Genomic DNA, 57,671 nt, shown 5'->3' on the forward strand with positions numbered 1-57,671 from the left:
CGTTGCATGGGCAACGCGGCTTTTTTGTTTTAGCGTAGTGCGTAATGTATATTGCCTAGTGCGACACTACAAATACTTATAGCTGACTTATTACCAGAATCGCACGTAAATAGCGGTAACCAACAACAATGTGATGACGATCAACACCATCACAGAAGGCTCCACTTTAAACATTTTCTTATCCAGCTCAAACGCTTTCGGATTTTCTTTAGGGCCAAACAAGCTTACAAGAATCATCAACAGGAGCGTAAACGCGAAAGCTAAACCCATGCAGATCTGAAAGGGGATTTCATACACGCCATGCTTGTTAAGATAGGCTGTGTATAGCCAGGTTTCCGGACCAAGTACTTTTGTCGCAAACTCATTAAAGAATACGGAGAGGCCGAAACCTGTAATTAATCCTGTAATAGCAGCTGGCCCCGTAGTACGCTTCCAAAACATACCTAACAAAAACATAGCAAAAACGCCAGGGCTAATAAAGCCGGTGTATTTCTGGATGAATGTAAAACCACCTGCACCCCCAATGCCTAATGTATCGTTCCAAGTGAATAATACGGAAACCAGAATAGACACGACGATGGTGATCTTGCCAACCCATACCATTTTGCTCTCGCTAGCCTCTTTGCTGATGTATTTCTTATAAATATCCAGCGTGAAGATGGTGGCTATACTGTTTGCTTTACCTGCCAAGCCAGCCACAATCGCTGCTGTCAAAGCGGCTAATGCAAGGCCTTTCATTCCATTAGGCAAGTATCCTAATATTGCGGAATAGGCGTTATCCGCATGAAAAACACCGCCTGGAGCCATTTCTTCTTGTAAAGCTCCATTCTTATAAAGTACGTACGCTGCAATTCCAGGTAGCATCACAATGATAGGCATCAACAGCTTTAGCAAACCTGCGAACAAAATACCAGTACGTGCTGTTTTCAAATCTGCCCCCAATGCGCGTTGCGTAATGTATTGATTACATCCCCAGTAGTTAAGGTTCACAATCCAGATACCTGCAAGGTACATGCCGATGCCGGGCAACATCAGGTATTTATTGATATCTTCCTGTGAGGCGCCTGGTCCGGGCTTGTCTACAATCATTTGGAAATGGTTCGGCGAATCTTCCATCAGCATATTGAAGCCTGCCAAAACATCTTTCCCTAATCCAAAATGCTCACTCACCATTGTTAGTGCCACATAGGTTGTTGCTATACCACCAATAATAAGTACGACAACTTGAATAACATCGGTAAAACCGATTACGCGCATGCCGCCTAAGGTGATAATAACAGCGAAAACTGCAAGCGCGACCATGATCATATGGAAGCTTTCGGCCCCTCCTGCCATACTCGATATGGCTATCGCGCCCAAGTATAAAATAGAGGTCAGATTCACAAAAACGTACAAAAACAACCAAAACACAGCCATGATCAAACTGGTGGTTTCATTGTAACGATTGTTGAGAAACTGTGGCATTGTGAAGATTTTATTCTTCAGATAGACCGGAATAAACCAAACGGCGACAATGATAAGGGCTACTGCCGCGATAAGCTCGTAGGCAGCCACAGCAATACCGACTTCAAAGCCGTTACCGCTCATCCCGATAAATTGCTCGGCGGATATATTTGACGCAATCAAGGAAGCGCCAATAGCCCACCAAGTCAAGGATCCCTCGGCAAGAAAATAGTCTTTACTGCTGCTTTGCGCGCTTGTTTTCTTCCGATAGATCCAATAGCCATATCCGGCTACAATAAAGAAGTAGATTACAAAGATGATGTAGTCTACCGATGCAAATTTTTCCATGTTTTTGTGCTGGCTATGATAAAGGCTCGCCAACATCAGCTACGTGTGCATAATGTTGGAAAGCCTTAGTAGGTTTATTTTTTCAGCAAATAGTAGAGTTCATTCCACTTCAGCTGATTTTCTAAGTTTGTCAATGTTGTATTTTCATCAATCACAACATATTCCAAACCTGCAATTCGCGCGAAGTCTTCGAGGTATTCCGGCGTTAGGCTAAGGCTGTATGCTGTATGGTGTGCCCCACCGGCCAAAATCCAAGCGCTACAGCCTGTTTTCATGTCTGGAAGTGGCTTCCACAATACTCGCGCCACAGGCAGTTTCGGTAATTCTTTTTCTACGGGTACGCCTTCCACTTTGTTAACGATCAGTCGGAAACGTGTGCCCATATCGACCAATGATGCATTCAATGCAGCTCCGCTGATACCATTAAACACTAAGCGTGCAGGATCTGCCTTGCCACCAATGCCGAGTGGGTGTACTTCGATGCTTGGTTTATCCGCAGCCAAGGCCGCATCAACTTCCAACATGTGGGAGCCTAACACCATTGCATTTTCTGGATCAAAGTTATATGTGTAGTCTTCCATAAAGGCGGATGCACCTGGCAGGCCAGCACCCATCACCTTACATGCGCGCACCAATGCAGGCGTCTTCCAGTCGCCTTCGCCTGCGAATCCATAACCATCAGCCATCAGCCGCTGTACCGCCAAACCAGGAAGCTGAACCATCCCGTGAAGGTCTTCAAACGTATCGGTGAAACCTTTGTAATTCCCGGCTTCCAAAAATTTGCGAAGGCCAATCTCAATCTTTGCCGCTTCAATTAAGCTTTCACGTTGTGCACCGCCTTCAACCACGTTTGACGCTAAAGTGTAGTTTTCTTCATATTCTTTCAGAAGGCTGCTCACCTCTGTTTCGCTAACGGCATTGATTACTGCAACCAAGTCTCCTATTGGGTAGGTGTTCACCGCGAATCCAAATTGGCTCTCTGCAGATACCTTATCGCCATCTGTCACGGCAACATAACGCATGTTATCGCCAAAACGCACAAATTTAGCACCTTGCCAATCACTCCAAGCAGCGGCTGCGCGCGCCCAAACATTGATCCGTTCGATCACTTCTTCATCTTTCCAATAGCCCGTAACCACTTTGCGGCCAATGTTTAAACGACTAACGATGTGCCCAAACTCCCGATCGCCATGTGCACTTTGGTTCAAATTCATGAAGTCCATATCCATGCTATCCCAAGGAATATCACGGTTGTATTGCGTATGCAAATGCAAAAGTGGCTTTTGTAACGCTTTTAGCCCCCTGATCCACATTTTTGCCGGCGAGAAGGTATGCATCCAAGTTACTACCCCTACGCAATTCTTGGCTGTATTTGCCTCGACAATCGTGTTGTAGATCTCATCTGTATTTTTTACAATAGGCTTGTAAACTACAGTCACCGGAATTCCATCATGTGATGACAAGTACTGCGCAATTTCCTCTGCGTGTAATGCGACTTGACGAAGGGTTTCTTCGCCGTATAGATCTTGGCTACCTGTGACAAACCAAACCTCTAGTTTTTTTAAATCAATGCTCATTTGAATAGTATTTTTATAGTTACCGTGCACCTCTTACCGGCGCAGCCCAATTTATATCTTGAATTGTTGTTATTCCTGTCCGTAATACGCTTCGCCACCGTGCTTGCGCTCCCAGTGTTTTCTGATCAAGGCATCTTTTAAGCGTGGCGCCTGCGGATTTATTTGCTCAGTCAGTGCGGCCATCTGCGCAACAGTCTCTAGAACAGCGCTGTTGTAAACAGATTTGATTCCTGTTTTCCCCCATGCGAAAGGCGCATGATTGCCCACTAAGACCATTTCGACTTCTTTATAATCGAGTTTTTGCGATTCAAAGTGATTGATGATTTGAAAACCTGTTTCATATTCATAATTCCCGAGAATCATTTCGTCACTCATCGGTGGCGCGCAGGGAATATCTGTAGTCAGATGATCGGCATGCGTTGTACCGAAAATAGGAATATCACGTTGGCTTTGCGCCCATGCAGTTCCATAGGTGGAATGTGTATGGGTGATGCCTCCGATTCCTTCCCAATGTTTGTAGAGCACAGCATGTGTTTTGGTATCTGATGAGGGGCGTAATTTACCTTCAACGATGTTGCCCTCGAAATCAACAATGACCATTTGATCGACAGAAAGATCTTCATAAGGAACACCACTCGGTTTAATAGCAAAAACACCTTGAGAGCGATCTGCAACGCTAACGTTGCCAAACGTAAAAAGTACTAATCCCAGTTTAGGCAGCTGCATATTGCAGTGATAAGCCTCTTCTTTGATTGATTGATACATTATAGAAATTAAAAAGTCAAAATTAAAAAGTCAAAAGTTAGAAGTCAAAAGTGATAAGTTAGAAGTCCAAAGTTAAAATTCGAAATAAAAAAAGTCACTCATAACATCAACCACCTATTCTGCTGGATGTGATTCAATAAATTGTCCAACTTCTTGATACCTTTTGTAACGCGCTGCATAAATCTCCACCATTTCTGGCCGTGGTTCATAGGTCTTCTCGAAGCCTTGTCCCATGGCGTCCATGGCGTCTTCTACACGCGCATATATTCCTGCAGCAGTTGCAGCAAACATAGCTGCACCAATAGCGCATGTTTGCTCTGTTTTATGGATGCGTATCGGCATATTCATCACATCAGCCATTGTTTGCATAATATAAGGTGCTTTTTTTGCAACCCCTCCTAAACCAATCAAGCCTTTTACTGGGATTCCCTGCTCGACAAACCGATTAGCTATACTTTTTGCCCCAAAGCAGGTTGCTTCTACAATAGCGCGAAAGATCCGCGGCGCATCAGTCCCTAAATGCAGTCCCTGTATAGCACCCTTTAATGTCTGATCTGCATCCGGTGTACGGCGACCATTGAACCAGTCAATAGCAAGTTCTGTATGTATGTTTACAGGCAGCGCTTCTGCCTTTGCACTTAGTTTGGGGATAAGCTGATTGTCGATCAATGCCGTAATTTTTTCGATATCGTCATCAGCAATACCTTGGGCTTCTGCCAATAAATTTGCCACGGGCCACATCAAGATTTGCTTAAACCAAGCATAAGCATCGCCAAAAGCAGACTGACCAGCTTCCATACCGATTAAGCCGGGAATAATGGATCCATCTACTTGTCCGCAAATGCCACGTACCAGTGTATCCGCAACTTCATCTTTCGGAGCCACGAGCATATCACAGGTAGAGGTGCCCATCACCTTACTCAGGTAATACGGTTCTATCTGCCCACCTACAGCACCCATGTGGCAATCGAATGCGCCTACGCCGATCACAACATCTGTCGATAACCCCAACCGTTCTGCCCATTCGCTCGACAAGTTGCCAGCAGATTCTGCGGAGGTATATGTTTCGGTAAATAATCGCTCTGTGATGCCATCCAGCAACGGGTCTAACGCAGTAAAAAATTCATTAGGAGGCAATCCTCCCTCGAAATCGGCAGACCATAAGGATTTATGCCCCGCTGCACAAACACTGCGCTTCATATCCGCAGCGCGCGTGCCCCCGGTCAGTAAAAAAGGGATATAATCACAGTGCTCAACCCAGGTGTAGAGCGATTGGCGTACTTTTTCATCGACACGCAAAACATGCAACAGCTTTGCCCAAAACCATTCCGAGGAATAAATCCCGCCTACATACTGCAAATAGTCTGTATCGTATTTCTTTGCATGGTCATTGATTTGCTGTGCTTCTTGCACCGATGTGTGGTCTTTCCACAATACAAACATGGCGTTGGGGTTTTCAGAAAACTCGTCCAGCAAGGCCAAAGGCACACCACTTTCGTTTACGGCTACCGGCGTCGATCCCGTAGTATCTACCGAGATCGCTTTCACATCTTTCGCAATCGCCGCACCGCCAGCTTTTGACAAACACTCTTTTACTGTCGCTTCTAATCCCTCAATATAATCAAGGGGATGTTGACGAAACTGACTGGATGAAGCATCGCAAAAGGCGCCTTTTTTCCATCGCGGATAATAAAAAACCGAGGATGAAATTTCTTCGCCATTGCTCGCATCTACCAAAACCGACCGAACCGAATCACTCCCGTAGTCCACGCCGATCACATACGATTTACTCATTATCTTAATACCTTTTTGGTTTATAACACTGATTCATAAAACAACATAACCCCAAACTTTCCGTTTTCCTAAATCATCAAAAACGAGTCGCCTTAGATTATTAGTGTCAAATAAACATTTATATTTTTACAATAGGAAATTTTTAACTTTATTTTTCGCTAAATATTCTGACTTACACCGCTTCCCATGATAGAGCATTTACTATTAATTTTACGGTACGCCTCTTATTAAAGTCAACAAAATCGGCAAGTTGTGGCGATAGACGATAAAAAACTATAAAATACACAATCTATTTTTTTAGATTTGAAACGCATGTCAGAACAATGCTTATCCAATAACTTAATGATGAAAAGGAATAAGAATGGACTTTTACAAAGGTGAACCTAGCATACTTTTAGCAGTTGATTGTATCATCTTTGGATTTAACGGAGAATCTTTAGAGATACTTTTGATCAAGAGAGATTTAGAGCCAGAGCGCAACAAGTGGAGCTTAATGGGTGGCTTTGTAAAACCCGAAGAAAGCCCTGAGGGCGCCGCTACCCGTGTTTTGAAAAAACTTACAGGATTGGAGAATGTATACATGGACAACTGCGGTATCTTCGGCGACCCAAAGCGGGAAAGCCACAGGCGGGTGGTAAGTATTACTTATTTCGCTTTGATAGACACGCAACAGTACCAGCATATCATCAGCGATCAATATGAAGCAAAGTGGTTTCCATTGGATCAGCATCCAGATTTAATATTTGACCACAAGGACATGATTGCCGCCGCCAAAAGAGAGTTGCGTACAAAGGCAGCGCTTTACCCTATTTTGTTTGAGCTGTTGCCCGATAAATTTACTATTCCCCAGATAGCGTCGCTGTATGAATGTGTGTATAATATCCAACTGGACAAGCGAAACTTTAGCAGAAAACTGTTGGCTTCTGATTTAATCATCAAACTGAAGGAAAAAGATAAGGAAAACTCGAAAAAGGGCGCTTTCTATTATCGTTTAAATACGGATATCTACAAAGAGAAGATTATGTCTTTCTTGCGTTATCTACCGAGCTGGTCTGTAGAAAATGAGTAAATGCAACAGGCGGCTTACTCGGACAAGCGCCTCCTATCCTATTCAAGCAATAGTCAAGGAGGCGCGTTGTATATGGTATTTTATTTGTCCAATTCTATAAGCCCCATGATCAAAGGACCTGTGGCTTTGCTGTCGTTTTCGCGCACTCTTTCATTGATGTAGTAGTCATAACTGCCATCACGGTATGGATGTCCGCCCAGGCCAGCTACTGCATTACATTGTATCAGCGTTAAGCTGCCGTCATCTTCTGTTTTGAGCAGCTTTTTTTGAATCCCCGACCATGTCTTTTCGGCAACATTTTTATATTTCCTGGCGATGTAACCCTTGTTTGCTGCTTTTGCATAGGCATACATAAACATCGCGTTCACGGATGCTTCCTGGTAATTTCCGGCTGCACCGGGTTTATCCAAAATTTGCCACCACAAGCCTTCATCGTCCTGGTAGCGCGGCAGGGCATCAGCTAGGTCTGCAAGCAGAGCAACTACTTTATCGCGGTTGGGGTAATCAGCTGGTATAACATCAAGCACATCCACCAAGGCCATAAACCACCACCCTACACTACGGCCCCAAAAGTTAGGCGATTGCCCCGTCTTCTTGTTTGCCCACTGCTGCTTTCCGCTCTCATCCCAAGCGTGGTAATATAGTCCCGTCTTTTGATCGCGCGTATGCTTCGCCGTGACTAAAATCTGGTTGATCACGTCGTCAAAATAAGTGGAATCGCCGACAAACTTTCCATACGCAGCGACGAAAGGATCACCCATATAAATGCCATCCAGCCAAATCTGGTGTGGATAAATAAGCTTATGCCAATACACGCCTTCTAGGGTTCGCGGATGATGCTTTAACTGCCCCATTAATTTCTCGATTGCAAGTCGATACTTTTCCTTCCCCGTTTTTTCGTAAAGCGTGAACAGGATTTTGCCTGGATTAATATAGTCAATGTTGTAGGCTTCTACTTTGTAGAGGTGGATGTCGCCATCTTCGTTGATTATAGTATCTGCCCACGCTTCCACGTAATCGAAGTAACGTTGATCGTTTGTTTTTTCCCACACCTTGAGCATGGCCAAACAACCTAGTCCCTGCGCGTAGCCAAAATACAACCGCTTACCATGATCCAGCTGCCAGGCTTCGGGGAACCGTTTTATTTCGGAGTCTGCAAATTGCTGATAAAAACGTGTCGATTGTCCATACAGGCCCGTAGTGAGCAAGCAGCATAAAAACAGTATGTACATATTTCGCGTATTTATCTGGGCAATCCTCTTTCTCGTTAATTTCATAACTGTGCGTGTTTATTTTCCATTTATTTCAGGCTGTATTTTACAAACCAGTTTTGCTCGTTAAGCAAGTGTTGCTGTACCTGTTGCTTTTGGCCATCGTTATATTTACCCGCCACCACATTTGCCAAGATCGTGGGATCGTTCCAACGCTTCGCAATGCGTATCAATGCGAAGTAGGCTTTTGCTTCACCGGCGCTTTCCATCAGTGTCTCGGTTGCGACCAACTGATCCAAGGCTTTCATATAAGCCAGTTTATCTGCATCAGTAGGTAGATTATTTTTGGACATCCCCGCTGGGTATACCGGAGCGAGATTTACGCGCCGGCGAATTCCCCAGTTACGCGCCAAGCTGGTATTCATGGTTACATCGTCAAATGGGGCTTCGAGTCTGCCCGCATTTCGGGACAGGTACAGCTCGATACCGTCATTCAATAACGCTTCCGCTTGTGCAAACTTACCTAAATTATTTAGTGCCTCTACCAGAAAAAAATGAACATCAGCATCTCGATAGATCACAATGTGTACGTTGTTTTTATAAATTTCCGAGGCACTTTCCCGATCCCGCGAAAATTTACGAACGACCCACTCGCCATTTTGCAGGATATAGGTAGCGTTTATACCCCGATATTGATCGCCTATGGTATGTCCATCATAACGCAATTGACTTTCATAACGTTGCATGGCCACCATCGTTGGCTTTAAGTAATAAACAGACGGCTCGGTATTTGAAAAAAAACGGATTAAGCGATTGGTCTGATTGCGTTCAAAATCGTAAGGCACAATATTTATCAGTCCTCTGGTTTTTGTAATAGGATCTCTTGTAAAAAACTGAATCCACTCGCCGTTGTAGTCGTCATTACCGATTTTATAGCGCCCACCGGCATTATCGTAAATAAAACGCATACCGATATCAACTACCTGCGCATAATCTTTGTTCCACAGCAGCAATTCCATCATCAAAGGTTCGGGCGATGGACAGATCATATTCCACACCAAATCTTGTTGGTTTGAAGGAATACCTGGAAAAAGGATATCGCCCCAATTGCTTACATATGAACCATTGACTCCATCTACACCTGTCGTCATGAGCGTGATCAACTTAGGGAGTAGTTCCGAAAAAGATATGACCGGAATGTCATTAAGTTTTTCCAAGCTAAGGTGTGCATCGTCAAAGTAAGCTACTTCACCGTAAAGCTTACCCAGGGTGAAATAGGTCCATACCTTAAAGCGAATGGCTCCGGAAATCAAGGCGCGGTAATGCGCATCTTCGATGGCACTCGGATATTTCGCTCGGTAGGAAACGACTTTTTCCAGATAGGCATTTGCATTGACAATTAAGTCGTAATAGGCTCGTGGATTTGCAAAACTATTGCCGCTCTTCTCGTTATAATTATAGAGATCCCATAAATCCTGCGGAGCATTGCTGGTGGGTTCCAAAAAGTCCGTGCGCAAATCCGCCAAGAATACGGTCTGATCCGCTATGGCTTGCATCTTCGATGCAATACCCATATAACCCGAATACAGCTCGTTCGATTCCTTGACATAATCTTTTTCTAAGAGTATGTCATTGGTCTCTACCTCAAAGTAGCTGGAGCAGCCAGAAAAAGCCAACGCAGCGCACATGAACGTATATGTTAAAAATTTCCTTTTCATTGCTAATAGATTTAAAGCTTAATGTTTACGCCAATTTTAAATGTTCTCGGTAGTGGTATTTTACCATAATCGGCACCCATGTAATTGATTGAATTACTAAAGGAAGTCACCGGATCAAGGCCAAAATAATCTGTCCAAGTAAACAGGTTTTCACCTGCGGCATACCATTCCGAGTTGGCCAAAATTTTCAGTGGGCTATTTACAAAACGATAAGAAAGCGTAATACTTTCTATCCGTAAAAATGAGGCATCTTCTATCCAGCGGCTGGAAAAACGAGCGTTCTCCATCGGGTCGCCATACATGGCCTGCGGGATATCGGTAATCTGACCATCGGCCTGCCACCTACGAAGAGCCGCCTCCGATTGATTGGCGTAGCTGTCCAAACTTTCAACGCTTCTTCTCACGCCGTTGTACATTTTATTGCCTTTACTAAAACTGACCAATCCCTGCAAACTGACGTTTTTGTATCGTAAACTTAAGGAGCTACCACCAAAGAGATTGGGCAGGCTGCTGCCTAAAAGTGTTTGGTCGTCGTTATCTATGACGCCATCACCATTCACATCATTAAACCATGCATCGCCAGCAGCAAACATGCGGTTTTTATAATCCTGCAGACTGAGTGTATTGGCCTGCGATTCGCTTGCGATAACACCTTGAAACTGGTATCCGAAGAAGCTGTTTGGTGCTTCGCCTACACGTTGTACACGTGATAGCCCATCCGCTTGCTGCACCACAATATCTGTATTACCTAGCAGCTTTTTAACTTTACTGTCTAGCGTCGACAGGTTTCCTGCCCATGTTAAGGACCAGTTTTTGTTGTCGATAATGGCAAGGTTTAGATCGACCTCGAAGCCCTTATTTACAATTTGCCCACCATTCAAAAAGACGTTATTGATGCCCGCAATCGGCGACACAGCGAAGGAATTAAGCAGATTATCCGCGTTGTTGTAATAATATCCAACATTGACATTAAGTCGTTGGCGCCATCCGGAGAAAATCAAATTTGCCTGCCAATTTTGATTATCTTCCCAACGTATGCCTTCATTTGGAATGTTCCCGACGACAATACCCGCTAATTGCCGATACAGCTGACTACTGTAGTAGGCCTGCCCGATCTTGGAAGAGAAGCGGCTGTTACCGGTTTTAGCGTAACCAACTTTGAACACGAGGTTATCGATTGCGTTAATGTCTTTCAAGAATGACATGTTTGACAGGAGGAAAGACAAATCCGCAGCAGGGAAAAAGCCGAATCTGTTTGCATTCGCACCCGATACGGAAGAACCGTCTAAGCTGGCATGCAGATCAAGCTTGGCCAAACTACGCCAATTATACTGCGTGTAGACATAGGTGTTTAACCAATTCCATCCTTCATTGTAGCCTTGAAAGGAACGACCATCGTTGCTGACATAATTTAAGGTGCGGTAGAAGTCTGAGCTGGTGTTGCGTCCAAAGCCCGCATCGTATTCCTGTGCGTTTAGCAGTCCCTGTACGCCGCCACCAAAGAGCGCCTGATCCTTCTCCCAGTTTTTTTGGTAGGTTCCCGCAAAGTTCCACGAAATATTGGATGCTTTGTTGGGCCCCGAACGTGCCGAGTTTAAGGCAATACCGTTGTCCAACGGAACAATTGTACCGCTTGATAGGCCCGGAATAAATGCGGTTTGCCGAGTATAGTTGGTATAAAGTCCTATCGTGGCATTCAACCGAAAATTTTGGGTTGCTTGAAAGCCTAGTGTGGCCTGCATCATCACATCGTATATATCCGAAGTAAAATCACTTTTTTCGAGTAGTGCCAAAGGGTTAGACACATTAAAACGGCCTACACCATCCAACTCTGGCAGGAGATTGTTGTTCACATCTTTTAGATGGGTACTCAAAATTGGCGCACGATACATGGCGGCCAACATGGGATTCGTGGCACGCAACATGCCCTGCTCCTGGAAACGTCCTGTACTATATGTCAACCCCATAATCGCCTTCAGGTCGAATTTTCGTCCCAGCGCTATACTGGAATTCAAGCGCGTGCTATACCGGGTATTGGTCGTGTAATCCAATGTTCCCTGCTGACTTAATACCCCCAAGGAAAGGTCATATTTCGCGATGGCATCGCCCCCTTTTATACGAAGATGGTTGTCGGTGACAAATGCATTTCTGTAGATCACATCTTGCCAATCGGTTTTGTTGTTGTAGAGATAATTATAGTAATAATTGGGGTCATCACGTAAAAATGGAAATTCAGCAAGCAACTGGCCGGCATCGTCAAAACGTGTCATGCCTACTGAACCGAGCAAACTTTTGTAGCTGCTGCCATCTAAAACCGGTATTTCCCGGTAATTATGTGCAATGCCGTAGCTCCCTCTAAACTCCACTACTGTTTCCAAATCTTCCGAAGATGATGTTTCCAGCATTAAGACTCCGTTTGCTCCGAGCGATCCGAAACGTGCCGTTTCTGCACCTTTTAACAAACGAATACTTTTGATATCCTGCAAACTTATGCCCGCAAAAAGACTTCTGGAATAGCCCCCAATGATATGCGAATTCTCCGTATCTGGCATAAAAGGCACACCGTCTACCACAATCAGCGGCGTATTGATCGCCTCGAAAGAACGCATGCCCCTAAAGTTCAACAAACCACCCTCAGTAGGCATCCCGCTCTTGTTTAACACCTGCAAACCGACCATTTCTCCGGTCAACGCTTGCTCGACAGTGAAGGAGCCGAGACGGAAATCTGAAGCGCCCAGCACAGTGGTATTACGATCAGAAAAAGCTCCTTCTAATACATTTTGATAATTATCACGTCCTTCGCCAATCAGCGTTATTTCAAATTCGGTACGCCCTAATAGATCGATTTTCGATTCATAGTAGCCCGGGCTCCACACACGGATACTATTGCTTCCTTCCTCTATATCTTCGATGAGAAAAGAACCATCCTTTTTAGTCCGTACATTATTTGTCGTGTTCAATACCGTTACCACGGCGTCGGCAACGGGGCTACGGTCGTATGCGCTGATGACTTTACCTTTTATGGTCGTTTGTGCCATGCCGGGCAGCACCACAAAAGTCAGCGAGGCAAACAACACCGCTTTCCATCTTTCCCTCTTTGTTATATGTATCATATACTAAGCTAAAATCGGTTTCTTAATAATTATTTGCAGTAGGTATCAACGCCCAATGATAGGGCTCTAAATTCTCGACAGTCCCTTTTCCAAGACCGGCAAACTCGATCTTGATCTTGAAAGACCGAACTTCGTCACCTTCGATAACAAGTGGCCCTACTAATCCACCCCATCCGTTATAGCGTGTTCCGGAGACGGTGTTGGTCGCTCGGTCATAGTTCCAGGGACTGGATGGCTCCACGTTCAACGATCTTGCCACCGGCTTGCCATCGACATAAATATTCACGAACGGGTGAGCAGTGGCTCGGAAGCCCATGTATAAATTGTATTCACCAGGAGGAACCTCAACAACCTTGTAGCCTGTAGAACCATCACTCTTTCTTTCTAGCATAATTGGCGTAAACTCCAAAGTGGCGGGTAAATTATCGGCAATACTGCCTTGAAAAAGCAGCGTTCGGTAAGTCAGCTCAATGCCTAAGGTTGGGAAGGACACTTTATCGCGATCCCGCGGCTCAATATTGGTCACATTGGAGAGCTTGAATAACGATGCGCGTGCTGCCTCCGGCACAAACTCGTAATAATGGAACAGCTGTTTAATCATCTGGATATGTACGTTGTTTGGAATTTTCATTTTCGTAATCTCATAGATCCGTCCGTTACTCATTCGCCGAAAATCCGTATCAACGAGTTGTACCGCTGGTTTCCAAATACGCCCGAACGCCGAGGTCAAATCTGTCGAACCGTAGTTATCAACAACTTGGTTATAGAATATTGCTTCTTTTATCCAATTAAAGGCGATTAATGAATCTTGTTTGAGGAATGTTTTTCCAAATTGGACATAGAGTCCTGCCAAGTCATCAAAACACCCTTTAATCACCTCATTGCTAGGTAGAAACATGGTAACATTCGAAAATTCCGATCGAATGTTTGCTCTATCGAAAATCGGGTTGCTGATGACGAAAACCGAGTCATAGACGGTATTCCCTGTTGGATCGACCCCAATGGGAACGCTGCTTTGCCGATCAAAAATGGTATCGTTCATCGCCAACACCGTATCTCGGATCATCGAATAGTCCGCTCCAAGCGTACTCACATACTCGTATATACTGACGTCTGGTGTAAGTAATTGACTGATCTCGTGTACTACGCCATTTTTACACAGCTGATTTCCATTGATGATGGTTGCGTCGCCCACGTGAAAAACGTTATTGTCTTTCATTACGGTCAGATACTTTCCATTGAGCATCATTACCCGCAAGCCACTCTTCAATTTGGTATAATCATACACTAAATTGTTCACATGATATTGCAGAACAAATTTGATATCTACACCGAGGCTGCTTAATATGGCCATCTTATCGTTGGACACCGCCCAAACCGTTAGATTTTGGTCTCTTTTAAGCTCTTCGGCTAGATCATACTCTTCGAGTTTAGCGACGAACGATGAATATTCAGGTTGTGTTTTCAAATAGGCTAAGAGGTCTAAAGCAGAGGTCGTTCCCTCTTCGCTGTAGTGGTCGGCCCAGTTTCTTTTGCATCCGCTCGATAACAAGACGAGGAAAAGCATAACGATAGAATAAATAGGTTTCATAATGAAAGTATTTTTAATCAGTTTACAGGATCAAATTGGATATAATCGAGTGTAAGCAGCTTCCCGTCCAAGGAAAGAATGCGCAACGTATGGTCTGTTGTTTCAGGGAAATCTACAGTGGCCAGCTCTTGCGTACTGACGCGATCGGTACTGGTATTGGACAGCACGAGCCGCGGATAAATCATGACGTTATCCAGCACGAAGGCACATATCCCGGTACTAGCGGCGTTACGTGTACTGGGCCATACCAATTTCACCTTATATTTCCCACGTACAATCGTGGGACTTTTCATCTGCATCCAGCCAGATTCACCCAATTCTACCCGAAAGTGATCATAATTAAGCGTGCCTGTATACCAAATTCCATCAGCGCTTCTGTTGTTTCTGTAAGTCAACACATTCGCGCGGGTCTCTGGTTGGGAAGCCCACACAATACTGGTCAACTCGTTCGCCGTGAACACTTTGTTGTATTGTGCACCTAACGTCCGATTGCGGTATTGAGTCACATTGGCGGCGATATCGGGGTAATCTGTAAATTCCCAAATGACCGACACCTGCTCTGGCAAGAACAGTGGCATCCAGTTATCCACTTCATGGACAACGCCATTTTTACAAGCGATATTGGTTTCCAAGAATTGGATGGCCAACCGGCTAATCGGGTTTTCATTTAACTGCAGACCGGCAGTTCCCTCGGAAACCTTGATCAATTCATTCGTAGCTAGGGTCGGCAAATTCACCTTTTTAAGGGCGGTAGGAAACTGTCCCAAATCGGCGTAAGATAATTGTTGATTCAGCAAGTGATAGGCGACATATTTGTTCAGCGCATTGCTGGCTGCGCTATAGTCGCTTCCACTTGGCACCTGCAGTTTTGCCAAAAGATCCTGAAACGTAGTAATTCCATCGCGGGCATAGACCGCGTTACTAACGGCAAAGGCCGTATACTTGAAACGTTGTTGAATCGGGTTTCCGGCGGCATCTGTCCCTTCGGTATAAATCGTAGACAGCAATTCTTTGTAACCTGTGGATTCCAGCGCTTCTAAAAAGAGGCTATATTTGGGATCGTTCAGCCGATCAGCAATTGTCGCGGTAAGTGGTGTTACGACATCGTCCAAACTATGGATGATCCCGTTAGTCGCTTTGATGTCAAATCCGTTGAACCTTGCTTCGCCATTCAAATAAATAGCTTCGAGTCCACCGGCTCGAAATTCAACGAAGAGGTTGTCATCCGTTGCATTCAGGTCATTGATGGCACCACTCTGAAATTGGCCTAGATCGATTTCAAAATCGGGTATCAGATGATAGCGAACCAAATAGTTCGCATCTTCTTTTGACATATCTGCAACCGAGGCTAGGTTAAGGGTTTTAAGGTAACGCTCCACACCTTCGTTTACCGGCGCAAAATGGGTATAAACGGTATTAATATTCAACGTATTGAATAAATCGGCTTTCTCCAAGACCTGCACCCATAGCGCATATTTCTCGGGGTTGTTCTTCAAATAGGTTGCTATTGGCGTTTCGGCATAGGCCGTATACGTGTTGTCTTCGAACTCATCTCGACAGGAGCTGAGAAAAGCGAAAATCGAACAAAGGAAGAACAAAAATAATCTAGTATGTCTATTAGCTTTCATCTCTTCTCGGTTAGTTTAAATTTTCATAATAAGGGTTTTGCACCAGCAGCTTATTGTAGCGCAATTCATTTGCATGAATGGGTAAATAGTGGGCATTTACATTCATCAACTGCGATCGGATGACTGGTGTTGAAGCGCCCGCAGCACCCAAGAGTATCTGTTCGATAAAATAATCTTTGTATCTGTAATCATTGCGTTGTGCAATACGCAGCAGGTCGAACCAACATTTCCCCTCGCCTACGAATTCGCGGGTACGTTCTTCTAACAGCGCGTGCAGCATCTCGATTTCTGTGTTGCCGGCATCTAGCGGACGGGAAATTGCCGCTCTAGAGCGTACGCTCGTTATCAACTCTATAGCGGCAGGATAGAAGGACTCGCCTTTCATGATCAACGCTTCGGCTTTCATCAAATAGATGTCCGCCATCCGGTAGATGATCCAATTCTGATCACTAAACGGCCTTGGAATCGTCGTGTTTCCTTCTGCACCCAAGTATTTCCATAATTTAAGGTCGCTTGCCTGGTAGCTCGCTCCCGCACCTCGGATATCCTCGCTATTTTCTTGAAATAGCGCAATGGCATGGGCGGATATCACCCAATTGAAATTACTGCCGAAAATAGTCATCAAGGTGTTGTTCTGTGCTTTTGTGTTATCAAACTGCACTTCAAAAATCCCTTCGTTGGAATTCCGTTGGCTGAAGATTGTAAACCAATTATTCTTATTGTTTACAACGCCCTGCATTAACCCTACCCTACCGGATTCCAGAACCGCATTGCAAGAAATAATTGCATCGTCGTAATTTCCCAACCAGAGGTGTGCATCGGCCAACAACGCGTGTATAGACCATTTTGTTGATCGACCTTTCGTTTCCCAAACGGTAGGCCATATCTCCTTGCTGTTTGCCAATGCTGTATTCAGGTCAAAAACGATCTGCTCGAATAGCTGCGCTCTAGAAGTTTTAGGAAGCTCATATGCTTGCGCATCGTTCATGTAGGGTTCTAGCACCAGCGGCGCCTCACCGAAGGTGCGCACAATATAAAAATAGCTGAGTGCACGCAAGAAATAGGCCTCTGATAGAAAGGACTGCATCGTCGCTTGATTGAAGGATGGATCTTTATCGACGACTGAAGGTCCATACTTAATCACCATATTTGCGTAATTGATGATTTGATAAAACTTATTCCATTTTACGTATTCATTGGTTGGTAGTAGTGAAAAGCTTTTCAACCGAACCAGATCGTTCTTGAGATATCCGCCCAAACTCAAGGTATTGCCCCTTGCTTCTCCCCATACCAACATGGTTTCCAAAGATTGCTGTAAGGTCACATAAGCCGATCCAAGAACGGCTTCAACTTCTTCTTTATTCGACCAGTAAGCATCACTGACTTGCTCATTTTGCGGCTTGACATCGAGCCATTTTTGACATGATGTGCTCGTCAACATCAAACACAGGCAGACTATTTTATATATAATTTTCATAGCTATCTATTTAAAAATTAACATTTACGCCCAATGCAAATCGCCGCGGTCTAGGCGTATTTGCATTATCCACACTCAACATATAGATGTTGCTTCCCAAGGAAACCTCTGGATCTTGGCCCGAATAGTTTGTCCATGTGAAAACATCTTGCACCGTCGTGAAGACATCAAAACGATTGATGCCGAAGCGTTCAATAAAATGTTTGGGCAAGGAATATTTCAACGAAATCATTTTAAGACGCACAAAAGAGGCATCTTCAACAAAACGGTCTGACCCCAAGAAATTATACCCCTCGCCATATAGTGCTCTTGGTATATCGGTGTCATCACCTTCGTTGCGCCAGCGACCTAAAACTGCAGTACTCTGGTTGGACGGTCCAAACATGTTCTCGGTCTTGATCCGCACGTTGTTGACGACCTTTTGACCGAAACGGCCATGCAGGAATGTCGTTAGGGAGAAGGCCTTATAGCGCACATTAAATCCTCCACCCGATGTAAACAATGGCATGGCATTCCCCAAGTAGACGATATCATACTGGTTGATGACGCCATTTCCATCGAGATCCTGGTACTTGGCGTCGCCGGCATAAACCTTCCGATTACCATTTGACATCACTACCGCTTCTCCTTCCAGATCATAGATGAGATTGCCATTAAGATCTTTTGCAAACGTTTCAGCCGTATTTTGATAGACGCCCAAATAGCGGTAGCCATAGAAAGAGCCTACCGGATTTCCCTCGATAATTTTATGTGCATAGTTTCCATTGCCAAAATTGTATTGTTCGAATTGTAGGTTATCTGGCAGCTCCAACACCTCGTTTCTATTTTTGGAGAAGTTAAGGTTAAAAGAGAGGTCGAAATCCTTTGAGCGAACAGCTAACGTATTAAAAATCAATTCCCATCCCTTGTTGGCAAGCTTGCCGGAATTATAGAATTTCATCTTGGCAAAGCCTGTTGACGAAGGAAGCTCGATGTCTTTTTGCAGTAAATCGGTCGTTACACGGTTGTAAAGCTCGGCCGTGACTTGCAAACGATCCTTAAAAAAGGATAGATCAATACCTAAGTCGGTTTGCTCGACGGTTTCCCATTTAAGATTATCCAGTTGAATGGACACCGGTCCGACGGCCGCCATATCGACATATCCTGGCGTAAGCGGCTGAAAAACCCCGAGGTAGGTAAAGGCACCCGAGGGCGCATTCCCTGTTCGCCCCCAACTAAAGCGTAACTTTGCTACATCGACGATGCCTAGATCTTTGATGAAATTTTCTTCGCCCAAATGCCATGCTGCGCCTACGGAAGGAAATCCTTTCCACCGGTGCTGTGCTGATAAGCTGGAGTTTGCTTCCCAACGATAGATGGCATTAATAATATATTTTTCCTTGAATGTATAATGTAAGCTGGATATCAAACCGATATTCCGTGTCATGGAATTGCCGGATCCCATCCGGATCACCGCCGCACCGGCGGTGGGATCACTTAACGAGGAGGATGCATTCCCCGACGTTTCACTTGCGTAACTATATGATCGCGATTCGTTGGTTTGCAACATGGCCGTTCCTACGACGGAATGATCCTGCGCAAATTTCTTGTTGTAAATAAACTTATTTTCGGTATTGAGGTGCAGTTCATCAGACAACATATCCGAACCACGGTTAAAGAAGGGATCTGTCCAAATCACCCCCGTCACCGACTGGGGCAGGAATTTTCGATTCTTCGTGGAGCGGGTATCAAAACCGACGGTACCCGTGTACTGTAATGAAGGTAGTACGTTGTACGTCGCGCGGAATATCACGCGTGCTTGCTCCCCTTGCGTTTTATTCATGGACTCATTCACCATGGCTACGGGGTTGTAAACACTGCTTTCGCTATCTCCTACGAAAGATCCCTGAAAATTGAGACGGGGAGTGAAATATTCATCCGTGTAATGGCCAAAATCATCCATCACATAAGGACTTAAATTGGGCATTCTATCCATTGCCATTCCTCGTGCCGTCTCTAAACTACTACCCGTCCAAAAGTTCTTACGATTACTAACGGAATAAGACATATCCGCATTGATATTGAATTTATTAGAGAACTTATAGTTGACGCTGATCAATGAATTGTAGCGATTTAACTTGGTTCCTTTTGTGGTTCCCACATCATTAAGATAACCTAACGACACGCGATAGGTAGCCTTATCGCCACCGCCACTAATGGATAGCGAGTTATCTTCAAAATGACCAACTTGGGTAACTTGATCTAACCAATTGGTATTTTGGTTATACTCGTCAAAATAAACCCATGAGGGATCGTATTTAATTTCATTGGTATTGTAAAGCAAATTCAAATAAGGAAGGGCATTTTGATAACCGAGATCATTGACCGAATTCCAAATTGCATCTTGCACCATGGCAACATATTGCCCGCCATTTAGCATGGGAATGGTCTCTGCTTCGCGTTTCATATCCAGTTTACTGGAGAAAGCAAATTGGGTTTTCCCTTTTCGGCCTTTTTTGGTCGTAAATAACAAGACGCCATTTGCTCCTCGCGATCCCCAAATAGCGGTGGCGGCAGCATCTTTTAGGACTTCGATCGATTCGATGTCGTTGGGGGAAATATTGACCAGTGCGCCAAAATCCTCATCATTGGCTGTGGAGAAGTTAAAGTCACTCCCTATGGAAGTCGGGTAAGGTACACCATCTACCACAATCAAGGGTTCTGAATTTCCATTTAATGAAGAGGTTCCGCGGATACGAATAGAGCTTCTTGCGCCAGGATCTGAACTGGAAATAATATCCACATTGGCCAAACGCCCTTGTAGTCCCCCTTCAATGGACGAAAAGGGCATCGTTTCCAGCTCTTTCATTTCAAATTTCTCGGTTGCCGATATCTGGTTACGATAAGATATGCCCATGTTGTTCTTCGTGTTGACGCCTTCTCGCGTTACCACCACCTCTTCTATCGATGTGTCATCACGAACTAATGTTAGGTTAATCGTACCTTGTCCATTGTACACAATTCGGGTAGATTTATAGCCTATACAAGCAATAATAATAGAGAGGTTCTGCTCTGGCGGTACCTCGACACTATACTGGCCAAGGTGATCCGTAGATGCTCCTTTCAAATTTCGCTTATCTTTGTTTTCCACAAACACAGAGGCACCGTGAAGTGGCAGATCATGCTCGCCTTTTACAACGCCGATCAGTACTTTTGATTGCTGACCGTAGGCCGTAAAGACGAAGCCGATACAGATAATTAGGGTTAATAGATTTAGCCTCATTTATTTTTCTGTTTAAATGATATTCTAATAAGTTAAGTTCTTGTTTACTTCTTTAATAGGGTTTGTATGGGGTAGACGGCTCCATCGGCAAATACTTTAGGCAGCACGTTTGTAATAGGAATAGTCGTATTATCCCCATCCCTGAGCAGCAAGCTGCTACCATTGTCTACTAGGGTAAGCTGCCGGTAGACGTTATAGCCTGTTCGCAGGGCGGTATTCCAAGTGCCTTGCACGCCAAATCCCGGGAAAGGGTAATCTGACAGTGAGTTATCGGCGACAGAAACGAAGTAAGCCTTCAGGTATTCGGCAAGTGCTGCATTGTTAGTTGGGATAAGGCCATCTTGCAAACCTTTCAAAACTGTTTGATTATCTGGCGCGAACAGCAGAAAACGGTTTCCGAAAAGGAAAGAAAGGGAATTCCCGGTTTGCAGCAACCCGGCTCTGACCAAAAGCTTGGAAAACTCCGCATAGTTATGTAGCGGGTTACTTGCAGATTCAGCACCCAATAGGGTGAATTTGATGGTGCCATTTTCGGCCAGCAACGATTCACTAGGCTCATAGCTATATCCATTATACCAGCTGCCGCTGATGTTGGTGGCGGCGATGCCCTGCTGCGCATTATAAGCAGACATCGAATACACATCTCCATTTTGGGTGTAGATATACGAAAATGGGTTCCGGGTGCGATAGACCTTTTTATCTTGGAGGGAGCTTATTTTTCCGTATGCGACGTGGTTAGAAACAAACAACTCTTGTTGTCTTTGCGAAAGCGGTACCCTTATGCCTTCCGAGTTTTCCACCAACACGGCTTCATCACCGAAGACGAGTGGATTGCCCTCCGACCAGAAGATATAACTATCGCCATACAAGGTATTGAGGATGGCTTCGTCGGTAGGAATAAACAAGGTAAATTCGATATCTCGGCTTGATAAGGTTTGATATAAGCCACTATTGTACAGCATGTACATAAAAATTTTATACTTTGGATTGCGCAACGCTGCGCCGGTAACGCTGTTAAAAAGGTCTGGTACCAATACTTTATTTAAGCCATAAAAAGCACCATTCGATGCAATGGCTTTTGCCAAAACATCTGTATTCGGATTGAATGCAATAGGCGTTCCATAGGACGTTTTGATATCGGGATTTTTGCCAATTTCTGAAGGAAAGACCACACTGCCCTGGTACACGTGATTATTTATCAGCAGCGATAAAGGCAAAAGATCAACCTCTTGTAAGGATCGGTAGTGTGCTGCGAAATAGGTATTGAAAAATGCCTGCAATGACTGGTTACTCGGGGCAAAAACATTGAAAGCACGGTAGCTCAAACCACCGAGATCAAAGTAATCAAAAGATCCCGTAAGACCGTATGATGTCCATTCAGAAGCAATAGCTGGCAAGTTACCGTGATTGAGCACATAAAGTGAGTCGCCGGCCGCGGCATAATCTCTACTGGTTTGCTCATCGTACGTAAAATTGCGATAGCGATCATAGATAGCAACGAAATCACTAAAAGCCGTTTGTGCACTCAGCGTCTCGTACACGGTATTCAGCGGTTCCAACACTTGGTCGACGATGTATAAATAGCCATTGTCTGCAGGAATAGCATATTCAACCACGCCGGCATTGGCCACATTAAAACCATCTGCACCCTTCCAACGTGCCGATCCAAAGAAATAATCGTAGTTCGCTGCCGGATCAATTCCTTTTGTTTGAAAATGTGTGTTTGACAAAACCGGTAGAAAACGGTCTTTATGATATACTTTTTTAGACTTACCATCGGTTTTGTCGAGGTCGACCGAGATGGTATCTTGGCTGCGTGTACGATGCTTATAGTAGAGGCCAGCAAAATTAGGTTCGATATGCTCACTGCCATTAGGCTGATAGTTTTGTAGCCTAAACCTATCGTAAGAATAATAAACTAGATGATAGCCAATAAGCTTCTTTAATTCCTTCAGGGGAATTTGTTCAATCGTAGTTGCATTATGCAGGCTCAAATATCGCTGAAAAGCCTCATTGGAGGGTGCGAATACGGTTGTAATGGTTTTTCCATCCAATACTTCGCGAAACCCAGCAAGCTCTGCCCCCCGCAGAAAGTGGGTGAAATCGCCGCGTTGTTCTAAAATTTCCCAAACATTCCCTTTGAGCCACTCGGGCCGTTCGTAATGAGCAATGAGTTCTTTTTGGGAACAGGATACGAACCCGGTCAAAAATACACCGATGATGTACATGAAGAGTTTTTTCATACAATAGATTGGTTATCTAACGTGGTTAGCGTTTATAATTTATTAGTTTATGTGGTCGTTACAATGGTACGAAATGCAACCGGTTTCATTATCCTGTACTATCCTGCTTTACAGGACACTACACTTAAAGTATTAAAAAAAAGTTCATCTAAGCGACGCCCTGACCGTGGGCGCCAACTACAGATTGTTTATTCTAGATTTTTTTTTGCATATACCATTTAGACGACATTTCTCTGGTTCTTTTACAGCTTCGCCTATTTTGTAGCTAGGGCTAATAAACATCCAGAGCATTTCGACCGACGCCGCTGCCGGATTCTTGTTGTTGTTCTACATCGGAATGCGAACAGGTTCCGTCTCCGGACATCGGCGATGGGTAAGACATAAAAACAGCATAGTCAGTTCGTGGATTTGGTCTAATTGTTTCATTTTTGGTTAGCTAAATGTTTTTAGGTTACTTCCGCTTTGTATTGATTTTCATAGGTTTCCAAAGACGAAGTAATCAGATATCAAAATTGCAACTGGCTCCATTGTCCTGTACTGTCCTGCTCGCGACCAATTAAATAGTATTAACTCGTTTTAGCAATACGTATTTAAGGGAATAAAAAATAAAAAAAGAACGCGACGCTTAAGGTAATTCATCCAACAACTTATAAACCTCCGTTCCAGCAAACAGTACACAGCCTAATCCATAATCCTCAAAGTCAGGCACTTTATCAGCTGTCACTGGCTGACCATCTTTGGGTTCTTTGCCGGTAGATTGCATATAACTTAAAAAGCCCGAAGGTTGAATAGTTTCATTAGCTAAGGCAAGCCAGCCCTTTTCTATGCTGGGTAAAAATGCGTTTTTATCGAGTAGGCCGTTATTGACTCCCCAAGCCATACCGTAGACGAATAGCGCTGTCCCCGAAGCTTCTTTTCCGCCGTAATGTTTAGGGTCATGCAAACTTACGTTCCAAAAGCCGTCCGCTCTTTGGAGCGGTAACAACGCTGTCGCTAAGCTTTTAAAGTCTTGCAGGTATTCCTTGTAATGTGGGTCAGATTTTGGCAGTTCCTGTAAGACTAGCGCCAATGCGGCCAGCACCCAGCCATTACCGCGCGACCAATAGCAATCCTCGCCGTTGGGTTCTTTGTATGGCGGAATAAAGTCTTTATCGCGCCACCACAGATGATCTTTTGGGTTATATAGGCCATGCCCTCCCTCTACATACTTGATGTGTTGGTACATCTTGTGCATATGCTCAAAGTATGTAGTATCCTTTAAGGTTACACCGAGTTTTACGAATATAGGCATCGCCATTTGGATAGCATCGATCCAGGTCCAATCGTTAACGCGGCCACTCCGAATAAGCGAATCAATATTCATTTTGATGGCCGCTATACGTTCCGGTTGCGGATCAATACGGTAGAGATCGATATAAGTCATCCCACAGTTTTGATTGTCGGCATGCCGGGTGTATACTTCGCCTCGAACAGGCTTCCAAGCATGCTTCTCGCCCCATTCTACCGCATAATCGTAATATTTCTTTTGCTTATCAACCGTATAGAATGCTAAGAGCCCTTCATAATAAACGCCGCGCGTCCAAATGTTTGCTGCGCGTTCTTTGTTGGTCACGATGCGCTTGGCCGGATCAGGCCATTTTTTCATAAAATAATCATTCGCCGTACGCAGCTTTTGCAGTACCTGCTCTTTACTTGTAAAATGCTGCGCCTGGAGCGTCTGCAGCATAGTTGCTGCACAAAGCAATACATAGATTTTTTTCATCAGTTTAGGGCATTTTTTTAAAACCTTCTTTCTTTATTTTCCATGTTCCATTTTTGGGGAAGCCAGGCAGCTCCTCGGTCGAGGCGTCCCAGCCTTCCAACATCATGGCTACCGCCGTCAGTAGCCCGCCGTTGCCAGGCAGGTATATGCGCAATCGATCATCTTGGTAATTATGTCCATTTTTGAGGTAAGTGTTTGTTTGAATATCCATAAACAGCGCGTCTAACGCCTTCTCAGGCAAGTTCAGCCGTGCTGCATTCATTGCTGTCATCGGGAAATCCCATCCCCACGTATCTTCCCATGACCATTTTTCCCAAACGGTATCTAATGTATTCTTCATGATGGTTTTGTCTAGTTTTGGCGACTCGGGCACCATACCCAAGGCTCCTAAAACCGCCGGATGATCGGTCATCCACTTCGGAAAAGTATACGAATCCGTGGCTGTTTCAGTAGCGAGATAAACATTCCCCTGTACCGGCAGTGGCGCTAGCTTCCTAATCACATCGTTCCACTTTTGCACAGGAGCTTCGCCGAGTCGTTCTTTCCAGGCTTGCGCAATCCGCAAAGCCCAATCCCAATAGGCTACTTCGTAGGTAGGATTTCTTGTTTCGGCGGCTCTAAATACCTCTTGGGCAGGAATGACACCAAGACCCAAGTTATAGCGGTCTTTTTCTTTATCGTAATAGGCGTAGTCGGCCATAAAATCAGCCGTAGCGAAAACCAAATCTTTATACTTGTGCAGTAGTGCGGTATCGGCTTTGTCTCGGTAGGCCAATTCGGTCATGTAGATGATGTGCGGCTGTTGCCATATCAAAAATGCAGCTACTGAGGAAGGGCTTTCGTTGCCCTCATTATCAGACATTTTAATCCAGCGAACACCTTGGTATCCTTGGCGCTCGGCCAGTTGCTTTGCTTTATCGAAAGTTTTGAAATAGTAGCCCAAGGTTTTTTCCATAATCTCTGGCCGTCCCCACAGTGCATAATGCACGCCGTGCCACCAATGCATCTCGGTGTGCGGTTTTCCATACCAACTGTTAAATGTCAAGCCGGTTTCCTGAGGTGGGTTACTTCCGCCGCATTGTACCTTCGTCAAATATTGCGACAGCACCACACGACGCTCCAACTCGTGGGCGCGAGGATCCGTACTCCCAGCGAAGTCAACCGCAGCACCACTTTTCCAGTACTCCTCCCATGCATTCCCGCTCTCCTTCTCTGTCACTGCATAGCGCAGCTTATCTTCATCAAATTGGTTTTGTGAAGCAAAGGAAAAAGCCAATTCAAACGTATCCGATTGAGGCGACGGTGTCAATACAAAATGGTGTTTCGATTTCTCGGCAAATTGCCCTTCAGAAAAATGCAGTCGTGTAAAATAGCTCGTTCCCGGTAAGCGATGTTCCAATACCGCTGAGGTGCTATTTTGCATCAATAGCGTGGAGGTATGCTGGGCTTCTTCTCCGTAATAAGCCGCTTCATCTAAAAACTTGCCTGTGGGGTACGGGTAACGGACGAATACCTTGATACGTCCCGTAGCGATTAACGGCGAAGACACTTTTACGGCGACTTGGTCAGCACTCTGTGCAGCGGCGGTCCATACCTCGACAGGCTCAGCCTCCACCTGGAAAACACTGTGGATTAAGCCTGTCCAAAGATCAATGGTTTGTTTGATTTCCTTAATATCTTGCACGTCGGCTATCTCACCATTTTTGAGCTGAATCTCGAAGCCAACATTTCCTAATTGCAAACGATGTGGATTAACCCGGTAATATTCTGTCGCTTCCCGATGCCTTCCCGGCTCCTTGTGTTGTATGCTGTACTTCGCGTCACGACCTTCCTTATTAAAATCGTAGGCCTTTAGTGTTTCCACAAAGCTAAACTCACCGGTGTTCGGGAAACTATTCCAGCCCCACTCGGATTGCGTGCCCAAAGAAACCCCATTTTTATAGTATGCCGGAAAAGATTGCAGTCCTGTGGCATCTACGGTGTATGCAAAAGCTCCATTGCCGACGGTCAAAGAAGCCAATGTATCCATGCTGTTGTTAGTCACATTATGCCGTTGTACCACGGCTTTCCGATCTATTTTGGTCGAATCCTGCGTTTTACAAGCTGCGAAAAGCAGCAGCGCAATCCCGAAAATGATATTCTTTTTCATAGTATTCGTTATAAGTTCACACGTTATCTATCTGTTCACTATTTGCTGTCCATTATTTTGTAGTAAGGTGGCTGCCATAATTCCGATCACAACATCATTGGCTTCACAGATCAGGCTTAAAGACTTCAGTTCCTTGGATGGATCCAGTGGAAGATCTAAAATACTGGCTGCTCCGCCATCTATCGCGCGCGATGTGTAGCCCTTTATATCATCATATCGACGCAGACTACCTCCTTTATACAATTCACCTGTCTTTAGCTTCACCCGATAGGGGATCTCTGCATCGGGCAGTTCAAAGGCATAATTATCATCCAAGTAATCCTGTTCAATAGGCCACCAATTAGTAGGATTTTGTAATGCTAGGGTCGATTCATGTCCATCCTTATACTGCACGCGAACCTTTGCATTGACGATCTGCGATTGCATAGGATTTGTGGAGCCGGCCATGAGTAAATAAAGCTTTTCCGCTTTTCCCGATAGCGGGACTTCCTGCTCGGTAGGGTAATTATCCCACTGGCTCGTGAACATGATATTGCGCTGTGTTCCTTTGATTAAGAAAGGGATATCCAAGTAGGTAAGGATATCATCTTTTCGTTGTTTCATCATTCCTTCATCATCGATATTTGCCGTTGTTAACGGATAGCACCAGTTACCTATTGCTTGCCAGGGCAATTGCAACGTAGGCCCTACAGGCCGGGGCGACAGGTAGCGTTGTTCAAAAATATCGCTTACGCGTGCGTTGTAAAATGTAGAAAGGTCCTGCGTGGTGTATGCTTGCTGCTGATCGATTTCCCAATACGTGTGGGATATGGTCCAAGTTGCGTTGCCTACTGTAAGGTTAATGTTATTGGTTCCTTTGGTCAGCATAGCGGTAGGCAGTTCGATCGTATGTTCTTGCCCGGGCGCCAATGCTATTTTTCGTTCGAAAGCCTGTGCTTTAAGCGACAGCGAGCAAGCTTGTGTTCCATTATTCTTCAAGCGTAGGTGATGCTTGCTATCCTCGGTTAAAAACTGATGTTGTACAGGCGCCACTATCGCCAGGTCTATAGCCCGCCAAAAGTCCATTTGCCCAGCCTGTATATGCACGAAAAAGGTTCCTTTACGGGTTTCTGGCTGCAATTGAAAACGATTTCCCTGATTGCCCCGCAATAGCTGCTGTGGATCGTGAATATCGCCCATCTTTTCCCCCTCACCTAAGGGTAAAGTAAAATCTTCGCTGTAGGGATGTTCGTAGACAGCTGTCGGAGAAAGATCCAATGTACCTTCGCCTTTGATAGCAACCTGAAAGTTGGATGATGCCGCTGTTTCAAATACAATGACAGGCCTATTGATCGCAGTAGACTTCAGCGTCCACGGCACCTCTTTTCCGTTGACCGTTACCGATGTTACTTTCGTATAACTGATTGGGAGCTCCATTTTCATTTTGAGTTGCTGTCCAAATTGGGTACGGATATCGAAATGCGTTTCACTTTTTGTCTTGCGGTACTTATACTGCCATTGCGGCAATTCTATCTCTGCAAAATCCCAAGAACTAGGAAAACCCGGGCGGACATGGATTTCTTGGTCCATTAAACGCGGTAACATCCCGAACAATCCTTCCACTAACGTACGCGATGCTACCCCAATGGGGTCTGCAAAATCACGGTATAATTCTCCTCGAAAAGCATCGTAATGCGACAATTGCTGAAAATTGCCTGGGCTGATACCATGGTACATACTTTCTATAATATTGCTTTTCCACAGCAGGTAGGCATCATCATGGCGGCCCGATTGCCAAAAGGCCAAAGCTGCTTGCAAATTTTCGGCTAGCGCCACATTGTTTATCGACCAAGTATAGGGTTGCCAAGTGCTGGTTGCCAAGGTGTATAAATTAGGCTCGGTTTGCTTCTTGACCTGTATGGGGATATGCGGCAAATGGTTATGGATGTATTGTGTATTTTGGTAACTCTCAAAATCATCCAACAAAAAGGCATCTGCTATATGGTAAATTGTCCACAGCCCTGGGCTTTCATGTCTTGATTTATTTCCCAATCGATCTTCGAATTCCGCAAAATGGCCTTTCTCTGTTATCCATAATCGATTTTTTAGCGCTTTCGCAATCTTATCGGCTTCTGCGGTAAAAGGCTGAGAGTCGACACCTAAGATCCCCGCTAACTTTGCAGCAGCGCGATTAGCGCGATAATTGTAGGCGCTACTGTGCGTCACTCCTCCGCCCGAGTATTGCAGACCGTCGCTGGCCCAAATAGCACAATAGGCATCATAAAGTCCATCGTTATCTATATCGAAGTTCCGTTTTTCCCAAGCCAAATGCCGCAAGATACTGGGCCACACTTCCTTTAAATAGCTCTTGTCACCGGTGTAATCCAAATGGGAAAACAACTGATCGAAGAACACCAAATTCATATCATAGTGGTGCGGCACTTTATTGTTGTTGGGATTTCGAGATATATACCCGCTACTAAATACCGAGGTCCCCATTTTTTCGATATGCCGCGCTAAATGCAGGGCGGTATCCATAACGACTAGTGCTGTATTTGGCTCTAATACCTGGGAACGCAGGTAGCCGGAAAAATGTTCCTTGGCGCGATCATGCCAACCCAGTGCGTCCGCGGCATAAGCTCCCCGCCAAGCATTAAGGCGCATGCGCCAAGCGACCGCGCCATGCAGATAACTTGGGCTTTCCCAAATGGCGTCTGCCGCAAGCGCAAGTGTTTCTCCCACATTGTTAATGTATTGATCTGGCGTGCGCAGTTTGATACGATTGGCCAAGGCCAGTCGTGCTCGGTCAGCCTCGGCAAACAGGACGGAGAGCTCCTTGTTTGTCTTTGCTTTTCCCGAGATTGGCCCCTTTGCCACTTGGATGTATATCGGCTTGGCTACTACCTCATATTTTGCGTAGATGATTGGACTTTTAGCGGGCTTGTGCTGTTCTAGATTTGGCAGATGCTGCAGCACTGCAGCATCTGCCAAGGCCAGCTTTTGCGCGCCACCGAAGTCGCCGTGTACAAGCTGCTCTTCATTTCGCTTGCCGACGAAACGTAAGCAAAATGCGGTCTTTTGCAGATCGAAAACATTGCCCTCCGCATAGGCTGGCAACAGATAGAAACCGGATTCCGGATCGGCACCGATATCGCCATTTCGGCTGAATGTCTTACCACTTGCACCACCATATATGCTATACAACAGCGTTTCAGGATGCACTCCTTCGCCAGATATCTTCAGCACTAAGCCCTCTTCTTTATATTGGGCGAGCAGCGTCAGATGCAAGGATCCGCCTCCGAGAAGCTCGTCTTGAATGCGGTACATCATTGCGCCTGCTCGATAACGGGTTTCTATATGGTCCGCATCGATTAGTTTTTTGTATCTACCATCCCGAGCGATGACAAATTGTAGATTGCCCCCCATGCCCGGAAGATATAGGGCAAACTCTGGCAGGTCTCCTGCTTCCACTCGTGAAGCACGGTTATCGCCATACAGGGCTCTATTAAATCGGTATCGACCATTTACCAACAGGAAATCGCCCTGATCCGCGGTATAGTGCAGGTTACGTTCGTGTTTTTGCCAATGCTTAGCTTGCGCATAACATGGCTCATGAAACAAAGCGCCCAATACCAGCGCATACAGCAGTAGTTTAAACATAGTTAGTCAAATGAGGAGATCGGCTTGCCATTAATGACGACATTTTTAAGCGTCACCTGCTTCAGGTGATCTACTTTGTAGGGTTCTTGAACGCCATCGATCTTACAGTTGATCATCGTAAAGTTCGTTACCGGCGATGATTCGTAGGCACTAGATAGCACGGCATACTTGCCGCCGCCCTTCACTTCCAAATTTTCCACCCATATATTGCGGATCGTCGGGATATGCTTTCCTGGCTTTTCGTAAAACATATTGAATCGCACCGCAGCTTCTTTGTATTGCCCCACTTCGGTGTTATAGAAAAACACATTCTCGATGGTACCTCCACGGCTGGAGCTTGTTTTTATGCGCAGGGCGCGATCCAGGTTTGGGCTGTCCATCACATTGTTGAGGGCGTAGATATTTCTTGCGCCACCCGCTATCTCACTACCGATGACCACACCGCCATGGCCATCTTTCATCATACAGTTTTCGATAATGTGGTTTTCTGCAGGACGACCAATGTTACGGCCGTCTTCGTCTCTTCCTGATTTGATCGCGATACAATCATCTCCTGTATCAAAATAACAATCTTTGATCCACACATTTTTGCAAGCTTCTGGGTCGCAACCATCATTGTTGGGTCCGTGGCTTACGATCTTAACACGCTCAATAAGTACATTCTCACACAATACCGGATTAAGGTTCCACATCGGCGAATTAATCATCTTTACATCAGCAATCCACACATTTTTACATTGATAGGGCTGCACAAAATTGGGACGCAGGAAATGGCCATCGCCATATATCCTTTTTCGAGAATCCATCTCTTCGGCCATCTGTTGGTGCAGGAGCGCTCGGGCAGGCTTTTGCTCGCCGGGCTTGCTTTCGTCCCATCCATACTTGCGCGCGCCGCACCAATACCACCAGTGGTCATTATCCGAATTACCATCCAAAAGCCCTTTTCCCGTAATGGCGATATTCTCTTCGCCGTACGCATAGATAAATGGGGAGAAATTCATGCATTCCATGCCTTCCCAACGGGTGAAAACCATCGGGTAATCTGAACTATCACGGCTAAACAAGATGGTAGCACCTTCCTGAATGTGTAAATTCACATTGCTTTTTAGATATATTGCTCCAGTTAAAAAGATCCCATTGGGTACGACGACGCGTCCGCCACCATCTTTATTGCATTGCTCAATAGCTTTACGAATGGCCTCGGTATTTTTCGTGACGCCGTCGCCCTTTGCACCATAGTTGGTAATAGCGTAATCTTTGCTGCGGAATGTTGGTGCTACAATCTGCTTCTTAAGTGCTTCAATCTCTGCAAGCGGTTGCGAAGCTGCTGTCCATGTTGTCTCTTGCGCCATTGAATACGATATGGCTAAACAGATAAGGATACTTCCAATTATTTTTTTCATCATAGTGGTTTATAATTAAATCAAAGTGTGTACGATACAATCTCAAAAACAAATGTTGTGGCGCTGCTATGGTCGCCTCCTTGTGTGGCGCCAAACAAAAATTGCGGTTTCTCCGTGTTTGTGTCGAGCAGCAGCATCGGCCTTTCCAACCGACCAAAGCGTTTTAAATGAGCCGCTGGTTGAGGCTCGGTCACATAGTCTTTCATTGCGCCGTAAGAGACGCGCGGAGGAGCCCACTTCAGACCATCTTTCGACGATAGCAGCAACCCGAATTCGTGATTGAAAAAGCCCATATCGCGCGCAATCATGTAATAGGTTCCTTGCTCTTTCCAAACAAAGGCATCTTCAAGTTGCGCATTGTTAGGCTGATCTGAAAAATCGAGTACAGGCTTTTCCGACACACGCTCATAAGGCCCCGCGGGTTGATCAGCCTTTGCCAGTCCATATTTTCGATTACCACGGACGGCTCCTTTCGCCTGTTGGTACTCAGCGGTATTCCACGACTTATAAAACAACCAATATTTTCCATCATCACCTTTTATAAAGGCAGGGTTGGTTGTGCAATGATCGTCCCAGGCACCAGGTTCGCCGGGCAATAAGCAAGGTTCATCCATGCGTTTCCAAGGCCCAGCAATAGTCTTGGCCGTTGCGACGCCTATACGTTTCGTATCGGTTTTTCCATTGGAATTGCCCATGTAAAATAGGTAGTAGGTATCATCCACCTTTTTGATTAGCGGATTGTGGCAGGTTGTACTATCCCAATAGCCTTCACGTGGCGCAAGCACCACCGACTGATGTTGAAAGGTGTCGTAGGGACTGTCGGCCACCGCATGGGCGATCTCGGATCCGCGAATCCAACCACTCATTCCACGCTCCTTGCGCCACCGCGAATAAAACAGATGTACTTTGCCATCTTCGCCCCAAATCGGTGAGGAGCACCAGATGTAATAATCCGCTAGTTGTAAGGATCGGCCAATGGGTTTTAGTGTAAAGGCCGGCGCCGTGGGCGTAAGTTTAATATTCCCTAACAAGGGCTCCATAAAAAGAATGCCTGAGAGCGTATACAGCCCAGATTGGATAAAATGTCGCCTGGAAAATGATCGTAGGTCGTTGCCTGTTTTACGAATCATGGTTTACTTCTTTACAGTTAGCATTTGTAGGTTTACATCCACAAGATATTAAAAACAAGTGCCAAACGTATCCTGCGCTGTCCTGACATTTCCTAATATGAAGACAAAAGGCAAGCAAGAATTGTATTTCAAACGTGCAGAGCAGTTTTCACATCGCCGCGCGGCAGCTAGAAGTAAATAGATTATCCAAGCCGTCTACAGCAATCTGCAGCGGCAATTTAGGAGGCATGGCAGGCCACGCCTATTTTATGGTTGGAAAGAATTAAATGGAAGGTCTGATATTGACGTAAAATGGTACTTCGAGTTGTGTTGTTTCTTTTAATTTGACAATTTGGGCAGCATACTTACCCATGAGTTCAAAATCCGTGGAGATGGTGGTGATACCATTCAATATAAATTTCTTCAATGGCGTTTCGTTATAGGAGATAATGCCGACATCCTTGCCTATTTTATAATTTTTAGCGATACACTTTTCCAGTATCAGGACCAAATCATCTTCTGCGATATTTATATAACATTCGCCTTTTTTTAATGGCTCTTTATTCAAGTTTCCAACCAACATATGATCAAATGCATACTGCTGACAAAACTTGTAAAAACCTTTGATGATTGCTTTCGGATAATCGCTGTTATCAGGAAACACTAATTTAAGCGTTCGGTATTTTGACAAAGGTTCCAATGTTTTTTCCAGCGCTTCATAGATATCCTTTTCGTAGTTTTCATACACGGCATCGAATTCCCCATCCATGCCATCTACCATCTTGCCCAGTAGCAGTAGTTTTTCTACAGGTATAAGCGAGAGCACCTCTGGAGCTTGATCACGACCTTCTTTAAAATGCGGAAAAATTACATACCGATCGTATTGTTTGGTTAAGTTGAGCAGCAGGGTGCGAAGATGGGAGATGTCACTGTTATAGACAAAGAGATCCAGAGAAGCTTCATCGCCAAGCTCATTGGCAAAAGCGTCGTAGACAATTTTTTTATGGGCGCTCAACTTATTAAGAAAAAGCGCTATTTTCTGCTTGTTGACTACGTCCGATTTCTCTACGAAGTATCCTTTTCCTGGGGTAGAGGAGATGATATCCAAGCTTTTTAAATGCTTATAGCCTTTTTCCACCGTATCGCGAGAAATATCCAGGTGCACACTAAGCTCGTTTATCGACGGTAAAATATCTCCTTGCCGCAAATGGCTGTTTTTTACGCCATCAATGACCGCATCGGCCAGCTGCAGATATTTCGGTGTCGAGGAAAAGTCGCTAATCTGAATACTCTTAATGAATTCCTGATTGTTCATAGGTACGTCTCTAGGTGATGTGCTAAAGAAACGGTTTTTTAAATAGAAATGCAATTTTGCCGTTCTGTAAATTTTCCTAGAATACAGCTATAAATGGAAACAACACCGTACAAACATATATTACCATGTTCATACGGTGCTGTTCGCCATATCGATTACTAATACCCTTTATTCTGCTCGTAGAGCCCCGGACTTTTGTTCAATTCTGATTGCGGCACGGGGTAAAGAATATAGTCGATGATGAAATCGTCCATTTGCCCACCACTGTCTTCCGCTGCTATCCAGGCTTTTATTGTTGCTTCCACGGTTCCCGAGCGGATAAGATCAAACCAACGGGATCCTTCACCGATAAACTCCCGGCGACGCTCTTCCAGCAATTGTTCTTTTGTAACACCTACTAAAGGAGCTGTTAATCCGGCTCGACTGCGTACCGCGTTGACTACGGCATCTACCTCTGTTGCCGCCGAGCCTGCAGCGCCATTCAGTATACATTCCGCTTTTAACAACAGCAGATCTGTGTATCGAAAAACGATAAAGTTGATTGGCCAGTCCATTCGGCTTGTCGTAGGCACCTTGGTTATATCCACAAATTTCTTGATGAATGGACGATTTTCCACTACGGGGCCGTCCGCAAAGCTGCTTTGGATGCTAAATGACTTACGGACATCATCAGCTTCATATCTATTCACTAAATCCGTAGAGACTGGGCGGATAGTAAGGCCCCCTTGTGCGGTAAAGCCAAAAGACTGAAAATACCTATCTGGCACCAATACCCAAGGAAAGGTAGCGCCAACGACCGGGTTTCCTCCGCTCACATATTCAATATTGAAGATCACTTCCCTATTCCGTTCATTGGCATAATCAAAAATAGATGCGTAGGTGGCCAAGCTTGAGAACTCATTGCTGGCAATGATATCGTTAAACTGGGTTACGGCCTTACTCCACTCGTTGCTATTTTGACCAATACCATCTACATTCAAGGTAGGCCCTGACTTGCTCATGTACAACAACCCTAAAAGCATTTTTGCTGCGTAGGTATTCACCCTGCCAGCATCAACGGAAGCATAAGCGCTTGGCTTGGGCAAATTATCGATAGCGAATAACAAATCCTGTTCAATAAAATTACAAAGTTCTGCCACGGGGCTTCGCCCAATGGTTTTGGCTTCCGCATCAGACACCACACGATCGATAAGTGGAACCCGACCGAAATAGCGAACCAAATCGAAATAGAAGAATGCTCTTAAGAAACGAGCCTCGGCCTCCATCCTCCTGCGAAGCGTGGCATCCGTCACCACACTTTCTCCTTTTGTGGCCAATTGCTCCAAATAGTTGTTGGCACGAAAGACGCCTATGTAATTGTCCTCCCACGCATCCACCACGTAGGGATTGGCATTGATGTTTTTGTGGAAGCTGTTTATACCTTCCCAATCGCGAACACCACCATCCGACACGGCATATAAATTGTCAGAACGCGTTTCTGATAGGTTGAGCAAGCGATCAGGATAGGTTCGTGCGGCGCTGTAGACAGCGGTAAGACCTTGTGTAAAATCATTAACCGTTTGAAAGTAAGTTTCCGAAGTTCCTTCGGATATGGGTTGTTGGCCGAGATCCATATCGCAAGAGCTCAGCAGCACGCAACCTAGTGCTATATAAAGTATCTTTTTCATTGTCTTAGAATGTCAGATTAATACCAAAAGTGATTGTTTTCGGAAGGGCGAGTCCACCATAATCGCCGGGTTCGAGATAGCTACTACTACCGCTCAGGTTTGTGTTTGCCGACTCTGGATTTACCCCACCATCATACTTATCTTGTCCCCAATAATTTTCTAGCGTAAGGTAGAGACGGCCGCTATTCAATTTCGAATTGCCTCCGAGTCGCAAATCTTTGAAGTTGTAACCGAAAGTAACGTTCCGCAAGCGCCAATAATCAGACGAGTACAACCAGTCGGTGTTTTTTATTCGCCCGAATGTAGAGTAAGCCTTACCTACCCGTCCGTCTCCTGGATCTTCTTCTGATCGCCAACGATCCCGGTAAAAACCAAGCGCATTGTCTGTCGACCCTTGACCAGTTCTGCCCAGCGCACGCCCTAGCAAGGAATAGATATGCCCACCCCGTTGTCCTTGAAATAATAGACTGAGGTCAAAATTCTTGTATCGAAAATCGTTCGTGATACCCCACACATAATCTGGATTGGGGTGTCCCACGATTACCCGGTCATTGGCATCGATTACACCATCGCCGTTAGCGTCTACATAACGCGGATCTCCAGCGATTTGATTACCGAAAATAGGAGCACCGTTATTGATATCCTGCTGGCTTAAAATTCCGTCCTGCTGCACCACATAGATCGAATACATCGGTTCGCCGACGCGAAGTATACTGTGCTCAATATCAAAAGAAGATGGAATTAGGATTTGCTCTTGGTTGCCAATCAACTTCGTAATTTTATTACTATTATTACTAAGATTGAAAGAAGTTGACCAGGTAAAGTTGGATCCTACAAAATTGCGAGAGGTCAACTCCAAATCCCAGCCGCGGCTCTTTACCTCTCCGGCATTGTCCAGATAGTTGGAAAAACCGGAAGCAAACATCGCCGGCACATTCAGCAATAGACTGCTGCTCGTACGTTGATACCAATCAAACGATCCGGAAAGACGCGAATTAAAAACTGCGAAATCTACCCCAAGGTCAAACGTGCGTGATTTTTCCCAGGTAAGATTCGGGTTGATGATGTTTGCTGGCGCTTGTCCAGGAGCCACTGCACCATTGAACGTATAGTTGTTAAAGCCCAAAACTGATATTCCGCTGTAATCCCCAATATTATTATTTCCAGACTCACCGTAGCTTCCTCGAATCTTGAAGTCATTCAAGAAGGTAAGCGATTCCAGGAAAGCTTCGTCAGACACACGCCAACCGGCAGAAACAGACGGGAACCAGCCCCACTTGGTATTGGCACCGAAACGGGATGATCCATCACGCCGCAAGCTCGCTGAAAAAAGGTACTTATTATCATAGGCGTATTGCAAACGTCCAAAATAAGAAAGCATTAAGTTTTTACTCGCTTCGGTAGATGCAACAGTTCTCACAGCGGCATTTAGCGTACGTATGGAACTGTTGGTGAAGCCTCCTTGCGAACTGATTGAAGAGATATCCAAGCGATCATAATTATATGCATGCCCTAGTAAGGCACTGATATTATGTTTATTAATATCCAGATCATAATGCAAGGTATTTTCGTTCACGATAGTTTGCCGGCGATAACCATTTGCCGACCCAGAGGTGGCGAGATTTGGGTTGTTGATACGGCTGGCCAATGTACCAGATACCGTGTAGGGTACAAAGCTTGTTGCTTGGCGATCGGTATGATCTATATTCAAGGTTGTCTTAAACGTCAATCTATCCAAAATCTCGTACTGCCCATACATACTGGCTAGCACACGCGCGATTTTACTTTCACCGACATAGTTGTTTAACTTCGCAATAGGATCATTGGTAGAGACACTCCACGGGTATTTTTCGTTCTCGAAAACGTTAACTGTTCCTGCAGGGTGGTCTTGCACAGGTGACATCGAATAGATTTGATGCATAATGTTATCCTTTCCTTCCACACCGGGATCATTGGCCAACGAATAGGTGGGTGCCAAGTTTAATCCAAAAGCCAATTTTTTGGTGGGCTTCACATCCACATTCGCCCGTAGGGCGTAATTTTTGTAGTCTAAGCCCTTTACTATCCCTTTTTGATCCATATAGTTCCCCGAAATGTAATAGTTTACGAAATCGGTTCCGCCAGATGCTGCCAATTGGTAATTCTGCACTAAGCCTTTCCGGTAGGCTTCATCCTGCCAATTGATTAAATTAAGCCCAGGAAAGCCCGCTTGCAACCAGCGGTCATCGTACATAAAGGATGGGTTAACAGTTCCGGGAGATAAGCCTAAAATAGCTCGACGCTGCTCGGTTGTTTGGCTTGCTGTACGTCCGCTACCGGATGCTACCCACTGCGCATTGATCATCTCGGTGGCGCGGTCAATCCATTCTTCGCCGTTTAACATGTCTAGTTTTCTATATGCTTCCGACATACCTAAATAGGTATTGAAGTTCAATCTTGCTTGTCCGGTTTTCCCGCGCTTTGTTGTCACGAGGACAACACCGTTTGCCGCTCTAGATCCGTAGATAGCTGCAGACGAGGCATCTTTTAGTACTTCAATAGATTCGATGTCATTTGGATTAATATTGTCTAACGGGTTTCCTGTTGCGTAATTGCCAGAACCATTAGGCGAAGAAACCGTCAACGGGAATCCGTCAATAACATACAAAGGTTCGCTTCCAGCGGTAATCGAGCCCGAGCCTCGAACCTGAACGCTAAGCCCCTTTCCCGGGATTCCCGTCGTCTGCTTAACCCGTACCCCTGACATCTGCCCCACCAGCGCTTGATCGACACGTATGACCGGACGCTCTTGCAATCCTTCGGCGTTAAATTTGGAAATTGGCGCAATAACATTGGAGCGCCGTTGCGTACCGTATCCGATAACGACCACCTCATCAATTACCTCTTCTTTACTTTTGAGCGTGATGGTTAGCGTTTGCAAATCGCCGAGCTGGATTTCCTGACTTTCATATTCAATCGAAGAGAAGAGGAGAATTTCGCCCTTCCTTGCAGATAATTCAAAAGCACCGTTTGCATCCGAAGATACAGCACGAGTTGCATCGCCTTTAATTGTTATGGAAACCCCCGCAATAGGTTGTTGCGCGGCATCCACGATCTTCCCTTTCCACAATTCTTGAGCAAAAGCTTCATAGCCGAAGCCAAGCAGAATTGTTAATAGAAAACGAAACAGAATCGTTGTTTTCATAGCCTTAACGTTTTTGTATTGTGTATAGATTTATGTGGTTATTATTTACAATGTAGGGAGTTAAAGTGAAACAACCGTCCTGCGCTTTCATGCGTTGCAACAAGAACGTTACATCTTAACCTATTCCTTAACAACAAGATGCTATGCACACACGCTGAAAATCATAAACAAAAGCGGCCATCCAAAAATCATTGGACGGCCGCTTTCACGTTGCTTTACGCAGCTTAGTATGCAAGTAATTTTACCGGACCATGCAAGCCGCTATCCATTATCTGCCAGGAGCTGGCATCGAAGCTCTCGTAGTCTATATTCACGAAGTTTATTTCATGGTAATTGCGCCAAGAGACTTTTCTTTTATCTAAATCGCGTACCCGATTGGCCATCAGGTTGGCAACCTCTACACGTATTGTGTTCTTTCCGTTCTGCAGGGCCTCTCCAATCTCCAATTGAAAGGGATGGGACCATACTATCCCCATTACCTCATCGTTCACAAATACGCGTGCACTTTCACCTACGGTACCCAAGGTCAGGAGATAAGACTTGCCCGGTTGCTTATCCAATTGGATGGTCGTTTCGTAGTTTGCGATGCCTGAAAAGCGATTAGCATGTTCGTCCTTCCAAGCTGTCCAAAAAGAGGGCCGTTGTAACGTGCGGCTTTTCGGTAGTTCCGGCCCACCGCTAATGAACGTTACCTTCCAAGGCTGATTAAAAACGGGAAGTTCCGCCGTTTCATTTATGTATCGGTATGGAGTTGCAGTAACCGGCTTGTCGGATATTGCGACAAGCCAAGCATACCCTGAAGGAATCTGTAGCCGGACATTTCCTTCTTTGATAGGCAGCGCAAATATTTCCCCTGTCTGCGGGTCTAAAAGGGTACAGCTTGCGCCCAGTGTATTTAACCGGAACATGTCGTCAACCGTTTTGTCGCTATGATTCACGAGATAGTAGTATGTTTTTCCCTTCTCAACACGCCTGCTAAATTTCAGGCCCGAACGCACTAAGCGCTCTGCAAAAATCTGTTCTGTTTCCAGCGCGGAGTGTATATCTTTGGTCAAGTAAACTTTGCCCTTACCATAAGCCGTGTATTGGTTCTCTCCTTCTCTAGAGAACTTTAGTGTAGCACGAAGATCGCTCAGCTGCTTCCTTCGTTCGTCCACATTATTAAAACCATAAACATCTTGTGGCAATCCTTGAAATATGACGGTTGCACCTTGCTTTGCCAGATCAAGCAAATTCGCAAAGGTGGTTTCTGAAAAATACGCACTTTTAGGTACGATCACCGCTTTATAGGGTCGTGCATTCTTCGCCGTTATCAGCCCCTCGCTATCAACAGTGGTTTGGTCAAGAATTGCATCTGTTACGAAATCAAAACTATATCCGGATTGCTGTAGGGCAACACTCTGTTTATAAAATTCTGTGGGATGCAACCAACGATCGACATGGTGTACGCCGAGTGTTTTAAATGCGCCAACCGTATCTTGCCATACATCGTAGATCGGCCAATAGACCAACAGCTCATTATCAGCCCGTGTAGTTTGTAAAATGGATTGTACACGGGTAATGTATTGGTTGAGCCCGTCCATATGGTTCCACAATGGATTGTTACTGGTAAAATTAACTGATGCATAAAATAGCCAGCCAGGAAAGGCGACATCTTCCGGCGAATACGTCGTTCCGTGGTAAAAAACATGGTTTACACCGGTCAAGAACAGCTGCTCAACCTCTGGCTTTGTTTGCGACAATGCAGTTTTGAAATGATCGGTAAGCCAAGTAAAGGTTTCCGATGAAGTATATTTCTTGCCATGTGTATTAGTTGCTGAAGAAGCAAACTTGAACATCATGGGATCTGGATCTACATTCCGTACATCTGCCGAGTCTCGGCGCAGGTGCGGAATATTAAAGAAGCTGGAACCAAAGGTTTCGCATTCGGCAATATCTGTACTGGCGTACAGGTCGATTAGATTTCCCGGCGATCCATGTGCCTGATTGCGAGACAAGGCTCCCCGCTGATGCGCAAATTTAGTGAATGGTATCAAAAAATTGTCGCGGAGCACGGCACTCACTACCTCCCGATAGTCAGCCTTCACCCTCGCCTCCCGATCTTTATCAGCGCCCTTTCCCGCAAAATCTAAAAGGTGGTCTTCCAATTTATAGCTTTTTCGCTTCTGAAACTCTTGCAAAAAACTATCGGTCCAATTGGCGCCATACACTTCATAGCTATCATTAAAAAAGGAGCGGATGGGGATCTGCCTTTCTTTAAAAGCTTCTGCAAATGAGCTTAGGTAGTGTTTCACCGGTATCACGCCTAAATGATCAAGCGTAAAGCCTTCACCACCTGGTGCTGCACGTTTCACCTTTTGCTTCGTGCGACCCGCAAAAAGCGCAATTACGCGCACCGCTTCACTCGTAGTCCATTGCCCAGCTGTTTTGCCGATGTATTGATCCAAATTGATCTCTTCGCCATTTGACTTAAACGCGCGAAGCGCCTGCAACTTTGCAAAAGTCTGTTTGCTATCTATTGGCCCAAGTGGGAAACGTAGCTGGTCGCCCTTCTTCAAAATGATCTCATCCAAGAAAAACTTCGTCGCGGCATCCTGTTCCGTTACTTGCGGTCCTCCAAACGGCCATCCTGTGCCTAAGTTCATATCTACACCGAGACCTAAGCTGTTTGCTTTCTCAGTGGTGAATGCCAACATATCCATCCAGTCGCCAGATAAATAGGGAATGTAGCGCGATTCGTATCCTTTTGCACCATAAATGGGCGTTACTTCCACCCCGCCAATCCCGACATCATCAAAGCGCTGCAGCTCGCGTGCTAGGTGAAGTTTGTCTACGGCTGAGCCCATCCACCACCAGCGGGTCCATGGTTTCATTTCTTTTGTTACAGTGGGCCATCCTTCCTGTGCGAAAGCAGCATTCAGCACTAAGCCGATGAATAGCAACGTTATCCATTTCTTTTTCATATATTTTTAATCTAGATGAAACACCACGGGCAATGCTGTCGACACGGGCGAGAAATCCTCATTTGTTTCCATAATATCCGCCATATATTTCCACCAACGTTGCACGAGTGCTATTTTTCCAAGCTCTTGCGACGAAGTCCCAGTCAAGCGTTGAACGGCAAATAATGAATCGGATTCTTCATCAAAAAAAATGGTATAATCAGCGATACCGTTTTCTTTCAAAAGCGTAACCAATTCTGGCCAAATTGCCGCATGCCTTTTTTCATATTCCGCTTGCATTCCAGGCTTTAGTTTCATCTTAAAAGCAATCTTTTGCATCATCACATTTTTTATAAAGATCTATTTTCATGCGATTTCCTAAATTTTTAGTGCCGCAAAATGAGCGTATCTCTCCTTTTTTTAGCGTCCGCTTTCCAACAATTTATAGAATTCGGAGCCCGCAAGTAAGAAACATCCCAATCCATAATCTTCAAAATCCGGTACTGTAGAAAAGCCAAGCGGTTGTCCATCTTTTGGCTCTTTGCCCGTGCCTTGCACATAGCCCAAAAATCCCGATGGGTGCACGGCTTCGTCAACCATGGCTTGCCATGCTTTATCTAATGCCGGCCGATAAACTGCGGCATCTAAGATGCCTTGATTGATACCCCAAGCCATGCCATACGCAAACAGTGCGGTGCCCGAGGTCTCCCGACCGCCAAAATTAGTTGGATCATGCAGACTCACGTTCCAAAAGCCATCCTTACGCTGTGCTTTCAGCACCCCTTCCATCAGGTCTTTAAAATCTTGTAGGTAAACAGCATGGTTCTTTTCATTTTCCGGAATCACGGCCAACACACGTACCAAAGCAGCAACAACCCAGCCGTTACCACGAGACCAATAGCAGTCTTCACCATTGGGTTCTTGGTAAGGTGGTACAAAATTTCGATCGCGCCACCATAATTTATCCGTTGGATTATACAGGCCACCTCCTTCTTCGTTTTTGGAGTAGCTATACAGCTTATACATGTAATCAAAATAACGTGGATCATCGAACATCACGCCAAGCTTCGCGAAGACGGGCATCGCCATCTGAATAGCGTCGATCCATGTCCAATCATCCACCTTGCCCGAATGCATCACGAAATCTATATTCTTTTTAATCGCACGGATTCTTTCTTCTTCCTTATCCAATTCGTACAGCTCGAGGTATACCTGCCCGCAAGCTTGGTCGTCGGCGTTTCGTGTTTCTAGGCCGTTCCGCATACCCCAATTGTGCTTTGTTCCCCAATCGACGGCATAGTCATAGTAACGCTGGTCTCGATCTATGGCATAGAGCGCCATCAAACCTTCATAGTATACGGCTCTGGTCCATATATTACTGGGTCGCCAGCGCGTCGTGTAGATTGGCTTTCCGGTATCCGGCCATTTCTCCATGAAATAGGCGTTCGTCGACTGTAACACCTGTAGCACCTCTTGCTTACTTGCCTTAGGTTTGTGATTTGCCTGGTGTACGTTTGTTAAGCAAGCACTAGATAGCACACTGATCAACAACATCAAACCAAATAAACGTAGCTTTTCTCTCTTCATATGACTTTAGAATAATGCCTGGTGTCAGCTTATCTTTTCAGAAATTTTTGTAACCCACTATTTTTGTTATCGGCTAAAAAGCCGGCTAACAGCGCGGCATTCAATTCGGCACCGGCCTTAATGGTATGCGTTGCATCTTTTGGCTCAAAATACGTTTCTGCTACCATGGCTTTCCCCGACTTTTCATATTGGTTGATCACCAAATCCTGTAGGGGAACAAAAAATGCTGCCGCCTGCTGTGCAGCTTCTCGCGCCCAAATTGCATAGTCAGATCGCTGCACCTTGTCTCCCTCCCAGGCATTCCGCGGAATTGGTGAACAAATGATCGCAGTTGCACCTTTATCATGCACATTTTTTACAAATCTTCGCAAGTAAAAGCCATAGCTATAAACCATTTCCCGTTGTTTGAGTAAAGGATTGTTCACTTCTTGATAGGCATCTCCATTGCCTTTGATTGTTCCCCGGGCACGTAGTGTATCTACAATAGGGCTAGCATCGTTGTGTCCAAACTGCATGATGACATAATCGCCCGGCCGAATGCTGTCTAGCACCTGCTGCCACAGTTTGGGGTTATTGTAAAAAGTTCTGCTGCTCGTTCCACCTAACGCACGATTTTCAACGCGTATAGCCGATGTATCGAAGTAGTCGGCTAGGAGACTGCCCCATCCCCATTGCCCGTTATCGCCGTCGCCTCTTCCGCTTTTTACGGTGGAGTCGCCAATCACAAATAGGGTTGGCCTATCCGGCTTAACAGTAAATCCGCAGGTAACGATCATGCATAAGATGACGAAAGTTTTAATTATCACATTTTTTGTAATATTCATTATTTTAGATAGTGTTTCAAAGAGTGTTTAAACGCTGCAGCTCCTTTACGACGAAGGCTGCATTTTCCATAGCTTCGTCATCGTTTGTATCGCTATGCTTGCCTCTTGCTGTACGGCATATATCGTTTCTTTTTTTCGCATTCCAAATTACAACCGGATTGGCAGCCCAATCTTCTACACGACCGCCAAGCAACAGCCTTGTACTCGCCGCATTACGCACCCGCTCCGGATGGACGATTTCCACCTGCGGTGGCGAAGGCTTATCCATTCCTGTACCTAGGTAGTAACTTGTGTGCGGTGGTTGGTTGTAGGCAACATTTTGCCAAGCGATGCTTAACCGGTATTGCGGGTCGTGCATCAACGTGTAGAGGCGATGTTCGGTAGGGATTATGGTGCTGTAGATGCGTAAAGACTGATTGTCGTCGGCTCGCAGGATAAGCTCTTCTCGCCAATCGCCAAATATATCGGCGCTTAAATTGGGCGTACTCTTGGTTCCATTGATAGATGACGCACCTTCTGCTTTAAAAATAACACCTGTTTTATACTTTTCAATATAGTTGCTATTGAGTAACTCTCGACTAAGGTCCCCATCCCACCAAATCAGGAAATTTGCCGACTTTGGTGCTATGCCCACTTCATTGCCCTTCATATCATATAAAGAGGTTGACCCCTTCCACCACATATAAGCACCTTTATGTTCAGGATCTATATTGCCGGCGACCCCGCGTGGCACGTCTTGGTCGATTGCTCCCTGAAAAAGAATTTCGCCCGTACGCGCATCACGCAAGGCTGCCCCAATACCTTTACGTCCGCCTTTAAGCTCGTGTATTCCAAAGACCTCTAGTCCGGCCCTATCGGGATCCAAGTCAGAAACATGGAGCGCATCACCATGACCTAGGCCTGTGCTGTATAAGCCTGTCCCATCATCATCAATCGTCATCGCACCAAAAATTATTTCGTCTTTCCCGTCTTGATCCACGTCGGCAATGGATAGATTATGGTAACCTTGCCCAGCATAGGAGTGTTCTGCCTTCTCCGTATCGAAAACCCAACGCAGCTGCAATTTTTTATCTTTGAAGTCCCAAGCGACTAGTGCGGTACGGGCGTAGTAGCCACGTGTCATGACAATAGACGGATTTTTACCGTCCAAATAGGCTACGCCGGCTAGAAAGCGATCGGAGCGGTTCGCTTTCGTATCGCCCCAGCTAAGCAAATCGCCCCGAAAAGGCAGATAGTCTACTGTGTTGAGCGCTTCGCCAGTCAAACCGTCGAAGACTGTGAGAAACTCAGGGCCTTCCAAGATGCGGCCAAAGGTTGGCGAGTGCATTACGGTATCCCGCCAGTCGGCATCGGCATCCCCAAGAATATTGCCCATCCCGTCTTTGGTGCCATCTGCTGTTTTGCAGACCAATTCCGCTCGGCCATCTCCATCCAAGTCGTACAGCAAAAATTGGGTATAGTGCGCTCCTTCCCTAATGTTCTTGCCTAGGTTTATTTCCCAAAGAAAGGTCCCATCCAATTTGTAGGCTTGAAAAATGGGCTCGTCCGTTATTCCGTTATGGGCATTGTCATGCGTTTTGCCGGTTTGATGAAGCACGATTTCGTAGGTGCCATCACCGTCCAGATCAGCAACAGAGGCATCTCCAGGGGTATAGCCCGCGGGGGTGCGCAAGGGGATTTCCAAGTAGGAACGAACGGGATCCTTCGCGCGCAAAACGATCGCATCCGTCTGGATTTCCTTTCCATCCTGTACTTCCATCAGCGTGTACGTTACATCCTTCGAGTGATCAACCGTTGTATCTTGGAAGTTTGTTCCTTTATCTAATGGCTTTTCATGTAATCGCACGCGTTGCTCGCCAGCATACTGCCTATACAGCGCAAATTGCTTTTCAAAATCATCAGTGGCGAGCAGGCGCCAGCTTAAAAAGGTAGATTTCTCTGTTGTTTTCAACGCTACCAAACCCCGATCAAGAAACTCGACCAAACGTTGTGCTTTTACCGTGTGCGCCACGTTGAGGAGCAAAAGCAGCAAGAAAGATAGCAATAACCTAGTGCGCATGCATTTCAAAATGCGGGAGAATAAATGCATAGATTTAGCTATTTTTTAATAACCGGTTTGCCATTCACCTTTACATCCTTCAACTGGAAATTTGTAATATAATTCTGTTGAATATCGGCGCGCTTTGAAGCGTTTACGGTTACATTATCAAACGTAAAATTTGAGAGTTGATATTGATCAGATTTATTTACGTCGAATAGGATATCGCAATCCAATTTCACGTTCCGAAGGGTGATGTTCCGCGCATAGGATAGTTTAATATCCTTCTCGCCTTTCAGATCAAAAAATTGGGTCCACGGCTTTACGAACAAAAGGCTATTGGCATTGCCACTTACATTCTCGATTAAGATATGCTCGTACTCTTGCGGTGTATCTGGCCGCATTTTTAGTTGCAGCATTTTTTTTGCCTTATCTAATGTATTATTCCGAAAGATAATATTATAGCTATGTATAGATTCGCTACCGCAGGTCAATGCACTATGACAAAATCCGAAGGCGCAATCTTCAATAATAATATTAGAATTTGCGCCATTATTAGGGTCTTTATCCGCTTGCGGGCCTTTGCCTCCCTTTAGTGCTATGGCATCATCGTTTACTGATAGGTAACAGTTTTTAATAAGTACATTTTTACACACATCAAGGTCTATGGCATCAGAACTGGGTGCTTTAACCGGTTTTTCTGGAGCGGTGATGCGGAGATCCAGCAGCTTCAAATTTTCTACTTTATAATAGTGTGAAGTCCAGAACGGGGAGTTTTTCATATGGATACCGGATACCTGCACGTCTTTGCTATTCGAAACATATAGAACGCGCGGTCGCATTTCATCCATATTGGTACACTTTGGGTTAAACGCTCGGCGTAGCCAAAAAGCCTTCCAATAGCGTAATCCATTACCATCTAACGTTCCGTTTCCTGAGATGGTAAATCCATCCACGTTGTCTGCATTGACCAAGGCTGAGAAGTATTTTAATGTTTGCCCCTCCATACGCGTTAAGCGGAGCTCAAAATCAGCAATATCATCGCTACCTTTTAACGTAGCACCCTCTTCGAGATGCAGGTGGGTTTTAGGTTTAAAAAAAATAGAGCCACTTAAAAAGGTTCCGCGTGGTACAACAATGACGCCGCCGCCGGCTTGATGTGCCTTATCAATGACCGCTTGGATCTTTTCGGTTTGCAAAATCGTACTATCTTGTCGTACCCCAAAATCTGTGATACGATAGATTTTGCCCAATTTTTCTACCCGTGTTGACTCCACCTGCTTGAACCAAGGTGTAATTATACTTCCATCTGGAAATCGATCCTGCGCTGCTACCCGTCCTTGAAAACAGGTACACAAGATTATCCAACTAAGTAATACGATTTTGTTCCTTCTCATCATTTGTTTAATTGATAGCGTATACGACAGCATATTGGATTATTCCAACACTTGGGTTAGCACAAGCGCTGCATAGATTTATTAGTACTAAGCTATCAAGTAAGGAGGGTAAAGGCAACCTGTGCTGTCCTGTTTTCACGAGCAAAAGAACTGCTTTATGGCGTAAGCGCCTCGTACCTGCTCGTCAGGTGTATTCGCGCTTTTGTAAAAAGTTTGTTATATTATTCAGAGATACGCGTTTGGTCACTACATGCCGAACGATCAACGCGGGGACTGGCTGTATACCATTGTTAATCAGTAGCCGAGTAAAGCATTGAAAGCTGATTTTGGGGTATTCAAAAAACGAAAAACAGGATAGCAAGGCACAGCCTTTGTTTCTAGCAAAGGCTGTGCGGCAAATTCCCAGCGTATTTTAGAGGCTTTTTACTTCAACACTTCTGCTAAAAAAAGTAAGGTATGCTTCCAAGCGCGGTCCGCCATCACTTTATTATAATCAGGGGAAGCGGGATCTGTAAAGGTGTGGCCCGAATTTGCGTAGGTAATTAGTTGCCAATCGGCTTTACCATCATTCAACTCTTTTGTTAAGGCTTCTAAAATTTCTGGGGTAACACCCTTATCTTCCGCGGGATTCTCGACCAGTATTTTGGTTGTTAATGCGGTATTAGGTCTTGCTGGATCTTTAGCTAGGCCGCCGTGAATGGAGATCACGCCCTTAACCGGAAGCTGTGCACGCGCAGCCTCTAAGGCACCGGTCCCGCCAAAACAATATCCGATCACGGCAATCTTATCGGCCTGCGCTCCTGCTTTCTTGAGTTCCTCCAGGGCCAAATGTATGCGATGTTGATATGCTTTGTAGTCGCTTTTGTATTTTCCAGCAATCTTGCCTGCTGCAGCGTTATCTTCGGGAATATTACCTTCTCCATAAATATCCGCGATAAAAGCGATGTAGCCTTCTTTTTCTAAAGCAAGGGCAGCGTCTTTGGCTTCCTGATCGATTCCTTTCCACGCCGGAAGAATTAGTATACCTGGTTTATTTCTTCCTTTAACGGCCGTAACTAAGCCATTCAATTTCTGCGTACCATCGCTATACGATACCGTTTTTAATGCCTGGGCCGACAGCCCACAACTTGCAACAACCAAGCATGTCATTATCAAAAGCTTATACATAAATCTATTATCTATTATCTATTATCTATTATCTATTATCTATTATCTATTATCTATTATCTATAAAAGAATTAACGACCATTCGCCTGGATTGTTTTTCATGCTGCTCAACTTTTCTGGGATTGCTATTACCAGCCGAAAAGTTGGCTGGTTTGATGCATACGCTGTAATAAGGCATATATTACAATACAACAAATGTTTATCCGTTGCTATATATCATGCCGAAACAGCAGACTATTTTCCTGAAGTTGATGTACGGTAAAGAACAAGGTTTTTGCTAACTTTGTGAAAATTATTGATACAATGGCTACAAACAGAACTTTTACCATGATTAAACCCGATGCAGTTGCGAACGGGCATATCGGTTCCATTTTAAATGACATCATCGCTGGCGGTTTTAAAATCGTGGCTCTGAAATATATCAAACTGACTCCAGAGTCAGCCGGCAATTTCTATGCGGTACATAAAGAGAGACCTTTTTATGCTGATTTGGTAAAATTCATGACTTCAGGTCCTATCGTAGCGGCGATCCTAGAAAAAGAAAATGCTGTCGAAGATTTCCGTAAGTTAATAGGTGCTACCGATCCAAAAAAAGCAGACGAAGGTACTATTCGTAATAAATATGCAGAGTCGATCGAGGCAAATGCCGTACACGGTTCAGACTCTGACGAAAACGCCGAGATTGAGGGAAACTTTTACTTCTCGCAATTTGAAAGATTTTAACACAAGAGGCTCAGGCCTCTTTTTTTAGAGCCTGTTTTAGATTTACATAGTGAATTGTAAACAGGCTCTTACAGTTTAAGTTGGTGGTGCAAGGACAACAAAAGATTATTTGTGCCAGCGTTGTTTCCTATATGTTGCCGCATATACCCTAGCTGTATACCCAAATTATCTAAAAGCTTATAGCCAAGTCCGCCGTAAAGGCGATTCCTATCAAACGCATCGGCACCGCCGGCAAAGACATTCACAAACACTTCATTATATAATGCAAGGTACGTTCCGCCCTTCATCATTTTTGATTGGGTCAGGGGAACGTCAAGGAATAAGCAATACCGAGCGCGACCTCGTAAACTGCTTCTCATAAATCGCTCTTCTGTCCGGACGCGGTGCCTGAAACGTAAAATATCCCAATTATGCTGAATAAGGGCTTCCTGATAGATTCTGTTCTCGGAAAATGGTAAGTTGGGCGAGCCCTCGTTTTCTGTATATACATATGCATAGCCCATCGTGACGTTGATAGCCTTGTTAGCGCGATACTGAAGTCCAAAGCGAAGTAAGGTCTGCTGATGGTCGCCCAGCATCTTATAATCCCGAAGCTGCAATTCGTGATGAATGGAAAACTTGCTGTTTGGAATGGCTGTATTTCCGAAATAGATACCCCAGCCCTGCAAACTTTGCGCATGCAGCAAAACCGGTGTAAAAAATAAAAGGATAGCGATAAGCCACGCGCACATATGAACCATAGAAAGTTTAGTTGATGACACAAAGATATCCATCAACACGATCAATAGTGGTGCAACCCTGTAACAATATGCTTGCTTGTGCCAGGCTTACTCCCTTGATGCCCTACAAGCTACAATTCTAAACAGGATAGCACAATTGCTAAAAACTGCGCTTATTTAGGTATTCATTTTCTTTGGCTGTCATTCGTTCTTTATCGGCTTTGCCTTTATCCAAGAAGCCACAAAGGTGAAGCACGCCATGTATAATAACCCGGTGCAATTCATCCCTTTCAGAAACGGAGAATTTTGCCGCATTTTCTGCGGTACGCTCCACAGAAATAAAGATGTCGCCCGCTATCACATCCTCCTCTTCAGAAGAATCAAATGTGACGATATCCGTATACGTGTCGTGGTCAAGGTATTGCTTGTTTATCTCGAGTAGATAGGCATCATCGCAAAAGATAAAGTTAAGTTCGCCGATCTTTTTATATCCTTCTGCCTTAATCGTGTCACCGATCCAGCGTCGAAGGTTTTGCTTTTCCTTAATGGTGTAGTCAATGCCCTCGCTAAAGAATAAAATATCTTTCAATGCCATATATTAGATTTTTGTTTCCATAAATGTTTGTAGAATAATGGTTGCCGATACGGTGTCTATCAAGCTTTTATCCTGTCGTTTGTTTTTTGCTTTTCCACTTTGTGCGATAACCTGCGATGCCATTTTAGAGGTGAAGCGCTCATCGACTTCTACGACATTGATCGCTGGGAAAGTTTTACGCAATTTTCGCACAAAACCAACAACATACTGTGCGGATTGGGATGCCGATCCGTCCATTTGTAATGGCTTACCGACGACAAATGTTTCTATGGGCTCGGTCGCCAAGTATTCATTTAAAAAGCGCCATATGTCATCAGGATGCACCGTGGTCAAAGCCGTAGCAATAATTTGCATAGGGTCGGTTACCGCGACCCCAATCCTCTTTGTTCCGTAATCAAAAGCCATAATGCGCATATCCACTACCGTTTTTTTACAAAAATACAAATCCAGATGCAGCATCCCGACTGACGATGCAAATAAAATAATCTATATATTTGATAGATTTTTAAAAGAGATATGAGACACTTCTATATTTTAACATTTGTATTGTTGAATTTGGGCTTCGCATTTGGACAAAGCCATACTGAACAGATTGAATCCTACAGGCAAAAGCAACGGAAAGCATTATCCCAAGAAAACAAAGGGCCTATAGCCCCGCAAAATCTTGAATACCTCCATTATTTCCGTGCCGATGAAACTTATAAGACGGTCGCCAACGTTTCCTACCTATACGACGAGCCTACCTTTCGGATGCCCACATCCGACGGCACTAGCAAGGAGTTTAAACGATTTGCCGAGCTAACTTTCACGTTAAAAGGTCAGCAATTTACCTTGCCTATTTACGAAAACGTAAGCTTATTTCAATCAAATCTGCAGTCGTCTTACCTATTTTTTCCTATCTTAGATCGTACCACTGGCGAAACGACTTACGAAAGCGGTCGTTATATTGATGTAAAAAAAGAAGACATCAAAGATGGGAAACTAGCTATTGATTTTAACAAGGCTTACAATCCCTATTGCGCCTACAGCTCGGGCTACCGATGCCCACAGCCACCGAAGGAAAATTATCTGGATATTGCTATAGAAGCCGGAGAAAAAAAGTATACAGGACCAAAAAATCAACGGGAACAAGACAATAGTATGGCGAAGAATTTCAACGATAAAGAAAAGAAGCTCATCATGGCTGGCAAAGCCGAAGAAAAGATGTACGTACTGCAGACAACTGTAGCACAAGACTCCACAATTTTACGCACGCAATCTGACGATATAAAGTATGATGATCCGACGCTAGAGTTACTAGCCGCGCGCATGCTCGTTACCGTACAAGATCCAGGTCATCCTGGCGTAGGCATAGCAGCCCCGCAGGTAGGCATCAACAAAAACCTAATATGGGTGCAGCGCCTTGATAAACCAGAAGAACCCTTCGAATTGTATATCAATCCTAAAATCATCTGGCGTTCGCAATTGTTGCGGAAAGGTGCAGAAGGATGTCTGTCCATCCCCAATCGGAAGGAAGATGTCATCCGTAGCTATAGTATCAAACTACAATACGTAGATAAAAAGACAGGGAAAAATGTAGAGGAATTAATTGAAGGGTTTACAGCCGTTATTTTTCAACATGAGGTTGACCATCTTTACGGCATCCTTTTTCCCGACCGTTTGGAAGAGCAGGAACATAAAGAATCCGTCCCGCTTAATGAGCGTTTGGATTTTTATATTGGAAAAGGCACGATAGTGCCTTAATCCATAAAAGAATTGTCTCCTATATCTGCTTCTGACAGATACAGGAGACAACTCTAAATACTAGCGTGCCACCACCTTTATTTCGTAAACCTTATCCCACTGTTTGCCAGTTACCAATAGACTTTTACTTGCGCTATCATACGCTATACCATTAAGCTCTTTATCGGTTTGCGAGGCATGTGTATGTAAGCCCATCAAATTGATCTGCCCTTCAACGACGCCTGTCGTAGGGTTGATGATAACAATGATATCTTTTCCATATACGTTTGCATAAACTTTGCCATCGATGTATTCCAATTCGTTCAAGGCATCTTGCGCACCCTCGCTATTGTACACGGATATAAAGCCAGTTTCTTGGTATGTTTTAGGGTCAAGGAAATACAATTTGTTGGAACCGTCAGACTTGATTAGCTTCTCGCCATCGTAACATAGCCCCCAACCTTCTTTACTGTTTTGATAAGCGAAAGAAGAAACCTGCTCAAATGATGTTTTATTCAGTACCAAGCCCTCATTGTTAAGCCACATCAACATGATGATGTTGTTCCCTACAATGGTCATCCCCTCTCCAAAGTAATCTTGTCCATTCGCACTTTTTCCTTCAAATTCCTTCTTTTGCAGGACATTACCTGATTTTAGATCTACACGTCTTATGGAGGATATAAGTTGACTTCCAGCACCTGTCGATTCGTACAAAAAGCCGCCATTGTATTCCAGGCCTTGTGTAAATGCCTTCGTATCATGTGGATATTCATTCAGCTTTTCAAAAGCATATTGCTTCGGTGATTCCGGAACGATGGTGACATTGCTATAGGCAATTTCTTCTTTCCCGGCTTTATAAACTTTTGCAACGAGATTCCGCGCCCCCAAACCTATGGCTTCTGTATCGAGCATCAGCACGGAAGTATCCCGCTTTCTGTCAATCAATTCCCCATCTACGGAATAAATGACAGAATCGATGGTGGTATCAGGAAATTGCATCCGCACAGCAACCTTCTGTCCTAAGACAATAGTTTCTCCGGATTTCGGCGACAAAAACTCAAACTTGCCTTGCTGGGATTTACATCCTATAAACAACAATGCACCTGCTGCGCATACGCTCGCTATTTTATTTATCTTCATGTTCTATTTAATTACTCCAAAAAGCATCTTTAATTAATTCCATATGGTTCTCTTGGCCTAAATATACCGAGACAATGTCAAAACGAATTTCTCCTTCGTGGTTCGAAAGGGCTAGATAAGCATCGGCCGCCCTAATTAATAGCGCTTGCTTTCTTGCATCGACAAATGTTTCCGGCGTGCCGAATTGCATGGACGTTCGGGCTTTCACTTCGACAAAGACCAACGTATCTCCATCTTTAGCTATGATATCGACCTCACAATAGCGGTCGCGCCAATTGGTGGTCACAATCTTATATCCTTGCTTCCGTAAGAAATCAGCAGCCATTGCCTCGCCTCTTTTACCATCTATCAAGTGCTTTGCCATAAGCCTATTTTACAACAATATTGCCCAAAAATGTACCCAAAAGTTTCTCTGCTTCCTTCAGTTTTTGATATTTTGAGATCAAGATATCCATATCAGCTTCCGATCCGCCTGCTTTAAGCTCTTCCTGAACCTTGATCATCTCGCGTTCCACCTTACGTTTTTTAATTCGGTAAACCGCTTGGATGGTCAGTTCTTTCAGATGTTCCCTTTCCAGGGTCACGTAGATCTTACGTTTATCATCGTTCCAGTTTGGACTGAGCTCATACGGAGTGGACACACAGGTGATGGCCAGATCCTGCACATCCTTATCCTCGTGCGAGAAGAAAAACTTGGCTTCGGGAATCTCAAAGTCCTCCGCTTTTTTCTTAAACACATCGACAATAAATGCGCTGGGCTTATCCTCAAAAGTAACATCATCAAGCGCGCTTAACAACAGCGGCGCTACTGGCACATCGCCATCCCCTTCCCAGGTAGCCATTTCAGCACCGTAGTTCAGTAAGATACGCACGATCTCACGCTCCTGAAGAATTTCTGCCGTGATCACCTGAACGGCTTCGGCAGGAGGAAGTCCTATTTCTGTTCGTTCGGATTCCGTCAAGAAGAAATCCGCTGGAGGCATGTCCATCGGTGGTCCATCGCCAAATGAGGGTCGCGGTGCCGCCTGCTCCTTTTTCTCCTGCGCTTTCGCCTTTTGCAGGCGCATTTTGTTCAGCTCGGTAAGCAATACCCGTTCTTCGATGTCTAACAGCCTTGAACATTGCTGAATAAAGACAGACACCTTTATCTCATCAGGTATGAGCGCTATGCTTTGTACAACATCACGGATAACCTCTGCACGTTTGATAGGATCGCCCCCGGTATCTTTTAAAAGGATGCTGGTTTTGTAAAAAATAAAATCTTCCTGATGTTTATCGATGTAATCTTTAAATGCGGTAGATCCATATTTTTGCACATAGGAATCCGGGTCGTTACCATCCGGAAATAGGAGCACCTTAACATTTAAGCCTTCCTCTAACAGCATATCTGTTCCGCGAAGCGAGGCCTTGATACCTGCCGCATCACCATCGTAAAGAATGACGACATTTTTCGTAAAACGTGCTATTAACCGAATTTGTCCTGTTGTCAACGAGGTACCCGAAGATGATACCACATTCTCTACGCCCGCTTGGTGCATGGAGATCACATCAGCATAGCCTTCGACCAAATAGCAGGTATCTTTGTCCATGATTGCCTTCTTGGCGAAGTTCAGGCCATACAGCACATCAGACTTGTGGTAGATTTCACTCTCTGGCGAGTTGACATATTTTGGAACAGACTTTTCCGTTTTTAATGTCCGCCCACCATAGCCGATAATACGGCCCGTTAGATTGTGGATCGGAAACATAACACGTCCGCGAAAGCGATCGTATATGCTACCATCGTCACGTTCAATGGAAAGCCCAATCTCTTTCAGATAATCTTTATGAAAACCAGCTGCAACGGCGGCATCAGACATGATGGTCCATTGATCTGGCGAATATCCTAAGTCGAATTTCTTAATAATCTCTTCCCGGTATCCGCGCTCTTTAAAATAGGATAAACCTATTGACTGCCCTACTTCTGTTGTCCAGAGTTGCTCTTTGAAGTACTTACCAGCCCAAGCGCTAAGTACATAAAGGCTTTCCCGCTTGTCTTGCGCTGCCAGCTGCGCCGGAGAGCGCTGCACCTCTTCAATAGGCACATTATATTTATCGGCTAGATAGCGAATTGCTTCTGGATAGGAATACTTTTCCAGCTCCATGACAAATTTGAGCGAATCGCCGCCTGCACCACATCCAAAACATTTGTAAATGCCCTTCGCTACGGAAACATGGAAGGATGGCGTTTTCTCATTATGGAATGGGCAGTTACCAATCAGGGAAGTGCCGCGTTTTTTCAAGTCCACAAAATCTCCTACGACCTCTTCAATCCTGGCCGTGTCTAGCACCTTCTCAATCGTTTCTTTTGTAATCATGAATTTACGCTATCCCTATACGTTTGTTAAGCCTGAGCATTTTTTAAACTAAAGCAAGTTACACAGATGAAAAATAAAAAGCAACAAGGAAACTTAAGCCGTTATATGGCTGTTTGGAGGAATGACTAAATCTGCTTCTAGTGTAACCTCATTATCAATCACGCTGTTTGCACCTATTTCCACGCCTTCATTCACCAAAACATTCGATCCGATGTGTACGCCAGCACCGATGTTCACAAAGTCTTCAACGATGGTATTGCTGTGTATAACGGCACCCGAATCTATTAAAACCTGCTGCCCAATCTGTACATCAGGCATAACGACCGCTTTTGCAAAAATAACGGTGCCTGCTTCTATTTCCGTGTGTTTGGATATGTACGCATCAGGATCGACCAATACAGGAAAGTTTCCTCCACTAAGATCTTCGAATGTGCGTTTACGTAATCCCGCATTCCGAATAGCCAGCACATAATCAGCTTCAGGATTGTGCCGATGGTTCAGCTCCACGGTATAATCAAGCACGCTATCCAATAACAATGATTTATCAATACATCCGCTAACGGCTATATCGAGTCGTTCGATAAGATCTATCGTCATCTTTGCCTGTGCAGTAGCACCATATACATATATCGCCATAGCTGCAAAGTTAGAAAAGTATATGATAAAGGGGTAGTGCGTAGTGAGTAATGCGTAGTGAGAATTGAGAATAGATAGTAGTAGATAGATTATAGTATTTAGAATTGGGAATTGGGTAATGCGTAGTGCGTAGTGCGTATAGCGTAGTGAGATGTTAAACCTTTCTTTGCTTTATTGCTTCCTACCAATTTTAACCGAAATGTCGCCTCTTTTCTAGATGATAGTATGTAGTACTTAGTATTTAGAATTGGGTAATGGATAGTGCGTAGTGCGAGAGGCTAAAATATCCATTACTTTATTGCTTCCAATCTTTATTAAGCGAAATGTCGCCTCGAAAGCTTTGCAATATGTAGACAT

General features: G+C 44.8%; 37 protein-coding genes. 3 read left to right on the plus strand and 34 right to left on the minus strand.

The annotated features are described in order from the left end of the window. Positions 1–90: 90 nt before the first annotated feature. The 4 genes from DI53_RS05185 to DI53_RS05200 form a co-directional block, all read right to left on the minus strand. Complete coding sequence (locus DI53_RS05185; RefSeq protein ID WP_037496261.1) at positions 91–1,791, minus strand: sodium:solute symporter family transporter; 1,701 nt, start codon at positions 1,789–1,791, stop codon at positions 91–93. A 74-nt stretch (positions 1,792–1,865) separates the two neighbouring features. Then, complete coding sequence (gene araA / locus DI53_RS05190; RefSeq protein ID WP_037496264.1) at positions 1,866–3,368, minus strand: L-arabinose isomerase; 1,503 nt, start codon at positions 3,366–3,368, stop codon at positions 1,866–1,868. A 69-nt stretch (positions 3,369–3,437) separates the two neighbouring features. Further along, entirely contained in the window at positions 3,438–4,133 is a 696-nt protein-coding gene (locus DI53_RS05195; RefSeq protein WP_037496266.1) for an L-ribulose-5-phosphate 4-epimerase, read from the minus strand. A 114-nt stretch (positions 4,134–4,247) separates the two neighbouring features. Further along, complete coding sequence (locus DI53_RS05200; protein ID WP_037496269.1) at positions 4,248–5,927, minus strand: ribulokinase; 1,680 nt, start codon at positions 5,925–5,927, stop codon at positions 4,248–4,250. A gap of 361 nt (positions 5,928–6,288) precedes the next feature. Here DI53_RS05200 and DI53_RS05205 point away from each other — a divergent pair, with 361 nt between their 5' ends. Further along, positions 6,289–6,996 (plus strand): NUDIX hydrolase, encoded by a 708-nt coding sequence (locus tag DI53_RS05205; protein ID WP_037496272.1) that lies wholly within the window; start codon positions 6,289–6,291, stop codon positions 6,994–6,996. 80 nt (positions 6,997–7,076) lie between these two features. Here DI53_RS05205 and DI53_RS05210 read toward each other — a convergent pair whose 3' ends face one another. The 23 genes from DI53_RS05210 to DI53_RS05320 form a co-directional block, all read right to left on the minus strand. Continuing rightward, on the minus strand, positions 7,077–8,273 hold the full coding sequence (locus DI53_RS05210; protein WP_037496274.1) for a glycoside hydrolase family 88/105 protein: 1,197 nt from the start codon (positions 8,271–8,273) through the stop codon (positions 7,077–7,079). A gap of 23 nt (positions 8,274–8,296) precedes the next feature. Beyond that, positions 8,297–9,925: a RagB/SusD family nutrient uptake outer membrane protein gene (locus tag DI53_RS05215; RefSeq protein ID WP_037496277.1), complete on the minus strand. Its 1,629-nt coding sequence runs from the start codon at positions 9,923–9,925 to the stop codon at positions 8,297–8,299. Positions 9,926–9,936: 11 nt separating this feature from the next. Then, on the minus strand, positions 9,937–13,038 hold the full coding sequence (locus DI53_RS05220) for a SusC/RagA family TonB-linked outer membrane protein (RefSeq protein ID WP_037496280.1): 3,102 nt from the start codon (positions 13,036–13,038) through the stop codon (positions 9,937–9,939). A gap of 22 nt (positions 13,039–13,060) precedes the next feature. After that, complete coding sequence (locus DI53_RS05225; RefSeq protein ID WP_037496282.1) at positions 13,061–14,629, minus strand: fasciclin domain-containing protein; 1,569 nt, start codon at positions 14,627–14,629, stop codon at positions 13,061–13,063. 17 nt (positions 14,630–14,646) lie between these two features. Next, positions 14,647–16,257 carry a fasciclin domain-containing protein gene (locus DI53_RS05230; protein ID WP_037496285.1) on the minus strand — a complete coding sequence of 537 codons (1,611 nt, stop codon included), beginning with the start codon at positions 16,255–16,257 and terminating at the stop codon, positions 14,647–14,649. A 10-nt stretch (positions 16,258–16,267) separates the two neighbouring features. Then, positions 16,268–17,734 (minus strand): RagB/SusD family nutrient uptake outer membrane protein, encoded by a 1,467-nt coding sequence (locus tag DI53_RS05235; RefSeq protein WP_037496288.1) that lies wholly within the window; start codon positions 17,732–17,734, stop codon positions 16,268–16,270. A 10-nt stretch (positions 17,735–17,744) separates the two neighbouring features. Next, positions 17,745–20,996, minus strand: a complete 3,252-nt coding sequence (locus DI53_RS05240; protein WP_037496291.1) for a SusC/RagA family TonB-linked outer membrane protein — start codon at positions 20,994–20,996, stop codon at positions 17,745–17,747. 44 nt (positions 20,997–21,040) lie between these two features. Next, on the minus strand, positions 21,041–23,239 hold the full coding sequence (locus tag DI53_RS05245) for a fasciclin domain-containing protein (RefSeq protein WP_037496293.1): 2,199 nt from the start codon (positions 23,237–23,239) through the stop codon (positions 21,041–21,043). Positions 23,240–23,864: 625 nt separating this feature from the next. After that, positions 23,865–25,001, minus strand: a complete 1,137-nt coding sequence (locus DI53_RS05250; RefSeq protein WP_037496296.1) for a glycoside hydrolase family 88/105 protein — start codon at positions 24,999–25,001, stop codon at positions 23,865–23,867. A 4-nt stretch (positions 25,002–25,005) separates the two neighbouring features. Next, positions 25,006–27,150, minus strand: coding sequence for a hypothetical protein (locus DI53_RS05255; protein WP_037496299.1), 2,145 nt, complete (start codon positions 27,148–27,150; stop codon positions 25,006–25,008). Positions 27,151–27,177: 27 nt separating this feature from the next. Continuing rightward, on the minus strand, positions 27,178–30,789 hold the full coding sequence (locus DI53_RS05260; protein ID WP_037496301.1) for a DUF4450 domain-containing protein: 3,612 nt from the start codon (positions 30,787–30,789) through the stop codon (positions 27,178–27,180). A 2-nt stretch (positions 30,790–30,791) separates the two neighbouring features. Beyond that, entirely contained in the window at positions 30,792–32,195 is a 1,404-nt protein-coding gene (locus DI53_RS05265; protein WP_241462374.1) for a glycoside hydrolase family 28 protein, read from the minus strand. Between the two features lie 17 nt (positions 32,196–32,212). Next, positions 32,213–33,322, minus strand: a complete 1,110-nt coding sequence (locus DI53_RS05270; RefSeq protein WP_037496303.1) for a glycoside hydrolase family protein — start codon at positions 33,320–33,322, stop codon at positions 32,213–32,215. 262 nt (positions 33,323–33,584) lie between these two features. Further along, positions 33,585–34,616: a GntR family transcriptional regulator gene (locus DI53_RS05275; RefSeq protein ID WP_037496306.1), complete on the minus strand. Its 1,032-nt coding sequence runs from the start codon at positions 34,614–34,616 to the stop codon at positions 33,585–33,587. 158 nt (positions 34,617–34,774) lie between these two features. Continuing rightward, complete coding sequence (locus DI53_RS05280) at positions 34,775–36,283, minus strand: RagB/SusD family nutrient uptake outer membrane protein (protein WP_037496308.1); 1,509 nt, start codon at positions 36,281–36,283, stop codon at positions 34,775–34,777. Between the two features lie 4 nt (positions 36,284–36,287). Then, a complete protein-coding gene (locus tag DI53_RS05285; RefSeq protein WP_037496310.1) occupies positions 36,288–39,467 on the minus strand; it encodes a SusC/RagA family TonB-linked outer membrane protein in 3,180 nt (1,059 codons plus the stop codon). Positions 39,468–39,691: 224 nt separating this feature from the next. Next, positions 39,692–42,430: a glycosyl hydrolase gene (locus DI53_RS05290; RefSeq protein ID WP_037496312.1), complete on the minus strand. Its 2,739-nt coding sequence runs from the start codon at positions 42,428–42,430 to the stop codon at positions 39,692–39,694. Positions 42,431–42,436: 6 nt separating this feature from the next. Beyond that, the gene (rhaM, locus tag DI53_RS05295; RefSeq protein ID WP_241462375.1) at positions 42,437–42,751 is read right to left on the minus strand and encodes an L-rhamnose mutarotase; all 315 of its coding nucleotides are present in this window, start codon (positions 42,749–42,751) and stop codon (positions 42,437–42,439) included. A 78-nt stretch (positions 42,752–42,829) separates the two neighbouring features. Next, positions 42,830–43,996, minus strand: a complete 1,167-nt coding sequence (locus tag DI53_RS05300; RefSeq protein ID WP_037496314.1) for a glycoside hydrolase family 88/105 protein — start codon at positions 43,994–43,996, stop codon at positions 42,830–42,832. 29 nt (positions 43,997–44,025) lie between these two features. After that, positions 44,026–44,820: an SGNH/GDSL hydrolase family protein gene (locus tag DI53_RS05305; protein WP_037496315.1), complete on the minus strand. Its 795-nt coding sequence runs from the start codon at positions 44,818–44,820 to the stop codon at positions 44,026–44,028. Between the two features lie 16 nt (positions 44,821–44,836). Further along, a complete protein-coding gene (locus DI53_RS05310; protein ID WP_071790460.1) occupies positions 44,837–46,879 on the minus strand; it encodes a rhamnogalacturonan lyase in 2,043 nt (680 codons plus the stop codon). A gap of 38 nt (positions 46,880–46,917) precedes the next feature. Continuing rightward, positions 46,918–48,258: a rhamnogalacturonidase gene (locus DI53_RS05315; protein WP_241462376.1), complete on the minus strand. Its 1,341-nt coding sequence runs from the start codon at positions 48,256–48,258 to the stop codon at positions 46,918–46,920. A gap of 420 nt (positions 48,259–48,678) precedes the next feature. Next, a complete protein-coding gene (locus tag DI53_RS05320; protein ID WP_052072082.1) occupies positions 48,679–49,404 on the minus strand; it encodes a dienelactone hydrolase family protein in 726 nt (241 codons plus the stop codon). 321 nt (positions 49,405–49,725) lie between these two features. Between DI53_RS05320 and DI53_RS05325 the strand changes: the two genes are divergently transcribed. Continuing rightward, the gene (locus DI53_RS05325; protein ID WP_037496318.1) at positions 49,726–50,145 is read left to right on the plus strand and encodes a nucleoside-diphosphate kinase; all 420 of its coding nucleotides are present in this window, start codon (positions 49,726–49,728) and stop codon (positions 50,143–50,145) included. 68 nt (positions 50,146–50,213) lie between these two features. Here the strand turns inward: DI53_RS05325 and DI53_RS05330 are convergent, their stop codons facing one another. The 3 genes from DI53_RS05330 to ruvX all read right to left on the minus strand — a co-directional run bounded on the left by DI53_RS05330 (position 50,214) and on the right by ruvX (position 51,873). Continuing rightward, positions 50,214–50,876, minus strand: coding sequence for a DUF2490 domain-containing protein (locus DI53_RS05330; protein WP_037496320.1), 663 nt, complete (start codon positions 50,874–50,876; stop codon positions 50,214–50,216). A 148-nt stretch (positions 50,877–51,024) separates the two neighbouring features. Beyond that, positions 51,025–51,459, minus strand: coding sequence for an rRNA maturation RNase YbeY (ybeY, locus tag DI53_RS05335; RefSeq protein ID WP_193790633.1), 435 nt, complete (start codon positions 51,457–51,459; stop codon positions 51,025–51,027). A 3-nt stretch (positions 51,460–51,462) separates the two neighbouring features. After that, on the minus strand, positions 51,463–51,873 hold the full coding sequence (gene ruvX / locus DI53_RS05340; RefSeq protein WP_037496340.1) for a Holliday junction resolvase RuvX: 411 nt from the start codon (positions 51,871–51,873) through the stop codon (positions 51,463–51,465). Positions 51,874–51,975: 102 nt separating this feature from the next. Between ruvX and def the strand changes: the two genes are divergently transcribed. Further along, positions 51,976–53,202, plus strand: a complete 1,227-nt coding sequence (gene def, locus DI53_RS19950; RefSeq protein ID WP_081939389.1) for a peptide deformylase — start codon at positions 51,976–51,978, stop codon at positions 53,200–53,202. 60 nt (positions 53,203–53,262) lie between these two features. Here def and DI53_RS05355 read toward each other — a convergent pair whose 3' ends face one another. The 4 genes from DI53_RS05355 to DI53_RS05370 form a co-directional block, all read right to left on the minus strand. After that, on the minus strand, positions 53,263–54,321 hold the full coding sequence (locus DI53_RS05355) for a glutaminyl-peptide cyclotransferase (protein ID WP_241462377.1): 1,059 nt from the start codon (positions 54,319–54,321) through the stop codon (positions 53,263–53,265). Between the two features lie 7 nt (positions 54,322–54,328). Further along, the gene (locus DI53_RS05360; RefSeq protein WP_037496322.1) at positions 54,329–54,685 is read right to left on the minus strand and encodes a YraN family protein; all 357 of its coding nucleotides are present in this window, start codon (positions 54,683–54,685) and stop codon (positions 54,329–54,331) included. Positions 54,686–54,689: 4 nt separating this feature from the next. Continuing rightward, positions 54,690–56,678, minus strand: coding sequence for a DNA primase (gene dnaG, locus DI53_RS05365; protein WP_037496324.1), 1,989 nt, complete (start codon positions 56,676–56,678; stop codon positions 54,690–54,692). A 93-nt stretch (positions 56,679–56,771) separates the two neighbouring features. Further along, the gene (locus DI53_RS05370) at positions 56,772–57,314 is read right to left on the minus strand and encodes an LbetaH domain-containing protein (RefSeq protein WP_037496325.1); all 543 of its coding nucleotides are present in this window, start codon (positions 57,312–57,314) and stop codon (positions 56,772–56,774) included. Positions 57,315–57,671 lie beyond the last annotated feature (357 nt).

Source organism: Sphingobacterium deserti, assembly GCF_000757725.1.
Classification (GTDB): Bacteria; Bacteroidota; Bacteroidia; order Sphingobacteriales; family Sphingobacteriaceae; genus Sphingobacterium; species Sphingobacterium deserti.

Bases quoted from the DNA above. Each gene is read 5' to 3' on its own strand.
- DI53_RS05185 (WP_037496261.1), bottom strand. From the start codon at position 1,791: ATGGAAAAATTTGCATCGGTAGACTACATCATCTTTGTAATCTACTTC.
- araA (WP_037496264.1), bottom strand. From the start codon at position 3,368: ATGAGCATTGATTTAAAAAAACTAGAGGTTTGGTTTGTCACAGGTAGC.
- DI53_RS05195 (WP_037496266.1), bottom strand. From the start codon at position 4,133: ATGTATCAATCAATCAAAGAAGAGGCTTATCACTGCAATATGCAGCTG.
- DI53_RS05200 (WP_037496269.1), bottom strand. From the start codon at position 5,927: ATGAGTAAATCGTATGTGATCGGCGTGGACTACGGGAGTGATTCGGTT.
- DI53_RS05205 (WP_037496272.1), top strand. From the start codon at position 6,289: ATGGACTTTTACAAAGGTGAACCTAGCATACTTTTAGCAGTTGATTGT.
- DI53_RS05210 (WP_037496274.1), bottom strand. From the start codon at position 8,273: ATGAAATTAACGAGAAAGAGGATTGCCCAGATAAATACGCGAAATATG.
- DI53_RS05215 (WP_037496277.1), bottom strand. From the start codon at position 9,925: ATGAAAAGGAAATTTTTAACATATACGTTCATGTGCGCTGCGTTGGCT.
- DI53_RS05220 (WP_037496280.1), bottom strand. From the start codon at position 13,038: ATGATACATATAACAAAGAGGGAAAGATGGAAAGCGGTGTTGTTTGCC.
- DI53_RS05225 (WP_037496282.1), bottom strand. From the start codon at position 14,629: ATGAAACCTATTTATTCTATCGTTATGCTTTTCCTCGTCTTGTTATCG.
- DI53_RS05230 (WP_037496285.1), bottom strand. From the start codon at position 16,257: ATGAAAGCTAATAGACATACTAGATTATTTTTGTTCTTCCTTTGTTCG.
- DI53_RS05235 (WP_037496288.1), bottom strand. From the start codon at position 17,734: ATGAAAATTATATATAAAATAGTCTGCCTGTGTTTGATGTTGACGAGC.
- DI53_RS05240 (WP_037496291.1), bottom strand. From the start codon at position 20,996: ATGAGGCTAAATCTATTAACCCTAATTATCTGTATCGGCTTCGTCTTT.
- DI53_RS05245 (WP_037496293.1), bottom strand. From the start codon at position 23,239: ATGAAAAAACTCTTCATGTACATCATCGGTGTATTTTTGACCGGGTTC.
- DI53_RS05250 (WP_037496296.1), bottom strand. From the start codon at position 25,001: ATGAAAAAAATCTATGTATTGCTTTGTGCAGCAACTATGCTGCAGACG.
- DI53_RS05255 (WP_037496299.1), bottom strand. From the start codon at position 27,150: ATGAAAAAGAATATCATTTTCGGGATTGCGCTGCTGCTTTTCGCAGCT.
- DI53_RS05260 (WP_037496301.1), bottom strand. From the start codon at position 30,789: ATGTTTAAACTACTGCTGTATGCGCTGGTATTGGGCGCTTTGTTTCAT.
- DI53_RS05265 (WP_241462374.1), bottom strand. From the start codon at position 32,195: ATGATGAAAAAAATAATTGGAAGTATCCTTATCTGTTTAGCCATATCG.
- DI53_RS05270 (WP_037496303.1), bottom strand. From the start codon at position 33,322: ATGATTCGTAAAACAGGCAACGACCTACGATCATTTTCCAGGCGACAT.
- DI53_RS05275 (WP_037496306.1), bottom strand. From the start codon at position 34,616: ATGAACAATCAGGAATTCATTAAGAGTATTCAGATTAGCGACTTTTCC.
- DI53_RS05280 (WP_037496308.1), bottom strand. From the start codon at position 36,283: ATGAAAAAGATACTTTATATAGCACTAGGTTGCGTGCTGCTGAGCTCT.
- DI53_RS05285 (WP_037496310.1), bottom strand. From the start codon at position 39,467: ATGAAAACAACGATTCTGTTTCGTTTTCTATTAACAATTCTGCTTGGC.
- DI53_RS05290 (WP_037496312.1), bottom strand. From the start codon at position 42,430: ATGAAAAAGAAATGGATAACGTTGCTATTCATCGGCTTAGTGCTGAAT.
- rhaM (WP_241462375.1), bottom strand. From the start codon at position 42,751: ATGATGCAAAAGATTGCTTTTAAGATGAAACTAAAGCCTGGAATGCAA.
- DI53_RS05300 (WP_037496314.1), bottom strand. From the start codon at position 43,996: ATGAAGAGAGAAAAGCTACGTTTATTTGGTTTGATGTTGTTGATCAGT.
- DI53_RS05305 (WP_037496315.1), bottom strand. From the start codon at position 44,820: ATGAATATTACAAAAAATGTGATAATTAAAACTTTCGTCATCTTATGC.
- DI53_RS05310 (WP_071790460.1), bottom strand. From the start codon at position 46,879: ATGCGCACTAGGTTATTGCTATCTTTCTTGCTGCTTTTGCTCCTCAAC.
- DI53_RS05315 (WP_241462376.1), bottom strand. From the start codon at position 48,258: ATGATGAGAAGGAACAAAATCGTATTACTTAGTTGGATAATCTTGTGT.
- DI53_RS05320 (WP_052072082.1), bottom strand. From the start codon at position 49,404: ATGACATGCTTGGTTGTTGCAAGTTGTGGGCTGTCGGCCCAGGCATTA.
- DI53_RS05325 (WP_037496318.1), top strand. From the start codon at position 49,726: ATGGCTACAAACAGAACTTTTACCATGATTAAACCCGATGCAGTTGCG.
- DI53_RS05330 (WP_037496320.1), bottom strand. From the start codon at position 50,876: ATGTGCGCGTGGCTTATCGCTATCCTTTTATTTTTTACACCGGTTTTG.
- ybeY (WP_193790633.1), bottom strand. From the start codon at position 51,459: ATGGCATTGAAAGATATTTTATTCTTTAGCGAGGGCATTGACTACACC.
- ruvX (WP_037496340.1), bottom strand. From the start codon at position 51,873: ATGCGCATTATGGCTTTTGATTACGGAACAAAGAGGATTGGGGTCGCG.
- def (WP_081939389.1), top strand. From the start codon at position 51,976: ATGAGACACTTCTATATTTTAACATTTGTATTGTTGAATTTGGGCTTC.
- DI53_RS05355 (WP_241462377.1), bottom strand. From the start codon at position 54,321: ATGAAGATAAATAAAATAGCGAGCGTATGCGCAGCAGGTGCATTGTTG.
- DI53_RS05360 (WP_037496322.1), bottom strand. From the start codon at position 54,685: ATGGCAAAGCACTTGATAGATGGTAAAAGAGGCGAGGCAATGGCTGCT.
- dnaG (WP_037496324.1), bottom strand. From the start codon at position 56,678: ATGATTACAAAAGAAACGATTGAGAAGGTGCTAGACACGGCCAGGATT.
- DI53_RS05370 (WP_037496325.1), bottom strand. From the start codon at position 57,314: ATGGCGATATATGTATATGGTGCTACTGCACAGGCAAAGATGACGATA.